We start from the raw sequence: 55,446 nt of genomic DNA on the forward strand, positions 1-55,446 counted from the left end.
TGCTCAGCGAGTCGGGTGTCACGCTGCGTGGGCGTGGCGGGGCGACGCGGGGCAAGAAAGCCGCGTCCTGACCCCGGGCGGCCCATCGGCTTCGATGGTGGCCACCCGGTCGTTCGGCTGAGCGGCCGGGTGGTTACTGTGCAGTCACTTAGCATGCCGTACGGCAATGCGTGATGACCGCACACATCGGAGGCGTCCCATGGCTTCGCCCGACCAGGACCTCGCTCCTGCACTCGACAAGGACGGCGTACGGCTCACCGTCGACGACGCGCTCGCCACGGTGACGCTGACCAACCCGGCCAAGCGCAACGCCCAGAGCCCCGCACTGTGGCGGGCGTTGGCCGAGGCCGGGCGGTCACTGCCGGGGTCGGTCCGGGTCGTTCTGCTGCGCGGTGAAGGCCAGTCCTTCTCCGCGGGCCTCGACCGGCAGATGTTCACGCCGGAAGGGATCCCGGGCGAGCCGACCTTCATCGAGCTCGCGCGTCGCGACGACGCCGAACTCGATGCGAGCATCGCCGAATACCAGGAGGCGTTCACCTGGTGGCGGCGCAACGACATCGTGTCGATCGCCGCCGTCCAGGGCCACGCCATCGGGGCCGGCTTCCAGCTCGCCCTCGCCTGCGACCTGCGCGTGGTCGCGGACGACGTGCAGTTCGCCATGCGCGAGACCAGCCTGGGCCTGGTGCCGGACCTGACCGGCACGCATCCACTGGTCTCCCTGGTGGGCTACGCCCGCGCGCTGGAGATCTGCGCGACCGGACGCTACGTCCTGGCCGAAGAGGCGGTGGCTTCCGGCCTTGCGAGCGTGTCGGTGCCGGCGGCTGAACTCGACGCTGCGGCACGGGACCTGGCCGGGGCGCTGCTTGCCGCGCCGCGGGACGCGGTGGTGGAGACCAAGGCGCTGCTCCGGGGCGCGAGCGATCGTACGTATGACGAACAGCGGGCTGCCGAGCGGCAGGCTCAGGCTCGGAGGCTGCGGGATCTGGCAGGGGTGGGCGAGTAGCGCCCCTCAGAGGCGCGGGCTGTATGTGGTCACCCCACGGCCGTCACCACTACGGTGACCGTCGGCTGATCGTCCAACGCCTCACCGACAGCCGTACGAACCCCGCGGGCGACCTCGACCGCCCGCGGGCCGTCGGTCACCGCCACCTCCACCCGTACGTGCCGACGTGGCAGTGCCGCGTCGAAGTGGATCTCACGGCTCAGCGCGCCCGTCACCCGGTCCACTCCCGGCACCGCCAGCACCGCCGCCGTCACCCGTGCCCCGTCCGGATCGGCGCTCTCCCGGACCGACGGCGGCCGGGGCGGACGTACCGTCGCTGCCTCCGCCGTGTCCGCTTCCAGCAGGTCGGTCACCCGGAGGTCGATCTCGGTCACCGCCAGCCCGAGCCGCGTCGTGGCCGCCGCCAGCGCCCGGCGCAGTCCGGCCGCCGTCGTCGGCAGCGGCTCGGCGGCCGTCGCCGCGAAGTCCGCCGACAGGCGCAGCGGACCCGGCGGTACGGCACCGGGCGGCGGCGGTACGACGGGCTCCCGTACGTCCTCCGGATCCGCCGGCGCGAGCCGCACCGCCCCCAGCCGCACCCCCGTCACCTCGGCCGCCGCCCGTCGTAGGACCGCGTCGGCCGCCGCCTCCGCGAGCCATGCCCCGTCGCTCGGCCCGCCCAGCGGAAGCAGCCTGCCGAAGCCCAGGGGGTGCCGTACCGCGTCTGCCCATCGGTCCGCCGTCATTCCTCCAGCCTGCCGCATCACCGGGGCATGACAGGGCATCCGCACTTACCGTGGTCGCAGGACGACGACCGGAAGGGATGCACGGCGATGAGCGAGACCGCGGCCGAGGCCGAGAAGGACCCCACGGCGATCACCCGCAAGACGACCAAGCGTGGCGGTGGCGATCCGGCCACCCGGGGCCGTACCACGATCGCCGACGGTGTCGTGGAGAAGATCGCCGGGCTGGCGGCCCGGGACGTGGTCGGCGTGCACGCCATGGGCAGCGGGCTCGCCCGCACCTTCGGCGTCGTGCGCGACCGGGTGCCGGGCGGCTCCAAGTCCGTGAGCCGGGGCGTGAAGGCCGAGGTCGGCGAGGTGCAGACCGCGCTGGACCTAGAGATCGTCGTGGACTACGGCGTGTCGATCTCCGATGTGGCCCGCGCGGTGCGGGAGAACGTGATCGCCGCCGTGGAGCGCATGACCGGGCTCGAGGTGGTCGAGGTCAACATCGCGGTGAGTGATGTGAAGCTGCCCGAGGAAGAGGAAGAAGAGCCGGAGTCCCGGCTTCAGTGACGGGCTCGATCAGTGACGGCTCGATCAGTGACGGCTTGAGGGGAGCGCACCATGGGCATGGCCGTGGTCGGCATGATCGCCGGCATGGCGCTGGGCTTCGCCGGGTACTTCGGCGGGTTCGGCGCCTTTCTGCTGGTGGCGGCGCTGGGGGCGATCGGGTTCGTCGTCGGCCGGTTCGCGGAGGGGGACCTCGAACTCGGCGACTTCTTCCGCGGCCGCGACGACCGGCGTGACCGGCGGCGATGACCTCCGTGAGCAGTGGGACACACGGGAGTCCGACGGTCGTGGCGCCCGGGGAGCGGGGCGCCATCCGGATCGCGGACCGGGTCGTGGCGAAGATCGCCGCGCAGGCGGCCCGCGAGGCGCTCGGCACCCTCCCGAAGGACGCCGTGCCCCCGCACGCCACGGTCGTGGTCCACCACGACTCGGCACGCGTGCGTGTCCACCTCGAACTGGACTACCCGTCCGACATCGGCGCCCGGTGCGCGGCCGTGCGTCGGCATGTGGTCGAGCGGGTAGGCGCGTTGGTGGACATGGAGGTCCCGGAGGTCGCCGTCCACGTCGAACGGCTCCACCCGGCCCAGACCCAGGGGAGGGCGTGATGAGCACCGAGCAGACACCGGTCATCGAGAAGCCGCCGCCGACGGACGTGCCACCGCACACCCGTGAGGCCCGCTTCTGGTCCCCGCGCCGCACCCCCGCGGCCCTGGTCGCACTGCTCACCCTGGTCGTCGCGGGCGCCTTCCTGTACGACATCGCGGCCGTACCGGCCCACCACCCCGCGATGCACTGGCGCCGTGAACTGGCCCGCCAACTCGCCCGGCAGCCTCTCGACAGCACCTGGGTCCTGGTCGGGGCCGGCGTCGCCGTCGCCCTCGGCCTGTGGCTGCTGACCCTGGCCGTGACGCCCGGCCGCCGGGACATCCTGCCCATGCGCCGCACCCACCCCGACGTCCGAGCCGGGCTGCGCCGCGACGCGGCCGCGATGGTGCTGCGCGACCGGGCCATGGAGATCTCGGGCGTACGCCGGGTACGGGTACGACTGCACCGCTCCCGCGCCCATGTCCTCGCCATCTCCCACTTCCGCGAACTCGACGAGGTCAGGGCCGACCTGGAGGCGACCCTGAACGACGCGATCCGCAGCCTGGGCCTCGCGCGTCCGCCCAGGCTGTCCCTGCATGTGCTGCGACCCGGCAAGAAGGTGTGACGTCATGCTCAGCACGGCCAATCGCGTACTGGTCGGCCTCGTGGGCCTCCTGCTCCTCGCTCTCGGCGGCGCGGTCCTGGCCGTCGGCCTCGGCGCCCCGCCGCCGTCCTGGTGGATCCACAACGGCCGTCACGACGTCCTGCTCTCGACGGCCGAGCGCACCCACTGGCGCGACGCGGGCTGGTGGTGGCCGACGGTCCTGGCGGCACTGGCCGTGCTGGTCCTGCTCTCCCTCTGGTGGCTGACCGCGCAACTGCGCCGGCACCGCCTCACCGAGGTCCTGGTGGACACGGGAGACGGCGAGGGCGCGCTGCTGCGCGGCAGGGCCCTGGAGACGGTCCTGGCGACGGACGCGGCCCACCAGGAGGGCGTGGCCCACGCCCAGGCGGTCCTGAGGGGCAGCCGGACCGCACCGGAGGTACGGGTGTGGCTCCGGCTGGATCCGGACGTGTCACCGGGCGAGGCTCTGAACGACCTGACGGATCACGCTCTGGCCCACGCCCGCGAGTCGGCGGCCTTGAAGAAGCTCCCGGCGGAAGTCCGACTGACCTCGGTCAAACACCGTGCGGAGAGGGTCACCTGAAGTCGCCGCCCACGGGAAACCGCGCGATCAACCCCCACCGGCCCGCACCCACAGAACGACCGTCAGAACCCGTGCCGCATCCCCCCGTCGACAGGCACCATGATCCCCGTCAGATAGGACGCCGCCGGCGACAGCAGAAACGCCGCCACCCGCCCGAACTCCTCCGGAGCCCCGTACCGCCGCATCGGAATCCGCGACTCGTTCGCGACCCGCGTGGCCTCCGGGTCGGCGGACAACGCGTCCAGCTCCCGCACCCGATCCGTATCGATCCGGGACGGCAGCAACCCCACGACCCGAATCCCGCGCGGCCCCAGCTCGTCCGCCAGCGACTTGGCGAACCCGGCCAGCCCCGGACGCAGTCCGTTGGAGATCGTCAGCCCGGGAAGCGGCTCGTGCACCGACGCGGACAGCACGAAGCCGATGACACCCCCGTCCTCCAACTCGGCCGCGGCCGCGCGGGCGAGCCGTACGGCCCCCAGGAACACCGACTCGAACGCCGTCTGCCACTGCTCGTCCGTGTTGTCGGCGACGAACCCGGCCGGCGGCCCACCCACACTCACGAGAATCCCGTCGAACCGCCCGAAATGCTCGCGCGCGGCCGCGATCAGCCGCTCCGGCGCCGACGGATCGGCATTGTCCACGCCCACTCCGACCGCGTTCGGCCCCAGCTCGGCCGCCGCGGCGGCGGCCCCCTTCTCGTCCCTGCCGGTCAGAACCACCTTCGCCCCGTCGGCGACCAGCTCGCGCGCGGCCGCGTTGCCCAGCCCGCGGGTCGCTCCGGTGACGACGTACACCCGGTCCTTCAGTCCAAGATCCATGGTCCCTATCCTGCCTGCTCGCCTCCGAACAGTGTGAGGGCGGTGTTCACCAGCCCGATGTGACTGAACGCCTGCGGGAAGTTGCCCAGCTGGCGCCCGAGCCCCGGGTCGTACTCCTCGGAGAGCAGCCCCACGTCGTTGGCGAGTCCCACCAGCCGTGCGAACAGTTCCTTCGCCTCGTCGGTTCGGCCGGTCATGTGCAGCGCGTCGGCGAGCCAGAACGAGCAGGCCAGGAACGCGCCCTCGCCGCCCGGCATCCCGTCGACGCCGACCGCGTCCGTGTCGTAGCGGCGCACGAAACCGCCGTGGCCGAGGTCGTCGCGGATCGCGTCCACCGTGCCGATCACCCGGGGGTCGTCCGGCGGCAGGAAGCCGAAGCGCGGGATCAGCAGCAGCGCGGCGTCGAGTTCGCGCGACCCGTAGTACTGCGTGAAGGTGTTGCGCTTCGGGTCGAACCCCTTCTCGCACACCTCCCGGTGCACCTCGTCGCGCATGGCGCGCCAGGTCTCCAGTTCGCCGCTGAGTTCCGGGTAGTCCTCCAGTGTCTTCACCGCGCGGTCGGCGGCCACCCACACCAGCACCTTGGAGTGGACGAAGTTGCGGCGGCCGCCGCGCACCTCCCACAGGCCCTCGTCCGGCTGCCGCCAGATCTTCTCCAGGAACTTCATCAGCGCGCACTGGATGGCCCACATGTGCGGCTTGGTGGACAGACCGGCGGTACGGGACAGCGACAGCGAGTCCATCACCTCGCCGTACACGTCGAGCTGGAGCTGGTCGACGGCGCCGTTGCCGACGCGTACGGGCTTGGAGTCCTCGAAGCCGGGCAGCCAGTCCAGCTCGAACTCGGGCAGCCGGCGCTCGCCCGCGAGGCCGTACATGATCTGCAGGTCGGCGGGGTCGCCGGCGACCGCGCGGACCAGCCAGTTCCGCCAGGCCTCGGCCTCCTTGTGGTAGCCGGCGGACAGCAGGGCGCCGAGAGTGAGGGTGGAGTCGCGCAGCCAGCAGAAGCGGTAGTCCCAGTTGCGCACCCCGCCCAGCTCCTCGGGCAGCGAGCTGGTGGCGGCGGCGACGATGCCGCCGGTCGGCCGGTAGGTGAGCGCCTTGAGGGTGATCAGGGAGCGTACGACCGCGTCCCGGTAGGGGCCCTGGTAGGTGCAGCGGGCGGTCCAGCGCCGCCAGTCGGTGACGCTGGTGCGCAGTGCCTCGTACGGGTCCACGAGCGGCGGCCGCGGCTCGTGCGAGGGGTGCCAGGTGAGCACGAACGCGACCCGCTCGCCCTCCGCGACGGTGAACTCCGAGTGGGTGCCGAAGTCCTCGCCCCAGGTCCGTACGGACGGTTCGCTGCGCAGCCACACCGAGTCCGGCCCGGCGACGGCGACCCGGTGCCCGCCGGAGCGGCGCATCCAGGGGATGACCGAGCCGTAGTCGAACCGGAGCCGGAGCGTGCTGTGCACGGTGACCCGGCCGCTGACGCCTTCGACGATGCGTACGACGTCGGGGGAGCGGTCGCGCTGGGGCATCAGGTCGGTGACCCGGACCGTGCCCTCGGCGGTCTCCCATTCGGTGTCCAGGACCAGGGTGTCGGGCCGGTAGCCGCGCCGGGTACAGGTGGTGGCGTCCCTGGGGGCGATCCTCCAGTGGCCGTTGTTCTCGTCGCCCAGGAGTCTGGCGAAGGAGGCGGCCGAGTCGAACCGGGGCAGGCACAGCCAGTCGATGGAGCCGTCCCGGCCGACCAGGGCCGCGGTCTGTTCGTCGCCGATGAGGGCGTAGTCCTCGATGCGTCGGTCCACGGGGTCCGGTTTCCCGGTGGACCGGTGGGCCAATCAGGGGGTGGGCCGGGGGAGTGACACCCCCGGCGGACGGCGTGTCAGACGGTGGCCGGTTCCGACTCCTCGGCCGTCTCCTTCTCCGCCGTCTCCGCACGCGTGCGTGCCTCGCGGCGGACCAGGACGAAGAAGCCGTAGGGGACGCCCGCGGCGAACAGCCACCACTGGATCATGTACGCGTAGTTCAGCGGGGCGTCTTCCTTGCCCGGGTCGGAGATCTGCTCCGGCGTGTCGCCCTTGGGCTGCGGCGCGGTCTGCTCGATGTAGCCGCCGAGCACCTGCTTGCCGAGCCGGCGCGCCTGCTCCGCACTGTTGATCAGCATGATCTGCCGGTCGGGCAGGCCCTTGATGTCCTTGATGCCGCTCGCCGCGGTGGTCTCGTCGGGCATCAGCCGGCCCTGGATGGTGACCTTTCCGGCCGGCGGGGCCGGGATCTTCGGGAAGGCGGTCTGGCTCGGGCCGTCCGCCGGGATCCAGCCCCGGTTGACCAGCAGCACCTCGCCGTCCGCCAGGACGAAGGGGGTGAGGACGTGGTAGCCGACCTCGTCGTCGGCGTTGGTACGACGGCGCACGACGACCTCGTCGGCGGTGTCGAAGGTGCCGGTCGCGCTGACGGTGTGGTACCGCTCCTTGCGGGTCACCGCGTGCCCCGGCTCGGTCACCTGCTCCACGGGCACGGGCTTGGCGTTCAGCGCCTCGGCCACCAGCTGGTTGCGGGCGCTGCGCTCCTCGTACCGGTGTTTCTGCCAGAACCCCAGCCGGATCATCGTGGGGATGAGAAGCAGCGAGATCAGGGTGAGGATCACCCACTGCCGGGTCAACAGGAAGCGGTACACCCCACGACCGTACAACTCGGTCGTGGGGCGCGATCGGGCGGGTACCGGGTCACACGCGGTCGACGATCCCCGCCTTCCCGGCCTCACGGGCACAGTGCGCGCCGCAGTACCACTGGTTCTCGGCCTCGACGCCCTGGCCGATGATCGAGACCTTGCAGTTCTCGCACTGGGGGGCCATGCGATGGATCGCACAGGAGAAGCAGTCGAAGACATGGACCGCGCCCTGGGCGTGCACCTCGAAGGTCATTCCGTAGTCATTGCCGCAAACTTCGCATTTCGCCATGCGCCACAGGGTGGGCGGTCGTCCTCGCGGGGGCGAGCGGGCGCCGGGCGAGTCGCACGGCAATCACCCGTCCGTACGGTCCCCCCGCGGGATCACTTCTCCGCCGCCGGCGCCACGTCCCGCAGCAACTGCCCGAAGGCCGCCTCGTCGACGACCGGGGTGCCGAACTGGCGGGCCTTGACCACCTTCGACGTACCCGAGTCCGGGTCGTTGGTGACGAGCAGGCTGGTGAGCCGCGAGATGCTCGTCGAGACATGCAGGCCGGCCTCCGCGGCCCGGTCCTCCAGGAGCTCCCGGTCGATCGACGTGTCCCCGGAGAACGCCACCCGCATGCCCTGCCTGAGCGGCTTGCCGTCCTCGTACCGCCCCGGATTCGGGTACGGGCAGGCCGGCCGCTTGCGGGACGGCCGCCAGCCGTTCGGCCGGTAGCCGCCGTAGCCTCCGCTCGCCTGCTGCCCGATGCGGGGCGTGTCCGACCACTCCGTCAGCGGCCGGCACTCGAGCAGCGGCAGCCGTACGTTGCCCGCCGCCGCGGCCCGCAGACTGGGCCGGAACGCCTCCGCGAGCACGCGCGCGTCGTCCAGCGCGTGGTGCGCCCGCCGCTGTACGACACCGAAGTGCGCGGCCAGGGTCTCCAGCTTGTGGTTGGGCAGCGGCAGAGCCAGCTCCTTGGAGAGCGCGATCGTGCACAGCCGCTGCCGCACCGGGGCCTCGGTCTTCGCGCGCGCGTACTCGCGAGCGATCATCTGCCAGTCGAAGACCGCGTTGTGCGCGACCAGCACCCGGCCGTCGAGCCGGGCCGAGAACTCCTCGGCGATGTCGGTGAAGAGCGGCGCGCCTTCGAGCACCTCGCTCGTCAGACCGTGGATCCACACCGGACCCGGGTCGCGCTCCGGATTGACCAGGGTGTACCAGTGGTCCTCGACCTCGCCGCGCTCGTCCAGCCGGTAGACGGCCGCGGAGATTATCCGGTCGTCCCGGGCCAGTCCGGTGGTCTCCACGTCAACGACCGCGTACCCCTTGGGATAGGCGGCCGGCCACGGGGTGCCGGGGGACACTGCGGTCGTACGGTCTTCGAGCATGGTCATTGAGGATACGGGCCCCGGCCGACAGTCCGGTCCGTCAGGCCGCCTCCGGCACCCGCCCGTTCGAAAGTCCTGACGACCCTTCGCACGGCCACGGCCCCTTGTCCCGATCGCTTTTCCTGCGCCCGTGGACCTTTGTCCCGATTGCCCTTCGCGCGGCTATGGACCTTTTCGCCGCCCGGTGCAAGCGTGCTCCCCGCCCGGCGCGCCGACGCGACGACTCCGCGCCGACGCGGCGCAGACGGCGGTCGACGGAAGGGCGGTACGACGGATGGCACGCGTACGGTACGGCGCTCGGACCGAGCGGGAGATCGCGGCCGCGCGCACCACGAAGCTCCCGGACGTCTGGTCCACCGGGGTGGTGGCCGTCTGGGAGACCGACCCGGACGCGGTCGCGGCCGTGCTGCCACCCCCGCTCAAGCCCACCGGCCGGCCCCTGGCCCGGGTCAACATCAGCAAGGTCGAACTGCCCGGATACCCGCTCGGCGCGGGTTCGTTCGCGGTCGCCGCCGCGCACGGCACGGTCGAGGGCTGGTACCCGCTGGTGATGCCGATGACCCATGAGCGCGCCCTGACCGGCGGCCGCGAGGTGTTCGGCGAGCCCAAGAAGCTCGGCGAGGTGACCGTCGAACGCGAGGGCGGCCTCGTCCGCGCGGCACTGGCCCGGCACGGCGTCGCCTTCGTGGAGGTGAGCGGCACGGTCGACGGCCCGCTGCCGCTGCCCGAGCCCGCCCCGAAGACCGACTTCTACTTCAAGTTCCTTCCCGCGGTGGACGGTTCGGGCTTCGACGGCGACCCGGTCCTCGTGCACTGCGTCCGCGAGGAGAAGGTCCGCCGACTGGAGCGGGTGACGGGGGAGGTGATCCTCCGCGAGTCCGTGTACGACCCGGTCGCCGACCTCCCGGTGCTGCGCCTGCTGGACATCACCCTCGGCGAGAAGACCAGCGACCAGCGCGGCCGGGTCGTCGAACGGGTCGACGCCCAGGCCCTGCTGCCCTACGTCCACCAGCGCTACGACGACCCGCGCCAGATCCATGACGCGCCCCCGGAAGGGAGCGAGGGCTGATGGAACTCCGTGCCGGACAGGTCGCCGTCGTCACCGGCGCGGCGAGCGGCCTCGGGCTCGCGATGGCCCGGCGGTTCGCCGAGGAGGGCCTCAAGGTGGTCCTCGCCGACGTCGAGGCCGCCGCGCTGGAGAAGGCCGCCGACGGCCTGCGCGCACAGGGCGCCGACGTGCACGCGCGCGTGGTCGACGTCGGCGTCCGCGAACAGGTCCTGGAACTCGCCGAGTCGGCCTACGAGACGTACGGCGCGGTGCACGTCCTGTGCAACAACGCCGGGGTCGGATCGGGCGCCGAGGGCCGCATGTGGGAGCACGAACCGAACGACTGGAAGTGGGCGTTCGAAGTCAATGTGTGGGGCGTTTTCAACGGTGTACAGGCTTTCCTGCCGAGGATGATCAACTCGGGTCAACCCGGTCATGTGGTCAATACATCATCCGGCGACGGCGGTATCGCGCCGCTGCCGACGGCTTCCGTCTACGCGGTCACGAAGGCGGCCGTCGTCACGCTCACCGAGTCCCTGTACGCCCATCTGAAGGCGGAGCACGCGCGCGTGGGCGCCTCGGTGCTCTTCCCGGGGCCGCACATGCTGCGCACGGGCCTGTGGGAGTCGCACCGCAACCGGCCCGCCAGGTACGCCAAGGAACGGCCGCGCAGGACGCCGTACCGCAGCCTCGACCAGTGGGAGGCGGCGATGCGCGCGGCGGGCGAGGAGGTCGCCTTCACGCCCGTCGAGGAGGTCGCCGAGTTCGTCGTGGCGGGCATCCGCGCGGACCGCTTCTGGCTGCTGCCGGAGAGCGGGCACAGCGACGCCCAGATCCGGGCGAGAGCGCGCTCGATGCTGGACCGGACGAACCCGTCGTACCTCGAAAGCTTCATCCTGGACTGAACAGGGGGCAGTGGTGACCGCCTACGACGATCCGTATCTGATCATCTCCTCCGACTGCCACGCCGGGCTGCCCACCGAGGAGTACCGGCCCTATCTGGACGCCCGGTTCCACCGGGACTTCGACGAGTTCCTCGCCGGGCGCGAGCGCCGCCGGGAGGAGATGACCCGGCTCGGCATCCGCAACGAGGCGTTCGCGACGAAGTGGTTCCAGGACAACGAGGAGGGGCTGCGCGGGGGCTGGGACACCGCGCAGCGGCTCAAGGAGCTCGACGGCGACGGGGTCGCGGCCGAGGTGGTGTTCCCGGACGCCGACGCCGTCGACAGCCGGACCGCCGCTCCCTTCGGCGTCGGCCTCGGCCTGTCCGGCGACCACGATCCGGAGCTGGGCATGGCCGGCGCGCGGGCGCACAACCGCTGGCTGGCCGAGTTCGTGTCCGAGAACCCCGAACGGCACTGCGGGGTGGCCCTGTTGCCCGTCACCGCCGACGTGCCGAAGGTGGTCGCCGAGATCCACCGGGCCAGGGAGTCCGGCCTCGGCGCCCTGATGATCCCGGCCATGTGGGGCGACAGGGAGCCGTACCACGACCGCCGTTACGACCCCGTCTGGGCGGCGGCCGCCGAGTGCGGGATGCCGGTGACGACACACTCCGGTTCGGCCCCGCGCCACGAGTACGGCGACCATCTGGGCATCTTCGTCAGCGAGGTGACCTGGTGGCCCGCCCGCCCCCTGTGGTTCCTGCTCTGGTCCGGTGTCTTCGAACGCCATCCCGGACTGCGCTTCGGAGTCGCCGAGTCGGGGTGCTGGTGGCTGCCCAACCTCCTGTGGTTCATGGACCGGCTCTACCTGGGCGCGCACGGCGGCAAGAAGCTGTCCCCCTTCGAGGAGCTGAAGCGGCCCCCGAGCGAGTACCTCGACCGGCAGGTCTTCATCTGCGCGACCAACACCAAACGCCGGGAACTCGCCCAGCGTTACGAGATCGGCGTCGACAACATCCTCTGGGGCAGCGACTTCCCGCACCCCGAGGGCACCTGGCCCGACACGCGCGCGTGGCTGCGCCGCACCTTCCACGACATCCCGGTGGCCGAGACCCGCCGGATGCTGGGCCTGGCGGCGGCCGAGGTCTTCGGCTTCGACGTGGAGCGCCTGACCCCGCTGGCCCGCCGCATCGGCCCTACCCCCGCCGATCTGGACCAGCCGGCCGACCAGGCGGCCGTGGAGGCCTCCTGGGCCCGCTCGCGCGAGGTGGGCCGTCACTGGCTGACGGACAACGACTTCCCGACCCTGGGGGTGACGCGGTGAACGACCGCTACACGGTGATCTCGGCCGACTGCCACGCGGGTGCGGACCTCCTCGACTACAAGCCGTACCTGGAGAAGGGCCACCACGACGACTTCGACGCCTGGGCGGCGACGTACGTCAACCCGTACGAGGACCTGCTCGCCGACTCCGCCGACCGGAACTGGAACTCCGCCCGGCGGCTCGCGGAGCTGGAGGAGGACGGCATCGTCGCGGAGGTGATCTTCCCGAACACCATCCCGCCGTTCTTCCCCTCCGGCTCCCTGATGGCCCCCGCGCCGACGGCGGCGGAGTTCGAACGGCGGTGGGCGGGCCTGCGCGCCCACAACCGCTGGCTGGCCGACTTCTGCGCCTCGGCACCGGGCCGCCGGGCGGGCGTCTTCCAGATCCTCCTGAACGACGTAGAGGAGGCGGTCAAGGAGATCCGCTGGGCGGCGGACGCCGGGCTGAAGGGCGGACTGCTCCTGCCCGGTACTCCCCCCGGCTCCGGCCTTCCCGAGCTCCACGCGCGCGTGTACGACCCGATCTGGGCCGTCTGCACGGAACTCGGCGTGCCCGTCAACCACCACGCGGGCTCGGCGTCCCCGCCGCTCGGCGACGAACCGGCCGCCCGCGCGGTCTTCATGGTCGAGACGACCTGGTTCTCGCACCGGGCGCTGTGGCACCTGATCTTCGGCGGCGCCTTCCGCCGCCACCCGGACCTGAAACTCGTCCTGACCGAACAGGGCTCCGGCTGGATCCCCGGGGTCCTGGCCATGCTGGACTACTACCACGGCCGCATGCTGGCCGCGGCGACGCGCGCGACGACCGCGGAGTCGAAGTTCGGCGTCGGCCTCGCGGAGTCGATGGGCGAGCCCCCCTCCCGGGTCTGGCACGAGAACTGCTTCGTCGGCGCGAGCTTCATGCGCCCGCACGAGGTGCCGCTGCGGGACCGTATCGGCCTCGACAAGATCATGTGGGGCAGCGACTACCCGCACGACGAAGGGACGTACCCGTACACGCGGGAGGGCCTGCGCTTCGCCTTCGCCGGCGTCCCGCGCGACGAGCTCACGGCGATGCTGGGCGGCAACGCGGCCCGGGTCTACGGCTTCGACCTGGCCCTCCTGGACCCGATCGCGGCGAAGGTGGGACCCACTGCCGCCGAGATCGCGGAGCCGTTGCCGGAGCCGCCGGCGGACGCGACGAGTCCGGTGTTCGCGCGGGGGGCTTCGGTACGGGTCTGGTGACGTCGGTGCGGCGGAAGCGCACCTCGGGGTGCTCGGGGTGCGATCCTCCCTGCTGTGACGGAACCAACGCACGACAACGAGGCCCATGGGGGAGCCCTCGGCTCCCGGCTCAACTGGCTGCGGGCGGCCGTGCTCGGCGCGAACGACGGCATCGTCTCGACGGCGGGACTCGTCGTCGGCGTCGCGGGCGCCACGGCCGACCGCAACGCCCTGCTGACGGCGGGCCTGGCCGGCCTGCTCGCCGGGTCGATGTCGATGGCGGCGGGCGAGTACGTCTCGGTGTCCACCCAGCGTGACTCGGAACTGGCCGCGCTGGCCCAGGAGAAACGCGAGCTGAAGGAGCAGCCGGAGGCGGAACTGGAGGAGCTGACCGAGCTGCTGGAACGGCGCGGCCTGTCACGCGAGGTGGCTCGCGAGGCGGCGGTCCAGCTGACGGAACGGGACGCGCTGAGGGCCCACGCGAGCGTGGAACTCGGCATCGACCCGGACGAACTGACGAACCCGTGGAACGCGGCACTGGCGAGCTTCCTGGCGTTCACGGTGGGGGCCCTGCTGCCCCTGCTGGCAATCGTGCTGCCACCCGCCGCTTGGCGCCTGCCGGTGACGGTGGGGTCGGTACTTGCGGCACTGGTCCTGACGGGCTGGGCCAGCGCGAGGCTGGGAGCGGCGGCGCCGGGACGGGCGGTCCTGCGGAACGTGATCGGCGGGGCGTTGGCCATGGGCGTGACGTACGCGGCGGGGAGTCTGCTGGGGGCGGCGGGGGTGTGAGGGGTCAGTCGATGAGGAGGCGGTCGGCGGGGAAGAGCTCGGTTCCTTGCACTTGGTCGCAGGAGTAGAGCTCGATCTTGAGGTGATGTAGAGGAGCAAGAGGTGTCAAGTCGATTGGGCCGCAGCGGGAGAACCTGACAAGTTCTAGATACGGAAGTTCGGTGAGGCTGGCGATACGGTCCGCTTGTGCAACCTTGCCAAGAAATACCCGAGTCAGTCCTTGGTGGCATAGCAGTTCGGTGAGGTCGATACGGGGTACATCCAGAATCTGGATTGTTTTCAGTGGTGAAAATACCCCGGCCGAGAGGAAATCGCGCCACTGTTGTTCTTCATTGACGGTGAGCCATTCGAGGGAAGTCATGGCCTCTATCCCTGTCAGCGCCGTGATGCATCCCTGTCGGAAAAATCCAAGACCCCTGAGCCGGGGCGCGAAGCTCAGCTCTGCCAGACTGGTTTCCAGGGCTGCGAAGTCGAACGTCAGGTGGCAGAGTTCTGGCAGGTCGGCCAAGGGCGCCAATGAGAGCTGCTCGGCAGGGCGATAGACATGCAGGTTTGTTATCCGGAGCCCGGAAAGGGTACCGAGGTCGGTGACGGATCGACAGTTGTCGAGAGTCAACGTCCTTAGGCAGGGAAGCGCTTGCAGTGGCGATAAATCACTCACGGTGGAATTGTTGGTGAGCTTGAGAAGTTTCAGGGGTGTGTGAGTGAGAACCTCTGGCGGGAGTCCATGGTCACCGACCAGGGTTACATAAGCGAGTTGTGGAAAGCGTGGCAGGAGCGTCAGCTTTTCGACAGTATCGAAGCTGAGTGTCTGTCCGGCCACCACCGTACCTTCGAGAATCGCCTCGAAGTACTTGATGGTGTCGAATGACGACCATGCGGAGTCAAGCTCGGCACGAACCGGCAGCCGTTCGTCTTGACGGAATCGGGCGATGATCTCCATAGCTGCGTCGCCTGCGATCGATCCGGCGGTGCGTACCACCGCCGTTGCCTCCCGTTTCGTCAACCCGTCAGGCCCCGGCAACAGCTCCAGCACCAACTCCCCTGCCCGTGCCAAGGCCTCCGCCTGCTCGAACGAACGCGGCGGCAACAACCCCTCCGTCCGTTCCTCCACCTCCCGCCTCACCTCGGGTTCCAGCTCCGGCGCATGCTCCAGACTCGCCGCGGCCAGCAACACCAACCGCTCCCGGTGTTTCTGCACCTTCTCTGCCCGCCGCAACAACTGCCGTAGCAACCGCGTCCGTTCCTCCACGCGGGCGTGGCCCACCGCCATCCGCACGACGTCGTCCCACTGATCGTCATGCGCGTTGCGCACCAGCACCCCGAAGTCCCGCGCGTCCACCGCCGCCTTCGCCCCCAGGTAGTCCTGAAAGGTCCGGTGGACGAAGTCGACGTACCCCGGCACAGGCTCGCGCAACAGCCCACTGCGGATCAGCAGATGCGAGAACACCTGCCCCGCATTCCCCTGCTCCCGCACCTGGGGCATGGCGGCCAGCCACTGCTCCAGCATGCCGACGACCTCGTCCCGAGCCGCCTCCACCTGCCCGTTCCGGATCATCCAGTAGGCGAGCCGCTGCAACAGCGCGGTCTGCTCGTCCCTCGACAGCGAGACCCCCTCCACCGAGGCGATCTCCCGCTCCGTGTCCCGACGCACCAGCAGCATGTCGAGGGCCGCGTCGTACAACTCCTTCCGTGCCCGGGGCAGCCGCATCCGCCGGTCCCGGTTCAGCGCACACAGCAACGCACACATCAACGGGTTCGTGGCCAGCCGCCCGAGATCCCGCCGCGTCGCCACCGCCTCGTTCAGGCTCGCCTCATACCGGTCCAGGACCTCCGATTCGGCCGCCTCCGCCCCGCACTCCAGCCGCGCCGCGTCATGCCAGTGCCGTACGAACGTCCTGATGTCGTCCCGCTCCATCGGCAGCAAAGTGTGCGCGCTGAACCCCTGCCCGGCCATCCAGTCCTCAGGAACCGCGGACGGCCGGGTCGTCACCACGTACCGAGCCCGGGGGAACGCGGTGACCAGCGACCGCAGCCAGTGCTCCGTGCGTTCACGCAACCGAGCCGGCACCTCGTCGACGCCGTCCACCAGAACCAACGCGCGGCCGCTCAGCAGCAGCCCCTCGACCCAGCTGTCCGGCGCCTGCAACGGCACTCCCGATGCCGTCAGAAAGTCCGCCGGCATCGGCAGGCCCTCTGGCGTACGGAACGACCGCAGACGCAGCACGAACGGCACACACCGGTTCCAGTCCGCCAGCTCCGCCCCGAAACTCTGCCGCGCCGCATTCAGCGCCAGCCACTGGAGCAGCGTCGACTTGCCCGACCCTGCCGGGCCCCGCAACAGCAACCGGTGCCCCGCCGTCGCGAGCGCCTGTTCCACCTTCACCGGCGTCGGCGGTGCCTCGGGCATGCCCTCGTGCTGGGGCTCGTAGCGCCGTTCTCCACTCACCGTGAGACTCAGATACGCCGTCTCCAGCGACCACTCGGCCCGCCGTCGCCCACCGAGCGTCACCCCGAACAGCTCCAGCCGCGCGTGCATGGTGGCGGCGAATCGCGTGTATCGCCCTTCGAAGCTGCTCTCGTTACCGGACCCGAGCCCGTCCCCGGACTCGGCCGCCTCCCGCTCCCGTAACAGCCTCCCGGTCCGCCGTGTCTGCTCCACCGCCGCCCGCGCCGCGAACGACGGATGTGTGGTGAGCTGTTCCACCAGGTGCTCGCAGCACAGGCCCAGCAGCTCCCCGTACAGCTCCTGTGCCGGCTCCGCCAGGTCGCGCACCGGCCGGTGCAGGTCTCCCGCCAGTCGTCGCGGGTCGAGGTCCGCGGCGAACAGCCGGTCCGCGTCCAGCGCCGCCGCCGCGAACGTGTCCTGTACGGCCGCCACCGCGGCCAGGCGTTCGTGCTCCGGGAGTCCCGCGTACGCCCCCGCGATCCGCCCGCCCAGCACCCGTGCCAGCCGATCCGGCCCCGCAGGCTTCGGCAGCGGTCGTACCGGATCCGGCACCAGACCGGCCCCCGGCGCGCGCGTGAGCAGCGACTTCGCGACCGTCTGGGCCACCGTCGACGCCAGCCGGACCAGCACCACCTCGAGCCCCTGCATCCCCCGGCCTCCCCCTGTCGGCGCCCCCGGAATCCTAGGACCGGCCGCCCGCCCATTGGCGGAGATCGCCAACAAGCAAGCGCATACCGCCGGTCATACTTGTGGGTAACGACGTCTAGGCGCAGCCGACCTGCGGTTCTACGGTGCCTGCATGCCGAACCTGCCCGATGTCGTGCTGTGGTCGATACCCGCATTCGTGCTGCTCGCCGTGATCGAGGTGATCAGCTACCGCATCCATCCCGACGACGATGCCGCCGGGTACGAGACCAAGGACGCGGCCACGAGCGTCGGCATGGGGCTCGGGTCGATCGTCTTCGACTTCGTCTGGAAGATCCCGATCGTCGCGATCTACACAGGGATATACGAACTCACCCCGCTGCGCGTTCCCGTCCTGTGGTGGACGGTTCCGCTGATGCTGTTCGCGCAGGACTTCTTCTACTACTGGTCCCACCGCGGCCACCACGTCATCCGCATCCTGTGGGCCTGCCACGTCGTCCACCACTCCAGCAAGAAGTTCAACCTGACCACCGCGCTGCGCCAGCCCTGGACCTCGCTGACCGTCTGGCCGTTCTACGTCCCGCTCGTCGCCGCCGGTGTGCACCCGGCCGCGCTCGCCTTCTGCTCTTCCGCGAACCTCGTCTACCAGTTCTGGATCCACACCGAGCGCATCGACAAGATGCCCCGGTGGTTCGAGTCCGTGTTCAACACGCCGTCCCACCACCGGGTGCACCACGCCTCCCAGGGCGGCTACCTGGACCGCAACTTCGGCGGGATCCTCATCGTCTGGGACCGGCTGTTCGGGTCCTATGCGCCCGAGGTTGAGCGACCCGTGTACGGGTTGACCAAGAACATCAACACGTTCAACCCGATCAAGGTGGCCACCCATGAGTACATGGCCATCGGAAGGGACCTGAAGGCCGCCCGCGGCTGGCGGGAGCGGGCCGGGCGGGTGTTCCGGGGACCTGGCTGGGCACCGGCGGCCGTCGCGGAACAGACCGAGGAATCCGTGGCCGCGTGAGAGCGCCCCGGATACTGCTGGGCGCCTTCGTCCTCGCCACGGTCCTCGACCTCGTCTCCCTCGCCGTCGGCTTCCGCGCCGGACACCTGGTCGCCAAGCCGCTGCTCATGCCCCTGCTCGCCGCCCGTACCGCCCGCGCGGGCGGCCCGCGGCTCCTCGTCGCCGCCCTGCTGTGCGGCTGGGGCGGCGACGTCCTGCTCCTCTCCGACGCCGGCCCCGCCTTCATGGCGGGCATGGCCTCCTTCGCCGCAGGACACGTCTGCTACCTCGTCCTCTTCCGCCGCCAGGGCCCGCCACGCGCGCGTGCGCGCATCCTCGTCCCCGTCTACGCCGCCGCCCTCGTCACCCTGGTCGTCCTGCTGTGGCCGGACCTGCCCGCAGGCCTCCGGGTCCCCGTCGCCGGCTACAGCACGCTGCTGACCGCGATGGCGTACACCGCGGCCACCCGGCTCCGCCCGGTCGCGGGGCTCGGCGGCGCGCTCTTCATGCTCTCCGACACCCTCATCGCCACCGGCGTCGCCGGCTGGCCGCAGCTGCCGAGGCCCGACTTCTGGATCATGCTGACCTATGTGGCCGCGCAGTTCCTGCTGGTCCGGGGCACCCTCGACGCGCGACCGGCACCGGCTACGGCGTACCGTGAAGTGCGCTCCACCACCCCCTGAGCGCACCCACGACCTCGCACGAGAAGGACCCTCGCCATGCGCGCCACCACCATCCACGCCCCGTTCGACATGCGCGTGGAGGACGTCCCCGAGCCCGTGGTGCAACTGCCCACCGACGCCGTCGTACGGGTGCTGCGCGCCTGTATCTGCGGCAGCGACCTGTGGGCGTACCGAGGTGAGGCGGCCCGGCAGCCGGGGCAGCGCATCGGGCACGAGTTCCTCGGTGTCGTCGAGGAGACCGGCTCCGAGGTGGGCACGGTGCGGCGCGGGGACCTCGTGGTCGCCCCCTTCATGTGGTCCGACGGCGTCTGCGACTACTGCCGCGAGGGCTTGACGACGTCCTGCGAGCACGGCGGCTTCTGGGGTGCCGTGGGGTACGACGGCGGGCAGGGCGAGGCCGTGCGCGTGCCGTTCGCCGACGGCACCCTGGTCCAACTGCCCAAGGACGCGGCCTCGGACGACCGCCTGCTGTCCGCCCTGCTGACCCTCTCCGACGTGCTCGGCACCGGCCACCACGCGGCCCTCGGCGCGGGCGCCCGTCCTGGCGCAACGGTCGCGGTCGTCGGGGACGGCGCGGTCGGTCTGTGCGCCGTGCTGGCCGCGAAGCGGCTGGGTGCCGAGCGGATCATCGCGCTGGGCCGGCACACCGTCCGGACCGACATCGCGCGCCGCTTCGGCGCCACCGACGTCGTCGCCGAGCGCGGGGACGCGGCCGTGGAGGCCGTCCGCGAACTCACCCGCGGCCAGGGCGCGCACGCCGTCGTCGAGGCCGTCGGCACCGAGCAGTCCATGCGGACGGCCGTCAACATCGGCCGGGACGGCGGCGCGATCGGCTTCGTCGGCGTGCCGCACGGCAGCGGCACCGGCCTGGACCTCGGCGTCATGTTCGACCGGAACATCGCCCTGCGCGGCGGTGTCGCCCCGGTCCGTGCCTACATCCCCGACCTGCTGCCCGACGTCCTCGACGGCACGATCGACCCGTCGCCGGTCTTCGACCTGACCGTCGACATCGAGGGCGTGCCCGACGGCTACAAGGCGATGGACGAGCGCACCGCCCTGAAGGTGCTCGTGACCAACGGCTGAATCAACGTCCCGATCAATACTTGATCAAGTCCATCTGATCGGCAGCGGCAGCGCCGTCAGCACCCCCGACACCGCGACCACCAGCCCCAGCACGGCCACCTCGGCCCGCGCCGGGACGTACGCGGTCAGCGGGTCGGCCGCACGGCGCAGCCGGAACCGAGCCCACAGGGCGAGCACGGCGACGGCGGCGACGAGGATCACCTTGGCCAGCAGGGTGCGCCCGTACGCCGTCGTCGTCAGCTGGTCCAGGATCGTGCCCGCGGGCATCCGCCGCAGCGCGCTCCACACACCCGTGGCGGTGATGGCCGCGAGCAGGACGGCGGCCACGCGCGCGTAGAGCCCGAGCAGCGCGGCCCCGGACTCCTGGCCGCCCCACCGCCGCAGCATGCGCAGCGCGTGCAGCAGACCGCCCACCCACAGCGTCGCGCACGTCAGATGCACCAGCGTCAGCGCCGAGCCGAGCAACGGGCTGTGCTCGGGCGCCGGATGCGCGCGCAGCGCCTCGGCGGCGACCACCGCGGCCAGCGGCCACACCTGGGCCGCCGGGTGGCGCGAGCGGGCGCACAGACCGGCCAGCAGAAAGGCGTTGACCTCCACCAGCGCCACCTTGCCGTCGCGCGACTGGTACAGGCCGCCCACGTCGATGTCGGCGAGAGAGCGCGGCACCAGGTTGCCCGTCGACACGACCGACGCGAGCCCCAGCGCGGCCACGAAACCGGCGGCGGCCGCGAACACCGCCCAGCTGTACGGGCGTTCGGCCGGCGCGTCCGGCAGTCGTCGGGCCAGCCGGTCCACGAACAGCTCGCCCGACGGCACACACAGAGCGGCGAGCAGCACCCCGCGCAGCAACGCGATGCCGCCCACCCCCGGCGCGGCCGCCTCCCCGGTGCCGTGCAGCGCGACGGACGGCCCGAGCAGCGGCACCAGCGCGGCCAGGGACACCAGGACCAGGACGGCGACGGCCCGGCCGGTCCCGGGGCGTCCGGCGGGGCCGCTCGCGGCCACCTCGGCGGTCGGTCGTGTCAACGTCACCCCATGATCTCCACCAGCCATGACAGAGCCGGGCAAGTACAGGAAAACAGCCGACGGAACGGCATTCCACCCATTCGTACGTTTCCGGCCACCCTGGCACGCACGGTCGACGCCCAACAGACCGGATCCGGCCACCCGGACACCCGCGGCTATGCCCACCGGGCCGGAGCCGACCCCCAGGGCACCGGAGGCCGCGCCCAGTCGGCCGGGCCGCCCGTGAAGGACAGCGGCGGCCGGGCGTACCGCAGTCGCCCCAGCGCGCTGTCCGTCTCGGCGAGCCAGGCGTCCGGGCCCTCGTAGGGCGCACCGGTCTCGGTGCCCGGCTCGATCTCCGTCATGAGCCACCGCGCGGTGCGCGCCAGGGCCAGCCGTACGAACCTGCCGCCCCCGTCGTACGACTGCTCGGTCAGTGCCCGCAGCACGCCCGCCGCCAGCAGATAGCCGGTGCCGTGGTCCAGTGCCTGCGCCGGCAGCGCGCCCGGCCGGTCCGCCGAGCCCTCGATCTCCGCGATGCCGGTGGCCACCTGCACCAGGCTGTCGAAGCCGCGCCGCCCGCCCCACGGCCCGTACGCACCCCATGCCGACACCTGGGCCACCACCAGCCCCGGCCGCCGTTCGGCCAGCGCCTCGGGGGAGAGCCCGAACCGGTCCAGCGCGCCCGGCCGGTACCCGGTGACCACGACGTCCGCCGAGGCCAGCAACTCCTCGAAGGCCGCGCGGTCGGTCGTCAGGTCGAGCGTCGCCGACCGCTTCCCGAAGCCCGTGTCGGCGTGCTGGTCGGGGAGTTCGGGCAGCCACGGCGCGTCCAGCCGCAGGACGTCCGCGCCCAGCAGTCCCAGCGTGCGGGTCGCGACCGGGCCGGCCAGCACCCGGGTCAGATCCAGGACGCGCAGCCCGGCCGCGGGCAGCAGAGGAGACGAGCCGGTGTCGAGCGGCGCGAGCACGCGCGCGTGCGCCGTGTCCAGCCTGCCCCGTTCGACCAGGGGACGCGCGGCCACCTCGACCGCCTGCCCGTGCTCGGCCCAGTCCTGCGGCGAGCGCAGCGCCACGGCCAGCCCGCCGGCGCCGTGGACCGCGTCCTCCACCTCCCGCGCGGGCCGCTCGGCGATCCGCGCCGCCACGTCCTCGGCCGAGGCGCCTTCCGGCAGCCCCAGCGCGCTCAGCAACCGGACCCTGTGGTGCGGGTAGTTGGCGTGGGTGCGGACCCACCCGTCGGCCGTGCGCCAGAACCGGGACAGCGGGGCGAACTGCACGGGAGCCCGCCCGTCGACCAGCAGCTGCCGCTCACTGGTGAACGCCGCCGAGACCGCCCCGTCGTCCACCCGAACCCCGGGCAGCTCCGTGGTACCGGCCCGCCGCGCCCCGAGTTCGGCGGCGGCCAGCGCGCACACGCCGACGCACGCGCGTGCGAGCTGCCGTACCGGAAGGTGTGCCTGAAGCGTGCCCTCGCGTGCCACGGTCGTGATCCGCGCGGGCAGCGACGGATCGCCGCCCAGCGCGGACCACGCATAGTTGATTCCAGTCATGACTGCACTATGCATTATTGACTGAATCAATATGGCGACCTCACCCGGCCACTACCTGGTCACTGCCGCCAGCGCGTCGGCCGTGCCCCAGCCGTAGAAGCCGTTGTGGTTCTTCGAGCCCTGGCACACCGCGTCGACCTTGCCGTCGCCGTTGATGTCGTACGGGTCGGTGCACGGCGTGGCGGTCGCCTCGGCGTACAGCAGGGCCTTCACCAGGGCGGGGGAGGCATGCGGATGGGTTGACTTGATCAATGCGGCGACACCGACGACATGCGGGGTCGCCATCGACGTACCCGCCATGTAGCCCCACCTGCCGCCCGGCAGCGGACCCAGGATCAGGCCGCTGGTCGCCGGGGGCTCGGGCTTCTGGTAGGCCGTCGCGTCGCCGCCCGGCGCGGCGATGTCGATGACCCCGAGGCCGTAGTTGGAGAACGACGACTTGAGGCCCTTCGCGCCGGTCGCCGCGACCGTGACGACACCCGGCAGCTGGGTCGGTATGTCGTAGCACTTGTGCGGGTCGATCACGCGGTCGCGCGGTGTGCCGTCGTTCGGCGACACCGGGTCGGTGATCGAGTCGGAGGCCAGGTCGTAGCTCTCGTTGCCGGCCGCCGCCACATTGACGGTGCCCTTCTTCTCCGCGAACAGGGAGGCGCGGGTGATGGCGTCGACGAGCGCCTTCTGGTCCGGGTCGTCGGTGCAGTTGAAGTACCAGGGATCGGTGTAATAGCTGTTGTTGGTGACGTCGACGTGGTGCTCGGCCGCCCAGACGAAGCCGCAGACCACGGCCTCGGTGTAGAAGTACCCCGCCGACGTGGCGACCTTGATGCCCGCCACCTTGACGCCCGGCGCCACCCCGGTGATGCCGATCCCGTTCTTGGCGCCCGCGATCTCCCCCGCCACGTGCGTGCCGTGGGGGCTCTCCGAGGCGCTGGGCCGCCAGGCACCGTACGTCGTGTCCGGCTTGCCCGAGACGCAGTTGGTGGACGCGGCCGCGTCGAAGTTCGGGGCGATGTCCGGGTGGGTGTCGTCGACGCCGGTGTCGATGACGGCGACGGTGACCTTCGGGCTGCCCAGGGTCACCTCGTGCGCCTTGTCGGCCCTGATGGCGGGCAGGTCCCACTGCAACGGCTCCAGCGGGTCCTGCCCGTCGGTGGCCTGCGCGTCCGCCTCCGCGACCTGCTCGGAGCTGAGCACCTCGGGGGTGCCGACGTCGGTGGTCGACTGGGCGGGCAGCGGCGCGTTGCGCGTGGCCCCGGCCGAGTCCACGCCCGGCACCTGGCGGATGATCCTGGCGAAGTCGGCGTTCGACGAGTGGACGACGATGACGCCGATCTCGTCGTACGCGATCACCACCGAACCGCCGGCCCGGTCGATCGCCCTCTGGACGCGTTCCGAAGTGCCGTGCCCGGGGCGGACGTTGACGACATAGCTGAGCGATGTCCCGTCACCGGTGTCGGCCGCGGACGCCGAGACGTTCGGCAGGAACGCGAGGGCCGCGGCCATGGCCATGCCGAGCGGGACGGCGAGGACGCGGCGGTGGCGGGGCTGGGGCACTGTCATGGGTGGGAGCCTCCGGTTCGTGGGCGAAACGGGCATGCCGTGCGGGAAGTCCTGCTCAAGGGGTCACTTGACCGCGCGGAGCGCGTTGACGACACCGAAGCCGTAGAAGCCGTTGACGTGCTTGCCGCCCGCACAGGTGGCGTCCACGACACCGTCGCCGTCCCCGTCGTACGGGCCCGTCGGGCAGCCCGGGTTGTCCGCCTCGGCCTTGAGCAGGGCCTGCAACCGGGCCGGAGTGGCATGCGGGTGGGCCGACTTCAGCAGCGCGGCCACCGCGGCCACGTGCGGGGTCGCCATCGAGGTGCCCTGGAGGAAGCCGTACCGGTCGCCCGGCAGGGTGGACAGGATGCGGCCGTTCTTCGACGGCGTGTCCGGGATCTGGTACTTGTCGCCGCCCGGGGCCGCCACGTCGATGACGCCCAGTCCGTAGCTGGAGTAGTAGGACTTCGTGTCGTTGACGCCGACCGCGCTCACCGTGACCACGCCGGGCAGCTGGGTCGGCACGTCGAAGCACTCGTGCGGGTCGACCGTCCGGGTCGTGGCCGTCGAGTCGTCGGGGCTGGAGTCGTCGACGAGGGCGTGCGAGTCGAGGTCGTCGTTCGAGTTGCCCGCCGCGGCCACATTGAGCGTGCCCTTGCTCTGGGCGTACAGCTGCGCCCTGTTGACCGCGTCAACGATGGCACGTTGATCCGGGTCGTCCATGCAGTTGTACAGCCATGGATCAACGTAGTAGCTGTTGTTGGTGATCTCGATGCCGTGGTCGGCGGCGAACACGAACGCGCAGACGACGCTCTCCGGGTAGAACAGCTGCGTCGAGTCGGGCTGTGCGACGGTGATGCTCGCGACCTTCACGCCCGGTGCCACGCCCGCCACGCCGATGCCGTTGCGGGCGGCGGCTATCTCACCGGCGACATGCGTGCCGTGGTAGTGGGCGGCGTCCGCCGGCCGCCAGGCGCCGTACGTCGTGTCCGCCTTGCCGCTCACGCAGTTGGCGGACTGCGAGGCGGAGAAGTTCGGGGCGATGTCCGGGTGGGTGTCGTCGACGCCGGTGTCGATGATGCCGACGGTCACCGAGCGGCTCCCCGGGTCGATCGCGGCGGCCTTGTCGGCGCCGATCGCCCGCAGGTCCCACTGGTCGGCCTCAAGCGGCTCCTGGCCCGTCGCCGACCGCTGCTCGACCTTCGCGGCCTCCGCCTTCGACAGAACCTGCACGGCGCCCTCGTCCGTGCTCCCCGCCGCGCTCAGCGGTGCCGTCCGCGTGGCCCCCGCCGACTGCACCCCGCGCACCGCGCGCATCGCCGCACCGAAGCCCGGGTTCGCCGAGTGCACGACGATCACACCGATCCTGTCGTACGACACGACGACGGTGCCGCCGTTGCGGGCGATCGCCTGCCGCACCGACTCGATGGTGCGGTGATCCGTCCTGGTGTTGACGACGTAGGCCAGGTTCGGCCCGTCCGCCGACTGCGCTGCCGGGGCCGTCGGCGGGGCCGCGGAGGCCGCGGTCGGCAGCAGGCCGAGCGACGCGGTCAGCGACAGGACGACCGGGACGGCGAGCGCCAGCCCACGTCTGGAACGCAGATGAGCCATGGGGTCTCCACATCATCCGGAACAGCATCCGAAACCGCCCAGGACGCAGGTGCCGCTTGGGCAGGTACATGACGGGTGGTGCAGGGTGAAGCTATCTCCCGCACTCACCGGCCAGCAATGACCAAGGGCGACCCGCGCGGACGACTTCCGAAAGAACCCGGGCGAGTTGAACCCGTCCACGCGTGGCGCCGTGACCTTGGGCAGGGAGCCGCAGCAGGATCGAGGCCCCCTGTCGGTATCACTTACGGGAGTCGCTCCATCACTCCAGGTAAGTGATCCAAGTGTCTGTGAGGTCAGAATCCGCATGTCCGTATCGCGAGGAGACTCCGTGGCTACCGAGACACCACCGCCCTCGAACACGCAGACCCGGCTTCCCTCCAGCGAGGAGTTCGCCGAGGTGCAGCAGAGTCCGGAGTTCGCCGAACTGCGGCACTCCCACCGCTCCTTCGCCTTCCCGCTGACCTTCGCCTTCATCGCCTGGTACCTGCTGTACGTCCTGCTCTCCAACTACGCGGACGGGTTCATGGGCACCAAGGTCGTCGGCAACATCAACGTGGCCCTGGTCCTCGGCCTCGCCCAGTTCCTCACCACGTTCCTCATCGCCTGGTGGTACTCACGGCACGCCGCCACCAAGCTCGACCCCAAGGCCGAGGCCATCAAGTCCCGGATGGAGGACGGCGCATGAGCCCCGCACAGCACACCGCCCTGCTCGCCGCCGGCGAGGCCAGCGACCACCGGGCGCTGATCATCACCCTGTTCTCGGTGTTCGTCGCCGCGACCCTCGTCATCACCGTCTGGGCCGGCCGCCAGACCAAGGACGCCGCCGACTTCTACGCGGGCGGCCGCCAGTTCACCGGCTTCCAGAACGGCCTCGCCGTCTCCGGCGACTACATGTCCGCCGCGTCCTTCCTCGGCATCGCCGGCGCCATCGCCCTCTTCGGCTACGACGGCTTCCTCTACTCCATCGGCTTCCTGGTCGCCTGGCTCGTCGCCCTGCTCCTGGTCGCCGAGCCGCTGCGCAACTCCGGCCGCTACACCATGGGCGACGTCCTGGCGTACCGCATGCGCCAGCGTCCCGTCCGTACGGCTGCCGGCACGTCCACGATCGTCGTCTCGATCTTCTACCTCCTGGCCCAGATGGCGGGAGCGGGCGTCCTGGTCTCCCTCCTCCTCGGCATCACCAGCGACGCCGGCAAGATCGGCATCGTCGCCCTGGTCGGCGTCCTGATGATCGTCTACGTCACCATCGGCGGCATGAAGGGCACCACCTGGGTCCAGATGGTCAAGGCCGTCCTGCTCATCGCGGGCGCCCTGCTGCTGACCTTCATGGTCCTCGCCAAGTTCAACTTCAACATCTCCGACCTGCTCGGCAAGGCCGCCGACAACAGCGGCAAGGGGTCCGCCTTCCTGGAGCCCGGCCTGAAGTACGGCGCCACCGGCACCAGCAAGCTGGACTTCCTCTCCCTCGGCATCGCCCTGGTCCTGGGCACCGCGGGCCTGCCGCACATCCTGATCCGTTTCTACACCGTGCCCACCGCGAAGGCCGCCCGTAAGTCCGTGATCTGGGCGATCAGCCTGATCGGCGCCTTCTACCTGATGACCCTCGCCCTCGGCTTCGGCGCGGCCGCGCTGATCAAACCGGACGAGATCATCGCCTCCAACAAGGCCGGCAACACGGCGGCCCCGCTCCTCGCGCTGCACCTGGGCGGCGTCGACTCCAACTGGGGCGCGATCCTGCTGGCCACCATCTCGGCGGTGGCCTTCGCGACGATCCTCGCGGTGGTCGCCGGCCTCACCCTGGCGTCCTCGTCCTCCTTCGCGCACGACATCTACGCCAACGTCATCAAGAAGGGCCAGGCCACCGAGAAGCAGGAGCTGGGCGCCGCCCGCTGGGCCACCGTCGGCATCGGCGCGGTCTCGATCGTCCTCGGCGCACTCGCCCGCGACCTGAACGTCGCAGGCCTGGTCGCCCTCGCCTTCGCGGTCGCTGCCTCCGCCAACCTGCCGACCATCCTCTACAGCCTCTTCTGGAAGCGGTTCACCACCGCCGGCGCCCTGTGGTCGATCTACGGCGGCCTGGTCACCGCGGTCGGTCTGGTCCTCTTCTCGCCGGTGGTGTCCGGCAAGGAGTCGTCGATGTTCCCGGGCGTCGACTTCCACTGGTTCCCACTGGAGAACCCGGGCATCATCTCGATCCCGGTCGGATTCCTCCTGGGCATCGTGGGCACCCTTCTGTCCAAGGAGGCCCCGGACACCGCCAAGTACGCGGAGCTGGAGGTGCGGTCCCTGACAGGCACCGGAGCGCACTGAGCTTCGTACGACTGGCCGCGTCGACGGGATCGTAGGGTCCTACGACGCGGCCGCGTCGTACCTCGTGGCATCGGGCCTCTGACGTTGTCAGTGCCGTCACGTAGGCTCGCAAGTGACGGCAGAGAACTGGTCCGGAACGAGGGAGGGGGCCCACGTGCTCATCGACACATACGGCCGAGTGGCCACCGACCTGAGAGTGTCGCTGACCGATCGGTGCAATCTGCGCTGCACGTACTGCATGCCCGAGGAGGGCCTGCAGTGGCTGGCCAAGCCCGACCTGCTCACGGACGACGAGATCGTCCGCCTGATCGACATCGCCGTGCGCCTGCTGGGCGTCGAGGAGGTCCGCTTCACCGGCGGCGAGCCGCTGCTGCGCCCCGGCCTGGTGGGCATCGTGGAGCGGGTGGCGGCGCTGACCCCCCGCCCCCAGATGTCCCTGACGACCAACGGCATCGGACTGCGCCGCACCGCGACGGCCCTGAAGGCGGCCGGCCTCGACCGGGTCAACGTCTCCCTCGACACCCTCCGCCCGGACGTCTTCAAGACCCTGACCCGCCGCGACCGCCACCAGGACGTCCTCGACGGCCTCCGGGCCGCCCACGACGCCGGCCTCACCCCCGTCAAGGTCAACACGGTCCTGATGCCCGGCCTGAACGAGGACGAGGCCCCCGACCTCCTCGCCTGGGCGCTCGACCACGCCTACGAGCTGCGCTTCATCGAGCAGATGCCCCTGGACGCCCAGCACGGCTGGAAGCGCGACAGCATGGTGACGGCGGGGGACATCCTCGCCTCGCTCAGCACCCGCTTCGACCTCACCCCCGAGGGCGCCGACGACCGCGGCTCGGCCCCGGCGGAGCGCTGGCTGGTGAACGGCGGCCCGCACCGCGTCGGCGTCATCGCCTCGGTCACCCGCCCGTTCTGCGCGGCCTGCGACCGCACCCGCCTCACGGCCGACGGCCAGATACGGACCTGCCTGTTCGCCAGGGAGGAGACAGACCTGCGCGGCGCCCTGCGCTCGGGCGGATCCGACGAGGAGATCGCCCGCATCTGGCGGCTGGCGATGTGGGGGAAGAAGGCGGGAGCGGGGCTGGACGACCCGTCGTTCATACAGCCGGACCGGCCGATGTCCGCGATCGGGGGCTAGCCCGGTCCCGCTCAGTCCCCGTGTTGCTCCCACTCCCGCAACAGCACGACATCCTTCAGGAAGCCCCGAACTCCGAGGAACTGCGAGAGATGCTCCCGGTGCTCCTCACAGGCGAGCCAGGTCTTCCGCCGCTCGGGGGTGTGGATCTTGGGGTTGTTCCAGGCGAGAACCCACACGGCCTCGGCCCGGCAACCCTTCGCTGAACAGATAACGTCACTCACTGCTTCGACTCGCACTGTGTCGTCTTGCAAAAAAGCCCCGCAAACAAGGCGACGCCGAGCAGCCACGGGGGGAGCTGCCCGGCGTCGGTCCGTCGCTCCGACGGGGGATGCGGAGCGCGTACGCAGTATGTCATGGGTCACCCTTGGCCCGGCACTGGAACAGCACGATTGATCTGAGCTTTTCTTGAGCTTTGTGCTCAGACGGACTCCGGCCGTTCGTCACGCACACCAGCCGCCGGATCCGCCACCACGTCCTCCGGAACGGATTCCCTGGGCGGGTCCTCCGCGCGCGGCGCCGCGATCATCAGCCGGGTCGGCGCGACACCGAACGTGGAGGGAAGCGAGGGCGGCCGTTCCCGGCCCGCGTTGGCGATGACGACCGCTACATACGGGAGCAGGGCCCCGAGCACCAGCGCCACGACGGCGACATACCGCTCGACGTTCCACAAGGTGGCCGCCAGGATCACCGAGACGGTTCGGACCGACATCGAGATCACGTATCGCCGCTGCCGGCCGCGCACGTCCTCCGTCAGGCCGGTACGGGCTCCGCTGATCCGGAACACCTGGCCGCTGCCACTGCCGCCGCGCTGCTTCCGCATCACAATCCACCATCCGCCCGCATCGGACTCTCCCCGGCCCGTACCCTGTCCGCACCCGTACGGGGAACCGGGCCAGGACTGATTCCACGTTACGCCGCGCCTGCGCCGCCTTCGAGACCGGGTCGCCCTCCCGCCTGCGTGAACGCCCTGCGCCGTACCATGTAGGGGTGTACCGACATGCGCCGTACGGCGGACGGACCCAGACTTGGCGTAATGCTCACGTCGAGCCGTACGAGGAGGCAGCCATGGGCTGGTTGTGGGCGATCATCGTGGGATTCGTACTGGGCCTGATCGCGAAGGCCGTCATCCCGGGCAAGCAGCACAGCCCCCTCTGGCTGACCACCATCTTCGGCATGCTGGGCGCGATCGCCGGCAACGCGATCGCCCGCGCGGTGGGCGTGGCGGCGACACCGGGCATCGACTGGACCCGCCACATCTTCCAGCTGGTCGCCGCGATCATCATCGTCTTCCTGGGCGACATGGCGTACATGGCAACCCTGGGCAAACGAAAGCAGCGCATCTGAAGCGCCCCGTCAGGGGCGCGGGGAACTGCGCGACCAGCCACAACGCACCGGCACTCCGCAGCGCCCCCGCACCCCTACGGCGCTTACGAACCCACGACCTCCACGGCCGCCAGATTCTTCTTCCCCCGCCGCAGCACCAGCCACCGCCCATGCAGCAGCTCCGCAGGATCCGGCACCGCATCCTCGGCGGTCACCTTCACGTTGTTCACGTAGGCCCCGCCCTCCTTCACGGTCCGCCGCGCAGCGGACTTGCTGGCCACCAGCCCGACCTCGGCGAACAGGTCGACCACCGGCGCCAGCTCGGTGACCTGGACATGCGGCACCTCGGACAGCGCAGCCGCCAGCGTCCGGTCGTCCAGCTCCGCCAGCTCACCCTGCCCGAACAGGGCACGGCTCGCGGCGATCACCGCGGCCGTCTGGTCGGCGCCGTGCACGAGCGTCGTCAGCTCCTCGGCCAGCGCCCGCTGCGCGGCCCGAGCCTGCGGCCGCTCCTCCGTCTGCTTCTCCAACTCCTCAAGCTCCGCACGGGACTTGAAGGACAGGATCCGCAGGTACGTCGAGATGTCCCGGTCGTCCACGTTCAGCCAGAACTGGTAGAACGCGTACGGCGTCGTCATCTCCGCGTCGAGCCAGATGGCACCGCCCTCGGTCTTGCCGAACTTCGTGCCGTCCGCCTTGGTCATCAGCGGCGTCGCCAGCGCGTGCACATCGGCGTGCGGCTCCAGGCGGTGGATCAGGTCCAGGCCGGCCGTGAGGTTGCCCCACTGGTCGCTGCCACCCTGCTGGAGCGTGCAGCCGTACCGCCGGAACAGCTGGAGGAAGTCCATGCCCTGGAGGATCTGGTAGCTGAACTCCGTGTAGCTGATGCCCTGGTCGGACTCCAGGCGGCGGGCCACGGAGTCCTTGGTGAGCATCTTGTTGACACGGAAGTGCTTGCCGATGTCCCGCAGGAACTCGATCGCGGAGAGGCCCTCGGTCCAGTCGAGGTTGTTGACCATGACGGCCGCGTTCTCGCCCTCGAAGGACAGGAACGGCTCGATCTGGGCACGGAGCTTGCCGACCCAGCCGGCGACGGTCTCCGGGTCGTTCAGCGTGCGCTCGGCCGTCGGGCGCGGGTCGCCGATCAGGCCCGTCGCACCGCCCACCAGCGCCAGCGGCCGGTGCCCGGCCTGCTGGAGCCGGCGCACGGTGAGCACCTGGACCAGGTGCCCGACGTGCAGGGACGGCGCGGTCGGGTCGAAACCGCAATAGAACGTGACGGGACCGTCCGCGAGCGCCTTGCGCAAAGCGTCCTCGTCAGTGGACAGGGCGAACAGCCCCCGCCACTTCAGCTCGTCGACGATGTCCGTCACGGTTCTCGTGTCTCCTTGATGATCTTCGGGCGGTCGAGCGACCACCGGCTCCGAGGTTATACGCCCTGACTGACAGAGCTCATATTGAAGTCGGGCACCCGCAGCGCGGGCATCGCAGCCCTAGTGAACCAGTCGCTCCATTCCCTCGGCAGCGTCTTTTCCGTGCGCCCCGCCTCGGTCGCCCGCCCGAGCAGGTCCACCGGCGACTCGTTGAACCGGAAGTTGTTCACCTGCCCGGTGACCTGGCCGTTCTCCACCAGATAGACGCCGTCCCGGGTCAGGCCCGTGAGCAGCAGCGTCGCCGGATCGACCTCGCGGATGTACCAGAGGCAGGTCAGCAGCAGCCCGCGCTCGGTGGCCGCGACCATCTCCTCCAGCGAGCGGTCCTGGCCGCCGTCCAGGATCAGGTTGCCGCCCGCCGGGGCGATCGGCAGCCCGGTGAGTCCCGCCGTGTGCCGGGTGGTGGTCAGGTGCTTCAGCTCGCCGTCCGCGACCCACTCGGTATCACCGACCGGCAGCCCGTTGTCGAAGACCGACTGGTCGCCGCCGGAGGAGTGCGCGACGACGAAGGGCGCGGACTCCAGGCCCGGCTCGTTCGGGTCGCTGCGCAGGGTCAGCGGCAGATCGGTCAGCTTCTCGCCGACGCGGGTGCCGCCGCCCGGCTTGGAGAACACGGTCCGCCCCTCGGTCGCGTCCCGCCCGGACGCCGACCACAGCTGGTAGATCAGCAGGTCGGCCACGGCGGTCGGCGGCAGCAGCGTCTCGTACCGGCCCGCCGGCAGGTCCACGCGCCGCTCCGCCCAGCCCAGCCGTACGGCCAGCTCGGCGTCGAGCGTGCCCGGGTCGACGTCCTTGAAGTCCCGCGTGGACCGCCCGGCCCAGGCCGACCGGGTGCGGTCCGGTGACTTGGCGTTCAGTTCCAGCGTGCCGGTGGGCTGGTCGTGCCTGAGCCGCAGCCCGGTCGAGGTGCCCAGGTACGTCGACACCAGCTCGTGGTTGGCGAAGCCGTACAGCTCGCGGCCGCCCGCACGCGCGCGTGCGAAGGCCTCGCCGAGCGCCGGGGCGAAGTCGGCGAACACGGCGGAGGAGGTCTCGGCGGGCGCGTCCGTGAAGTCCGGCGACTCCGGTACGCCCGTGACCAGCGGCTGGGCGTCCTCGGCGGGACCGGCGCCGCGCGCGGCGGCCTCGGCGGCCCGCACCAGCGGCTCCAGTTCGTCTGCGGTCACGGCCGACCGGGACACCACGCCCGAGGCGGTGCCCTCCTTGCCGTCGACAGTGGCGATGACGGTGAGCGAACGCCCGCGCGTGACGCCGTTCGTGGTGAGCGCGTTGCCGGCCCAGCGCAGGTTGGCGGTGGAGTGCTCGTCGGCGATGACCACGCAACCGTCGGCCCGGGACAGCTCGAGAGCGCGCTCGACGATCTCGTGCGGCTTGTTGTTACGGGCGCTCATCGACCGGCCTCCTGCGTGGTGTTGAGGATGTTGACGCCCTTGAAGAGGGCCGAGGGGCAGCCGTGGGACACGGCGGCGACCTGTCCCGGCTGGGCCTTGCCGCAGTTGAAGGCGCCGCCCAGGACATACGTCCCCGGGCCGCCGACGGCCGCCATGGAGCCCCAGAAGTCGGTGGTCGTCGCCTGGTAGGCGACATCGCGCAGCTGCCCGGTGATCCGCCCGTTCTCGATCCTGAAGAACCGCTGGCCGGTGAACTGGAAGTTGTAGCGCTGCATGTCGATCGACCAGGAACGGTCGCCGACGACGTAGATCCCGCGGTCGACCCCGCCGATCAGGTCCTCCGTCGACAGCCCGGCCGGGTCCGGCTGGAGCGACACGTTGGCCATGCGCTGCACGGGTACGTGCCCGGGGGAGTCGGCGAACGCGCACCCGTTGGAGCGCTCGAAGCCGGTCAGCTTCGCGATCCTGCGGTCGAGCTGGTAACCGACGAGCGTGCCGTCCTTCACCAGGTCCCAGGACTGGCCCGCGACGCCCTCGTCGTCGTAGCCGATGGTCGCCAGGCCGTGCTCGGCGGTGCGGTCACCGGTGACGTTCATCAGCTCGGAGCCGTACTTCAGCTTGCCGAGCCGGTCGAAGGTGGCGAAGGAGGTGCCGGCGTAGGCGGCCTCGTAGCCGAGCGCGCGGTCCAGCTCGGTGGCGTGGCCGATGGACTCGTGGATGGTCAGCCACAGGTTGGAGGGGTCGACCACCAGGTCGTACAGGCCCGCCTCGACGCTCGGCGCCCGCATCTTCTCGGCGAGCAGTTCCGGGATCTGCTCCAGCTCGCTGTCCCAGTCCCAGCCGGTGCCGGTGAGGTACTCCCAGCCGCGTCCGACCGGCGGCGCGATGGTCCGCATCGAGTCGAACTCGCCGCTGGACTCGTCGACCGACACGGCGGTCAGCTGCGGGTGCAGCCGCACGCGCTGCTGGGTGGTCACGGTCCCGGCCGTATCGGCATAGAACTTGTTCTCGTGCACGGTGAGCAGCGAGGCGTCGACATGGTCGACCCCGTTCGCCGCCAGCAGCCGCCGGCTCCAGTCCGCGAGCAGCGCGGCCTTCTCCTCGTCGGGGACGGAGAACGGATCGATCTCGTACGACGAGATCCACGTCTTCTCCGCGTGCACCGGCTCGTCGGCCAGCTCCACCCGCTCGTCCGACCCCGCGGCCTTGATCACCTGCGCCGAGAGTTTCGCCATGGCCACCGCCTGCGAGGCGACCTTGGCGGCCGCGTCGAGGGTCAGGTCCACCCCCGACGCGAAGCCCCACGTACCGCCGTGCACGACCCGGACCGCGTACCCGAGGTCGGTGGTGTCCGAGGTGCCGGCGGGCTTGGCGTCCCTGAGCCGCCAGGACGCGCTGCGCACCCGCTCGAACCGGAAGTCCGCGTGCTCGGCCCCGAGCGCACGCGCGCGTGCCAGCGCGGCGTCGGCCAGGGCCCGTAGCGGAAGCGCCGTGAAGGCTTCGTCGATGGAATGAGGCACGGAGGTCTCCCTGCTGTCGTCGCCTGTCCGTCCGATCATGTCGCGCCCGCGCCCGCGTGGACCACAGGTTTCGACGGGGCGTCGGGCCTTTCTGTAGGGATCCGACAGCGACGCCCCCGAGCCACTGTCGGTGCCCGCTTGCCCGTGGAGATGACGGGACCGATAGGTTTTCGATGAAGCCACCTGTCATGCCAGCTGTTCGGGCGGGTGGTCAGACCGAACGAAAGGGTGATCTGTTGAGCCGCTCGGTTCTCGTCACTGGAGGCAACCGGGGCATCGGCCTCGCCATCGCCCGTGCTTTCGCCGACAACGGCGACAAGGTTGCCATCACGTACCGCTCGGGTGAGCCGCCGGCCGCCCTCAAGGAGTTGGGCTGCCTCGCCGTCAAGTGCGACATCACCGACACCGAGCAGGTGGAGCAGGCCTACAAGGAGATCGAGGAAGCGCACGGCCCGGTCGAGGTCCTGATCGCCAACGCCGGCATCACCAAGGACACGCTCCTGATGCGCATGTCCGAGGAGGACTTCACCTCGGTCGTCGACACCAACCTCACCGGCACCTTCCGCGTGGTCAAGCGTGCCAACCGCGCCATGCTGCGTGCCAAGAAGGGCCGTGTCGTCCTCATCTCGTCGGTCGTCGGCCTCTACGGCGGCCCCGGCCAGGCCAACTACGCCGCCTCCAAGGCCGCCCTGGTCGGCTTCGCGCGATCCCTCGCCCGTGAGCTGGGCTCGCGCAACATCACCTTCAATGTCGTCGCGCCCGGCTTCGTCGACACCGACATGACCAAGGTGCTCACCGACGAGCAGCGCGCCACCATCGTGTCGCAGGTGCCGCTCGGCCGGTACGCGCAGCCCGAGGAGGTCGCCGCGGCAGTGCGGTTCCTCGCCTCGGACGACGCTTCGTACATCACTGGAGCCGTCATCCCTGTTGACGGCGGACTGGGAATGGGTCACTGATCATGAGTGGAATCCTTGAGGGCAAGCGCATCCTGATCACGGGTGTCCTGCTGGAGTCCTCCATCGCCTTCCACGCGGCCAAGCTGGCCCAGGAGCAGGGCGCCGAGATCATCCTCACCGCGTTCCCGCGGCCCACGCTGACCGAGCGTGTGGCCAAGAAGCTGCCGAAGCCCACCAAGGTCATCGAGCTGGACGTCACCAACGACGAGCACCTCGGCCGCCTGGCCGACATCGTCGGCGAGGAGCTGGGCGGCCTCGACGGTGTCGTGCACTCCATCGGCTTCGCGCCCCAGGACGCCATGGGCGGCAACTTCCTCAACACCCCGTTCGAGTCCGTCGCGACGGCCATGCACGTCTCCGCGTTCTCGCTGAAGTCGCTCACCATGGCCTGCCTGCCGCTGATGCAGAACGGCGGCTCGGTCGTCGGTCTCACCTTCGACGCCCAGTTCGCCTGGCCGCAGTACGACTGGATGGGCCCGGCCAAGGCCGCCCTGGAGGCCACCAGCCGCTACATGGCGCGTGACCTGGGCAAGCAGAACATCCGCTGCAACCTCATCTCGGCCGGTCCGCTCGCCTCCATGGCCGCCAAGTCCATCCCGGGCTTCGACGGTCTGGCCGCCATCTGGGACAACCGCTCCCCGCTGGAGTGGAACCTGGCCGACCCCGAGCCGGCCGGCCGTGGCATCGTCGCCCTGCTGAGCGACTGGTTCCCGAAGACCACCGGCGAGATCATCCACGTGGACGGCGGTCTGCACGCCATCGGCGCCTGACCCGCACGGACTCCCGAGGCCCGCATCCCGCAAGGGTGCGGGCCTCACCCGTTCGGCCCACCGGCCGGGCCGTCGCCGCCCGCGCGGCGCACCCTGGATTACGCGTCGGATCACGTGTCGGATCACGTGTCGGATCACGCGTTCACCGCGCGATGTCCCTCCCCAGCCCGGCCGAGGAGGTCCCCTTGTGCGCCTGTCCCGCAGCCTGGCCCCGGTGACCATGGCCCTCGCCCTGGTACTGGCCCTGCCGTACGACGCGATGTCCCACGCGCGCGTGGGAAGCGGCCACAGCCCGGCACCGGAGCTGTTCGGCGCCGAGTGCCGGACCACCGTCCACGGCTCCCATGTGGTGGCCTACTGCCACAACCCCTATGTCGACACCGACCGGGTACGGCTGCACATCGAGTGCGCCGAGTGGTGGGACATCGACACCGACGGCGCACCGGCCGACACCGGGCCCGCGATGACCGTCCGGCTCAGCGGCCGCTGCTGGAAGGACGTCCGTGCGGTGTGGATCAGCCACCAGAAAGTGGACTGAGCCTGCCCGGACGGCAGTGGAACGGATAGCTCGCCGCCTCCTTGGCGGCCGCGTCCGCGTCGCCCGCGCGGATCGCCTCGACCAGCCGGCCGTGGTCCATGTACGTCTCCGGCGTCAGCTCCGCGCCGACGTCCGCGCGCAGCCAGTCCCGCAGCACCTCGCCCAGGTCCGCGTACATCGCCGTCAGCACGTCGTTGTGGGAGGCGGCCACCACGGCCAGGTGCAAGGTCGCGTCCGCCGTCACGAAGGCCTCGGCCTCGCCCGTCCGCCAGGCCTGCTCGCGGCGCACCAGGAGCGCGTCGAGCTGCCTGAGGTCCTTCTCGGTGCGCCGGGCCGCTGCCAGCTGGGCCGCGGACGACTCCAGCGTGGAGCGCAGCTCGGCGATGTGCCGGGGGTCGGCCCCGGCGAACCGGCGGTGCATCACGCCCGCCAGCTCACTGGTCGCCACGACATACGTCCCGGAGCCCTGACGGATGTCCAGCAGGCCGTTGTGCGCCAGCGCGCGAACGGCCTCCCGGACCGTGTTGCGGGCCACCCCGAGCTGTTCGACCAGCTCCGGCTCGGTGGGAATGCGCGAGCCGACCGGCCACTCGCCCGAGGTGATCTGGTTCCGCAGCTCGGCGATGACCTGCTCGGACAGCGCCGAACGGCGCGGGTGGCTCAGAGGCATGACACACCTTCGCACAGGAGAGCCGGGCGGGAGCGATCGCGTGCGCCCAGGGCTGGACAACCAATCATCCCATGATTCTATGATGGGCCTCATGGCGAGCAAGGACACCACGACGGCATCCATGGCGACACGACCGACGGCACCCGACCGAAGCCCCGCGAACACCACGCGCGCGTGGACGACGCGTCTGGTCGTCGTCGGCATCCTGCTGTCCGCGGTCAACCTCCGCCCCGCCATCACCAGCCTCGGCCCGCTCCTGGAGGAGGTCCGCGACGGGCTCGGCATGAGCGGCAGCGTGGCCGGACTGCTCACCTCCGTGCCGCCGCTCTGCTTCGCCGTCTTCGGCGTCATGGCACCCCGCCTCGCCCGCCGCTTCGGCCCCGCGGCGGTGGTCTGCGCCGGCATGGTCGCCATCACGGCCGGCCTGCTGATACGGCCGTACGCCGGGAGCACGGCCGGCTTCCTGGCCGCCAGCGCACTCGCCCTCATGGGCATCGCGGTCAGCAACGTGCTGATGCCGGTCATCGTCAAGCGCTGGTTCCCCGACCGGGTCGGCTCCATGACCGGTCTGTACTCCATGGCCCTCGCAGCCGGCACCTCGGTCGCCGCCGCGGTGACCGTGCCCATGACCGATGCGCTGGGCGGCAGCTGGCAGGCCGGGCTCGCCGTGTGGGCCGGGCTCGCGGCGTGCGCGGTGCTGCCGTGGGTTCCGCTGGTGCGGGACCGGGGGACCCCGGAGCCGCCGGCCGAGGCACACGCGCGTGCGGACCGGCAGCGGCCCGCCCTGCGGATCACCCGCAGCCGTACCGCGTGGGCGCTCGCCGTGTTCTTCGGACTGCAGGCCACCGCCGCCTACATCACGATGGGCTGGATGCCGCAGATCTTCCGGGACGCGGGCGTGCCCGCGAGCACGGCCGGGGTCCTGCTCGCCGTCACCATGGTCATGGGTGTGCCACTGTCCTTCGTCATCCCGCGCGTGGCCACCCGGCTGCCGCACCAGGGCCCGATCGTGCTCGTGCTCGGCGTCTGCGGCCTCGCCGGATACGCCGGCCTGTACCTCGCCCCCGCCGGCGGCGCCTGGGCCTGGGCCCTGCTGCTGGGCGTCTCGAACTGCTCCTTCCCGCTGGCCCTCACGATGGTCGGGATGCGCTCCAGGACCGGCGCGGGAGTCGTCCAGCTCTCCGCCTTCGCCCAGAGCACCGGCTACCTCATCTCCATCCCGGGGCCGCTGCTGGTGGGCGTGCTCTACCAGCAGGGCGGCGGCTGGGGCCTGCCGATCGCCCTCATGATCGGCCTGATGATCCCGCAGATGGCGGTGGGTGTCCTGGCGGGCCGCGACCGCACGGTCGAGGACGAGGCGGCCGAGGCCGACCGACTCCGCCCGGCCCGGTGACGCCTCGGTCACGCCCCGCGACCCGCCGAGGCCCACCCCGCCCGATCCGTCCCCTTCGGCAGGTGCCAGACTGACCCCATGCCAGTGCTCGACCCGAACCCCCAGAACGGTCAGAAGAAGATGCTGATCGTCTTCGGCTCGTTCTTCGCCATCTTCATCGTCATCGCCGTCATCGCGACCCTCGCGTCCCCCTGACCACCGCCCCGGCGGCCGATGGTGGGGCTAGCTCCACCATCCCCTAGGGGGTGAGGGTCAGGGTCAAGTGGGTGGGTCACCGGATGGGTTGGCGACCACCGATTCCGTAATTTCGAGGTGTGGCCGCGAGGGGCGGCCAGCAGACCCCGGAGACCAGCGGAGGCGACCATGCCGGCCCGAACGCACACCCGGCCCCACCCGGCGACCCCGGGCAGCGTCGACATCCGGCTGCCCTGGTGGGCCCTCGTCCTGCCCGCGCTCGCCTTCGTCTCCCTGCTCGCGCTGATACTGAACCCGGCGGACGCCCACGCGGCCGTCGGCGACCCGGTCGTCACCCGTCTCGTCGAGCACGTCCGGCAGCTCGTCACCCGCTAGCGCCGGTGGCCCCGGACCGGGCGAAGCCGCATGTCAACTCCCTGCGCCCGATGGCCTGTTTCATGCGAAGCTGGGTCCCATGAGCGTCGCAGAACCCCGCAGGATTGTCTTCTTCCGCCATGCGAAAGCCGACTGGCCACAGGTGACCGATCACGAGCGACCGCTCGCTGACCGGGGCCGTATGGACGCCGCCGTCGCCGGACGCAAGCTGGCGGACAGCGGCATCACCTTCGACCTGGCCCTGTGCTCCACCTCCGTGCGTACCCGGGAGACCTGGAAGCTCGCCGTCCATGAGCTCGCGCACCGGCCGAAAACCATCTACGAGGAGCGGGTGTACGAGGCCTCACCGGGCGAGCTGATCGCCGCGCTCAACGAGCTGCCCGACGACGCGCAGAACGTGATCCTGATCGGTCACAACCCCGGCGTGCACGGCGTGACCGAGATCCTGGCCGGCACCGCCGAGGGCGACGCCCGCGAGCGGATGAACCGCCGGGGCTTTCCGGCCGCCGCCTTCGCCGTGGTGACGTTCGAGGGCTCCTGGAAGACCCTGGAGCCCGGCGTGGCCACGCTCGTGGACTACTGGGCACCCTCCGAATGAGACCACCGCACGGCCGTCGTACGACGACCGCCTCCTGAAGCGGGACGACAAGGGCCCGGCACCGGTCTCCCCGGTGCCGGGCCCCCGCACTCCGATCGGCCGGGCCGGTCAGCTCTCGTCGTGGGTGTCCGCCGCCTCGACCTCTTCACGGGTGACGCCCAGCAGGTACAGGACCGTGTCCAGGAAGGGGAAGTTCACCGCCGTGTGCGCGGCCTCGCGGACCACCGGCTTGGCGTTGAAGGCGACACCGAGACCGGCCGCGTTCAGCATGTCCAGGTCGTTGGCGCCGTCACCGATGGCCACCGTCTGCGCCAGCGGAACGCCCGCCTCGGCGGCGAACCGGCGCAGCAGCCGCGCCTTGCCCGCCCGGTCCACGATCTCGCCGGTCACCCGGCCGGTCAGCTTCCCGTCGGCGATCTCCAGCGTGTTGGCCTGGGCGAAGTCCAGCCCCAGCCGCTCCTTCAGATCGTCGGTGACCTGGGTGAAGCCGCCCGACACGACACCGACTTGGTAGCCGAGCCGCTTCAGCGTACGGATCAGGGTCCGGGCGCCCGGCGTCAGCCGCACCTCGGCCCGCACCTTCTGCACGACCGACTCGTCCAGGCCCTTCAGCAGCGCCACGCGCGCGTGCAGCGACTGCTCGAAGTCCAGCTCGCCGCGCATCGCGGCCGCCGTCACCTCGGCGACCCGGTCCTCGCAGCCGGCGTGCGCGGCGAAGAGCTCGATCACCTCGTCCTGGATGAGCGTCGAGTCCACGTCCATCACGACCAGGCGCTGGGCCCGCCGGTGCAGGCCCGCCGCGACGACCGCCACGTCCACGCCGAGCTCGGCCGCGTCGGAGGCCAGGGCGGTGCGCAGCGGCTCCGTCTCCACACCGGACACCGCGAACTCCACGGCTGTCACCGGGTACTTGGCGAGCCGGAAGATACGGTCGATGTTGCCGCCGGTCTTGGCGATCCGGGCGGCGATGGCGGCCGTCGACTCGGCGGTCAGGGGGTGACCGAGGACGGTGACCAGGGAGCGGCCGAGACCGCGCGGCCGGTTGTCGCCGCGGCCGGAGATGATCTCCGCCTGCATCTTCATCGACTCGGCCCAGCTGTGCACGGTCGCCCTGAGGTCGCCCTCCAGCCCCGCCGGGGGCTGGGTCACGAGCGCGCACAGTACCAGGCGGCCTCGCGTGACGACCTGCTCGATGTCGACCACGTCGACCATGTACGCGGCAAGGGTGTCGAAGAGGCCGGCCGTGATGCCCGGCCTGTCCTTGCCGAAAATCTTGACGAGGAGAGTGGGGACCTCGGAGGTCTGCGGATCGCTCATGGTGTAACCACCGTAACCGGCGCCCTGTGGCTGCGGCGCAGGTGGTCCGCCTGACGGACACGGAACAATAAGTGTCGGGCCGGTGTCGGAGGCCTTGCTTCCGGACAACGGACGAACGTGCGTGCGATGTCAATGGGTATGAGCGGGGCGCACCGGCCGTGCCTTCACCCACGGTTAACCGTCGAGCCACGCACAGTGCAGCGGCCACCGGCCTCACCGATTGGGCCGCCGGGGAGGCGGGGGAGGCGGCGGTGGAGGAGGTGGTGGCGGTGGCGGGGCGTTCCGACCGTCCGGGGACCCGTCTCCGCGCCGCGCCCCCGGACGCCGCGGGGAGCGGGGCGGCGGGTCCATCGGCCGGGCCATGGTGGGAGCGCCGTACACATCGCCCGAGCCGGGCGGTACGTCGGAGCGGTCTCCGCTGCTGTCGGGCCAGCCCTCCTGCGAAGACCGGCGGTCGTCGGCGTGCCCGGCGTCCGCCGGGGGCGATGAACCCTGCGGTTGCCGTGGCCCGTCGGGCCGGTGCGGCTGCCCGTCGTACGGCCCCGGAGCCTGCCACCCCCGCCCCCTCTCGGACCGAGGCCCTCGGCCGCCCCCCGTCTCCCGCAGCTCTTCCGGCACCCGGAGGTAGGGATTCGTGCTCGGATTCGGCGGACGGTACGGAGTCTCCGGCACGTAAGGACCCGCAGCCCCGCTCCCGACCCGCCCCGGAGCCCCGGGACCCCCCGGATGCACCGGACCGCTTCCCCCGCCGTCCCCGCCGCTCCCCACCCGACCCAGCGCCAGTGGTGCCGCGTGGGACCCGGCCGCGCCGGTCGCCCACGCCAGGAGCGCCCCCGCGGCCCCCGCCGCCGCACCCCAGGCCGCGCCGAGCAGCAGCGCCATGCCCAACTGCCCGTGCAGTTCGATCCCCGCGCCGAACGCGTCGAAGCCCAGCACCGACAGCGAGGCGTCCACGGACACGTCCGTCAGCCAGGCCAGCAGCGGCAGCGTGAGCGCGGTCGCGATCCCCAGCCGCACGGCACACCGCCCGGCGAACCCGAGCGCGCCGGAACGGGCGACCCGCCCCTCCGCGCCACCCGACCCCCACCCCACCGGCGTCCGAACCGCCATGAACACCCCGGCCAGCAGCATCAGCAGTGCCGCCGCGACCCCCAGCAGCCACACCCGTCCGTCCAGGTCGGCCAGGTGGCCGAGCGTCACGGACTGGTCGGACCCGGAGTTCAGGAGGTCGTCCAGGGGGTGCGGCAGAAAGGCGGTCAGGACGCCCGTCGCCCTGCCGTCGAACGGGACGAGAAGGCCGATCGGGACGCCGAGCCAGACGCCGTTCGGGGCCCCGAGCAGCGCCGCGCCCGTGATCCGGGCCGGGTGCGGGTCGCCGATCGCCGCGTAGGCCGCCGCCGCCCAGCCGGCCGCCACGGCCACCAGCAGTACCGTCACCAGTGCCGAGGCCGCCGGCCGTACCACCCGGTGCACCGCCTCCCAGCCGCGCGGCAGCGGAGTGCGGCGCGAGGCGAGCAGGGCGATCAGCAGGATGCCCGTGCACCAGCCGAGGCCGCCGAGCAGGGTCGCCGCGGTGTCCACGCGGAAGCCGACCGCCGCGTTCGCGTGGACGAGGTCGCCGAGGCGGTTCGGCAGCAGCCCGCCGATGTCCCCGATACCGGGGATCTTCAGCCCTCCGCCGCCGCTCCCTCCCCCCGGCAGCTTGTCCAGCCCGAGCGCACCGCCGTCGATCGTCACGACCGAGTGCCCCGCCCACGCCAGTCCGCCCAGCGTCGCCACGAACAGCACGACCACCGTGCCCGCGCGGGCGAGCAGTTCGGCCGGTGCGATCACAACTCCGGCCGTGCGCAGGGACCGTAAGAAGAACCATGACAAAAGGAGCGCACCGACCAGGCTCACCCCCAGTGGCGTGATCTGGATGGCCGTCGTGGCCTCCGCTCCCTTGAGGCCGAAAGCGGACAGATCTCCGTTCGGAGTGACCGAACCACCCGCCCCGAGCGCCACGACCGCCGCTGTCATCGGGCCCAGTGAACCCGCCGCGTCGGCCTGCAGCAGATGCAGACCCAGTGCCGCCGTGCCCGCCATGCCGATCAACGCCCAGCTCACGGCGGCGATCGCGGACAGCGAGATGTCGCCCCACGGCAGCCGTGCGCCGTGCCTCGCGTTCTCGACTCCCGCGCCGGAAGCGCCGGAAGCGCCGGAAGCGCCGGAAGCGCCGGAAGCGCCGGAAGCGCCGGAAGCGCCGGAAGCGCCGGAAGCGCCGGAAGCGCCGGAAGTGCCGGAAGTGCCGGCCGTGCCAGCCGTGCCAGAACTCATGGCAGACCCCCCGATCCGCAGACGTCCGGGGCCGCTCCGTCGCGCTTGTCCCCCTCGCGTGGATTACCACTCTCCGGCCCGGTTTCAACCCCGTCAACGGAAAGAGTTGAAGCGCTCGTACGAGACCCCCGCAAGGCCCGACTTTCGGTCACAGGGGCGAGCCTGAAATAGTTCCCGACGATGTTCGACATCCCTAGACTCCCTGTGATGGGGGTAACTCGGGGGACTACTCATGGGGCTTGGAGTGCCGGAACTCGTACTCGAATCAAACGGACGTACCTGGACGCTCGACACGTCCAGGTCATACACCCTCGGACGTGATCCGCAGGGGGACATCGTGTTCGATGACGCCAGGGTCTCCTGGCGGCACGCCACGATCAGCTTCGACGGCCGCAGTTGGGTCGTCGAGGACCACGGCAGTACCAACGGCACCTTCGTGCAGAGCCGGCGGGTCCAGCGGACCGAGATCGGCCCGGGCTCGGCCGTGCACCTGGGCAACGCGAACGACGGACCGCGGCTGAGCCTCTCCGGCGCCGCGACCGCCGTCGCGCAACCGCAGCCCCAGCAGCAGCCGTTCGCGGCGCAGGGTGCGGGCGGCGCCGGCTGGTCCCAGCAGGCTCCGCCGGCCCCGCAGGCGGACTGGCAGCAGCCGCAGGCGGCTTCGGCGGGCCCGCACCAGGCGATCCCGCAGCAGCAGGGCGCCCCGGCCGTGGCCTCCAGCGGTGGCGCGGGGGCGTCGCCGGTCTACGGTGACCGCAGCCCGACCACGTTCCACCAGTTCTCCATCGGCCGCGTGATGCGGATCGGCCGTGCGCTGGACAACGAGCTGGTCGTGTCCGACCTGCAGGTCTCGCGCCACCACGCCGAGTTCCACTCCACGCCCGACGGCCGCATGGAGATCCGCGACCTGGGCTCGCACAACGGCACGTACGTCAACGGTATGCCGATCTCCAAGGGCGGCACGGCGGTCCTCGACGCGAACGACATCGTCGGCGTCGGCCACTCCACCTTCCGGATCGTCGGCGACCGCCTCGAGGAGTTCGTCGACACCGGTGAGGTCTCCTTCTCCGCACGCCGGCTGACCGTCACGGTCGACGGCGGCAAGCAGATCCTCAAGGACGTCTCCTTCGGTGTCCCGGAGAAGTCCCTGATCGCGGTCATCGGCCCGTCGGGCTCCGGCAAGTCGACGCTGCTCAAGGCGCTCACCGGCTACCGCCCCGCCAACGAGGGCGAGGTGCTGTACGACAACAGGAACCTGTACAAGCAGTTCGCCGAGCTGCGTCAGCGCATCGGTCTGGTCCCGCAGGACGACATCCTGCACAAGGAGCTGACCGTCAAGAAGGCCCTCAAGTACGCGGCCAAGCTCCGCTTCCCCGCCGACACCACGGGCGAGGAGCGCGAGGCCCGCATAGACGAGGTGCTGCGCGAGCTGAAGCTGGACATCCACAAGGAGAAGAAGGTCACCTCCCTCTCCGGCGGCCAGCGCAAGCGCGTCTCGGTGGCCCTGGAGCTGCTCACCAAGCCGTCGCTGATCTTCCTCGACGAGCCGACCTCGGGCCTCGACCCGGGCATGGACCGCGATGTCATGCAGCTGCTGCGGGGCCTGGCCGACGACGGCCGCACGGTCCTCGTCGTCACCCACTCCGTGGCCGAGCTGGCGCTGTGCGACAAGCTCCTGGTGATGGCCCCGGGCGGCGCGGTCGCCTACTTCGGCCCGCCCGAGGAGGCGCTGAACTTCTTCGGCTACGACACCTGGGCCGATGTCTTCTCCGCCTTCGAGAACTACCGCGACTACGACTGGGCCGGACGCTGGAAGGGCTCGCAGCACTACCAGATGTACGCCGCGGACATCGACGCGATTGCGCCGCAGTCCGTACAGATGCCTCCGATGCAGGCGATGAAGCCGAAGAAGCCGCAGAGCTGGGGTTCGCAGCTGCTGACCCTGGTGCGGCGGTACGTGTCGGTCATCGCCTCCGACAAGGGCTTCCTGCTGCTGACGGTGATCCTGCCGGCGGTGCTCGGCGCGGTCAGCCTGCTGATCGACAGCGACAAGACCCTGCTGGTGAACCCGGTCAACCACAAGACCGGTGTCCCCGTACCGAACGGCACGGCGACCACGGTCCTGCTGATCCTCGCGGTCGGCGCCTGTTTCGCGGGTGCCGCGAACTCCGTGCGTGAGCTGATCAAGGAACGGGTCATCTACGAGCGGGAGCGGGCGACCGGCCTGTCCCGGTCGGCGTATCTGATGTCCAAGGTGGTCGTGCTCGGTGTGATCACCGTGCTGCAGGGCCTGATGGTCGGCCTGATCGGCTTCTCCAGCCGTACGATCCCCGGCGAGGGCGTGATCCTCGGCCACTCCACCCTGTTGGAGCTGTGCATCCCGATCATGGGACTCGGCTTCACCTCGATGATGTTCGGCCTGGTCATCTCGTCGCTGGTGAAGACGTCCGAGAAGACCATGCCGCTGCTGGTGATGTTCGCGATCATCCAGGTCGTGTTCACCGGCTGCCTGTTCAACCTGAACGGCGCGGTGGGCGTGAACCAGGTCTCGTTCCTGATGCCGTCCCGCTGGGCGGTGGCCGCCGACGGCGCCACGCTGGACTTCAACAACATCGCGCCGAACACCGACGACCCGACCAAGACGGACCCGCTGTGGAACCACACGGCCGGCGCCTGGACCATGGACATGGCCGCGCTGATCGTCCTCGGGGTGATCTGCGGCTTCCTGGTGGCCCGCTTCCTGCGCCGCCACGAGCCCGAGGTCATGCGCAAGTAGTCCCTCCCGTACGACGCCGAAGGGCGGCGCCCCGCAGTGGGGTGCCGCCCTTCGGCGTGTGCGTGCAGAGGTCCGCGCAGGCCTCAGTACGCGCTGTTGACGTTGTCGATCGAGCCGTACCGGTGGGCCGCGTAGTTGGCGGCGGCGGTGATGTTGGCGACCGGGTCGTAGATGTTCCAGGACGTGCCGGAGACGTGGTACGTCGCGAAGGTCGGCGGGATCACCTGGAGCAGGCCCTTGGAGGGGACGCCGTTGATGGCGTTGATGTCCCAGTTGTTGATCGCGTTCGGGTTGCCGGACGACTCCCGCATGATGTTGCGGTGCAGGCCGTTGTAGGAGCCCGGGATGCCCTTGGTGTGCATGATGTCGAGGGCCTGGCGGATCCAGCCGTCGAGGTTGTTGGCGTAGGTCTTCGAAGCGACCGGCTGGAGCTGCGGGCGCTGCGCGGACCGGCTCGCGGCCTGCTGGGCGGCGGCCTTCTTCAGCGCGGCGACGTGCTTGACGTGGGCGGCGTGCACCTCGTGGGCCGTGGACGCCTTCGCCTTGGCGGCGATGGCCTCGACCTTGACGTTCTGGAACGCGAGCTGGTCCGTGACCGTGCCCTTGACGTCCTTGATCTGCTCGGTGCCGTAGGCCACGTGGGACGCGGTCTCGGGAGCCCCGGTCACGAGCGTCTCGGCGCTGCTGGGCACGGCGGAGAAGGCGACGGCCGCGGCGCCGAGCGTGGCGACACCGGCGAGCGCGATCTTGGAATGCTTCTTCAGCGTAGGACTGTGGGTGTTCTTGGGCATGGCAGTGGACCTCTTCGAATAGCGCGGAGGTCGCTCGTTGTCCGCGGGGGGAGACCGGCTCCTCCTGCACGAACACCGCGGTGGGAACCCGCGGTGCTGAGCGACGAGAGCAATTCTTAGCGGCCGCAAAATGCCGTGGCAAAGGTGTGACGTACGATCCCGGGTAGTGGACCCTGGAAGGGCAAAACGGGACAGACTAGGTCGTCTGTCCCGTTCATGTGGGGGGCCTTTATCTCCTATGTCCGTTCGTACGTGATGTGCACCCTATGTGCGGCCTCACATCGGCCGCACATGAATCTCACTGCGAGTTGCTGACGCAATGCCCTGTGTGAGGTCCGTCCCCCGGGAGGATGAGGTGCACGTCCCCGAACTCGTGCCACAGGTAGAGCCCGCCCAGCGCCTCCTCGTAGCTGCGCTCGATCGCGGCCCGCCCGGCGACCGCCTCCAGCATCAGCAGATGCGAGGCCTCCGGCTCGTGCAGCCCGGTCAGCAGCCCGTCCACCACCCGCACCCCGCGCCCGGGCGTCACGACGAGCTCCGTCCATCCCGCGGCCGCCCGCACCACCCCGTCGGCCCCGGCGGCCGACTCCACGGCCCGTACGGCGGTCGTCCCCACGGCGACGACCCTGCCTTCTCCCGCCTTCACGTCGTTGATGAGCCGCGCCGACGCCTCCGGCACGGCGAACCGCTCCGCGTACGGCGGCTCGTGCACCTCCGCCGACGACACCCCCGTGTGCAGCGTGATCGGCGCGAACTGCACCCCACGGCTCACCAGCTCCGTCACCAGCCGCGCGGTGAAGGGCCGCGCCGCACTCGGCATCTCCGCACTGCCCGCCCCGTCCGCCGAAGGCAGCGCGAACACCGTCTGGTACGCGGACAGCGGCTGGTCCCGCTCCGTATAGGAGTAACGAATGGGCCGCCCGTGCTCCCGCAGCACCCCGCCGACGTCCGCCGAGGTCCGCGCCCACCAGAGCCGCTCGCCCCGCGTGCTCAGCGGCTCCTCCAGGACCATCCGCCCGCCCCCGGGCAGTCGCACCCCAGTTCCCGCGCGCGTACCCGCACGCGCGTGTGTCGTGCCGTTCCCGTCCGGCTCCCGCAGTTCGACCGCCCACCGTCCGTCGTCCCCGCGCATCGAGAAGTGCACCACCACGCGCGCGTGCCCGACCCGCCCGTCCACGGCGGCCGCCAGCGTCGGCGAGGTGTTCACCACCAGCAGGTCCCCGGCCCGCAGCAGCCGCGGCAGCTCGGCGAAGGCGTGATGCGACACCGCCGTCCCGCACGACACCAGCAGCCGTACGGCATCCCGGTCGAGCCCCGGCCCCCGCTGCTCGGCGGGCACGCGGGCGGACAGTTCCTCCGGCACCCGCAAAGCGGTCGTCATCGCCCCTCCACCAGTGCGGGCGCCCCGTACCGCCCGCTCGCCGGCCGCTCGTCGAGCAGCCGCAGGAACGCCGGTACGACGCTCGACGGCGCCGGCCGCGGATCGTCGTCGTCCGGTACGGCCGCCGCGTACAGGCCGGTCGCCATGTCCCCGGGATCCACCGCCCACACCCGCAGCCCCGGCTCCTCCACGCCCAGCACGGCCGCCAGCTGGTCCAGGGCCGCCTTCGAGGCGCCGTAGCCTCCCCAGGTCTCGTACGCCTCCGCGCCCGCGTCCGAGCTGACCGCTATCACCGCCCCGCCCGCGGACTCCCGCAGCAGCGGCAGCGCCTCCTGGACCAGGCCCAGCGCGGCCACCACGTTCACCTCCAGCGCCCGGCGCAGCCCCGCCAGGGGCAGCTCGCCCAGGCGCACCAGGGGCTCGGCACCCAGCGCGCTGGCATTGCTCACCAGCAGATCCACCCCGCCCAGCTCACGCGCGGCCGCCACCAGGCCGGCCCGGTGCCCGCCGTCCGTCACATCCCCGGGCAGGGCCGCCACCCGCCGCCCGTGCCCCGCGACGGCCTCCGCCGCCTCTTTCAGGGCCCCGTCGCCCCTGGCGTCCAGCACCAGGTCCCAGCCGCGCGCGGCCAGCGCCTCGGCCAGCGCCCGCCCCAGCCCCTTCGAGGCCCCCGTGATGATCGCTACCGGCATGACAACCGTCCCCTCGGCTCCGTCCGCCTCCGTCGGCGGTGCCCTCACCGTAGGAACGGGCCCGTCCCGGCCGCCTCGGACGCGGGCCGCAACCGGGCGGGGCCCTTCGGACTACGCCGCAGGTCCGGGACCTGCGCCCTAGGTCCCCGGGCCTACGGCCGGCGGCCCAGGCCCTGCCGCCATCGGTCCGATCCGCGGTGTCACACCCCGTCGGTACCGTGAGGGCATGAGTCACGTTCCCCGGTCCGGCCTCGCCGCGGTGAGTTCCGCGCTGCTGGCCATGAGCAGGCATCTGGAGGTGCGCGACGTCCTCAAGACGATCGTCGCCTCCGCCCGTGAGCTGCTCGACGCGGAGTACGCCGCGCTCGGGGTCCCCGACGACCACGGCGGCTTCGCCCAGTTCGTCGTCGACGGCGTCACCGACGCCCAGTGGAAGGCCATCGGCCCGCTCCCGCGCCAGCACGGTATCCTCGCCGCGATGCTCCACGAGGCGAAGGTCGAGCGGCTGGCAGACGTCCGCAAGGACCCCCGCTTCGAGGGCTGGCCGTCCGCGCACCCCGACATGTCCGACTTCCTGGGCCTGCCGATCCGGGACGACGACGAGATCATCGGCGCGCTGTTCCTCGCCAACAAGAACTGCCCCAAACCGGAAGGCGGTTGCGGCTTCACCGCGGAGGACGAGGAACTCCTCTCCATCCTCGCCCAGCACGCGGCCATCGCCCTCACCAACGCCCGCCTCTACGAGCGCAGCCGCGAGCTGACGATCGCCGAGGAACGCTCCCGGCTCGCCCACGAGTTGCACGACGCGGTGAGCCAGAAGCTGTTCTCGCTGCGCCTCACCGCCCAGGCCGCCGCCGCCCTGGTCGACCGCGACCCGTCCCGCGCCAAGGGCGAGTTGCAGCAGGTGGCCGCGCTGGCCGCCGAGGCCGCCGACGAACTGCGGGCCGCCGTCGTCGAGTTGCGCCCCGCAGCGCTGGACGAGGACGGTCTGATCGCCACCCTGCGCACCCAGGTCCAGGTCCTCGACCGCGCCCACAGCGCGCGCGTGACCTTCGCCTCCAGCGGCTTCCGCGCCCTGCCCGCCGCCCAGGAGGAGGCCCTGCTCCGGGTCGCCCAGGAGGCCCTGCACAACGCGCTCAGGCACTCCGGGGCCGAACACGTCGACGTGACCGTGAACCGGCGCGGCGGCGGAGCCGTGCTGCGGGTCGCAGACGACGGCAGCGGCTTCGACCCGCACGTCACCCGGAGCGCCGGGCGCCATCTCGGACTCGTCTCCATGCGGGACCGGGCGAGCGGCGCCGGCGGCTCGCTGACCGTGGAATCGGCGCCCGGCAAGGGCACCACGATCGAGATGGAGGTCCCCGGTGGCTGACGCGATCCGGGTGCTGCTGGTCGACGACCACCAGGTCGTCCGCCGGGGCCTGCGCACCTTCCTGGAGGTCCAGGACGACATCGAGGTGGTCGGCGAGGCCGCCGACGGCGCCGAAGGGGTCGAGCGCGCCCAGGAACTGACCCCCGACGTCGTCCTCATGGACGTCAAGATGCCCGGCATGGACGGCGTGGAGGCCCTGCGCAGACTCCGCGAACTCGACAACCCCGCGCGCGTGCTGATCGTCACCAGCTTCACCGAGCAGCGCACCGTGATCCCGGCCCTGCGCGCGGGCGCCGCCGGGTACGTCTACAAGGACGTCGATCCCGAGGCGCTCGCCACCGCCATCCGCTCGGTGCACGCCGGGCACGTCCTGCTCCAGCCCGAGGTGGCCGGCGCGCTGCTCTCCCAGGAGGAGGCCAACTCCGGGCAGGGCAGAGGCGGTTCGCTCACCGAGCGGGAGCGCGAGGTGCTCGGTCTGATCGCCGACGGCCGCTCCAACCGCGAGATAGCCCGCGCCCTGGTGCTGTCCGAGAAGACCGTGAAGACACACGTCTCGAACATTCTGATGAAACTCGACCTCGCCGACCGCACCCAGGCCGCCCTGTGGGCCGTTCGCCACGGCGCGGCCGGCTGAAACGCCCTCCGCACCGCTTCACCGACGGCAACATGGAGGGTCGCCTTCCGGGCTGAGATTCATACCGTCGTGGGAATGTCACCCGGACGGCGCATCCTCTCCCGGCCACCGCCGTTCTCCAGTGCGTGCTGCGGCGACCGCCGCGGCGATCGCCAAGGAGGGCTCAAGAAGTGAAGAACCTGAAGAAGGCAGCGGCCGTGACGATGGTGGCCGGCGGGATCATGGTCGCCGGTGCGGGCATGGCCTCCGCCCACACGGGCGGCGCCCACGCCGGCGGCGCCGCCCAGGGCTCTCCGGGCGTCGTCTCCGGCAACGTCATCCAGGTCCCGGTGCACATCCCGGTCAACGTCTGCGGCAACAGCGTGAACGTCATCGGCGTACTGAACCCCGCGTTCGGCAACGTCTGCGTCAACCACTGACGCCGCGCCTTACGGCGGCTTCGGCCTCCGGCCTTCCGGGCGCCCCCGGAAGGCCGTTCGGCGTTCCTAACGCCCCCGCTCGCGTTTCTCCACCACGGAGTTGTACGCCGCCACCTGCGCCCGCCGGGCCGTCCGCTCCACCGGCCGCAGCGCCAGCGACCGCGCCGCCATCTCCGACGCGCTCACCGCGCCGCCGTGCCCGTTCTCGTACGCCAGCGAGATCAGCATCCCCACCCGCTGCGCCAGCTCCAGCACCCGCACCGCCCGCGGCGGATACCCCGGCGCCAGCACCTCCCGCCCCCGCTCGGCCCGCGCCCGGTACGCGTCGATCGCCGCCTCGGCCACCGGCCCCGACCCCGCGACGTCCAGCTTCGACAGCACGTCGGTCGCGTCCCGCAGCGCCTCCGCCAGCTCCCGCTCCGCTTCACCGAGCGAGGGCACATCGGCGGGCGGCGCCTCCCGCACCGGCAGCACATGCCAGACCACCTCGACATGCACATCACCGGCGGGCCCGGCCTCGTACACCTCCGGTACGAGCCCGAACGCGGCGCCGTAGCAGATCACCGCCTCCTCGGCGTCCATCGCCCGCGCGTTGAACTCCGGCGGCCCGCTCAGCCCCAGCGGATGCCCCGGCGCCGGCAGCGCGATCCGCAGCCCGGTCACCCCGAGCGTCCGCAGCCGCCCCAGCGCCAGCGTGAGCCCGACCGGCGCCGACTCACCCGGCAGCCCCTCCACCCGGTGCACCGCGTCCTCGCCGACGATGGCGAGCACGGCGTCATCCGGAGAGACAAGTCCGGCCAATAGGGCATTTCCCCAAGCGGCAAGGCGTCCTGAACGCGGTTCCGAGAGCATGCCCCCACCCTAAGGACCGGACCGATGGAATGGAGCGCCGCACTCGTGGCGTAGATTTCGTAGGGGCTGCGCCCACCGGCGCCGCCGCCCGAGCCACAGGCGTACGCGACAGCCGAGACCGGCCACACTGCAAGGGGAGACAACGCGCTCATGAGCGATGTTCTGGAGCTTCAGGACGTATCTGTGGTCCGTGAGGGCCGGGCTCTGGTGGACCAGGTCTCCTGGTCGGTGAAGGAGGGCGAGCGCTGGGTCATCCTCGGCCCCAACGGCGCCGGCAAGACCACCCTCCTGAACATCGCCTCCAGCTACCTCTACCCCAGCAAGGGCACCGCCACCATCCTCGGCGACACCCTCGGCAAGGTCGACGTCTTCGACCTGCGCCCCCGCATCGGCATGGCCGGCATCGCGATGGCCGAAAAGCTCCCCAAGCGCCAGACCGTCCTGGAGACCGTGCTCACCGCCGCCTACGGCATGACCGCCCACTGGCAGGAGGAGTACGACGAGGTCGACGAGCAGCGCGCCCGCGCCTTCCTCGACCGCCTCGGCATGACCGACTACGTCGACCGGAAGTTCGGCACCCTCTCCGAGGGCGAGCGCAAGCGCACCCTGATCGCCCGCGCCCTGATGACCGACCCCGAGCTGCTGCTGCTCGACGAGCCCGCCGCCGGACTCGACCTCGGCGGCCGCGAGGACCTGGTCCGCCGCCTCGGCCGGCTCGCCCGCGACCCGATCGCCCCCTCCATGATCATGGTCACCCACCATGTCGAGGAGATCGCCCCCGGCTTCACCCACGTCCTGATGATCCGCCAGGGCAAGGTCCTCACCGCCGGCCCGCTGGAGCTCGAACTGACCTCCCGCAACCTCTCCCTCTGCTTCGGCCTCCCGCTCGTCGTCGAGCAGCTCGGCGACCGCTGGACCGCCCACGGACTGCCCCTGTCCTGACTGCCCCTGTTCCGACGGGCATTGACGCGGCAAAGCACCCTGTCGGGTTCGGCACCCCCGGCCCTACCATGACAATGTGAACAACATCGACGCATGGGTGTGGTGGCTCGTCGTCGCGGCGGCACTCGGCATCCCGCTCGTGGTGACCGCGATGCCGGAGTTCGGCATGTTCGCGGTCGGCGCCGTGGCCGCCGCCGGCACCGCCGGGTTCGGCGCGGGCGTCGTGCTCCAGGTGCTCGTCTTCGTCGTCGTCTCGGTCGCCCTGATCGCCGTCGTACGCCCCATCGCGAACCGGCACGCTCTCCAGCGCCCCCAACTCGCGACCGGCGTCGATGCGTTGAAAGGCAAACAGGCCGTCGTACTCGAACGCGTCGACGGCTCGGACGGACGGATCAAGCTCGCCGGCGAGATCTGGTCCGCGCGCTCACTCCACCCCGACCGTGCCTATGAAGTGGGCCAGGAAGTGGATGTCGTGGAGATCGAGGGGGCCACGGCGATCGTCATCTGACCTCGTAAGACTCAACTGAACAGAAGAGTCCCCGAGTTGCGTGTGCGTCTGTCAGACTCATCCAGCAAGATCTTCAACAACCATAAGATCTGCCGAAGCGTCGAGGCGGAGAAGGGTACGGGGAGCGACGATGGAACCGGTCATCATCGTCCTGGTCATTCTGGTGGTGTTGGTCTTCATCGCCTTGATCAAGACGATCCAAGTCATCCCACAGGCGAGCGCCGCCATCGTCGAGCGCTTCGGCCGCTACACGCGGACGCTCAACGCGGGCCTCAACATCGTGGTCCCGTTCATAGACACCATCCGCAACCGCATCGACCTGCGTGAACAGGTCGTGCCGTTCCCGCCCCAGCCGGTGATCACCCAGGACAACCTGGTCGTGAACATCGACACCGTCATCTACTACCAGGTGACGGACGCGCGGGCGGCCACCTACGAGGTCGCCAGCTACATCCAGGCCATCGAGCAGCTCACGGTCACCACGCTCCGCAACATCATCGGCGGCATGGACCTGGAGCGCACCCTGACCTCCCGCGAGGAGATCAACGCGGCCCTGCGCGGCGTCCTCGACGAGGCCACCGGCAAGTGGGGCATCCGCGTCAACCGCGTCGAGCTCAAGGCGATCGAGCCGCCGACCTCCATCCAGGACTCGATGGAGAAGCAGATGCGCGCCGACCGCGACAAGCGCGCCGCGATCCTCACCGCGGAAGGCACGCGCCAGGCCGCCATCCTCACCGCCGAAGGTGAGAAGCAGTCCCAGATCCTGCGCGCCGAGGGTGAGGCCAAGGCGGCGGCGCTCCGCGCGGAAGGCGAGGCCCAGGCGGTCCGCACGGTCTTCGAGGCCATCCACGCGGGCGACCCGGACCAGAAGCTCCTCTCCTACCAGTACCTCCAGATGCTCCCGAAGATCGCCGAAGGCGACGCCAACAAGCTCTGGATCGTCCCCAGCGAAATCGGCGACGCCCTCAAGGGCCTCTCCGGAGCGATGGGCAACTTCGGCTCATTGGGCGGCGGTTCGAACGGCGGAGGCGGCAACATCCCCGCCCAGGAACGCCGGGAGAAGCCGAGCATCGACTGACGGCCACGGGAAAACAAAGGTTCCC

General features: G+C 71.0%; 56 protein-coding genes (1 of these 56 only partly in view). 33 read left to right on the forward strand and 23 right to left on the reverse strand.

Annotated features, from left to right (window positions below; all coding sequences use genetic code 11):
* Both AB0D85_RS07520 and AB0D85_RS07525 read left to right on the forward strand, forming a co-directional pair.
* Positions 1 to 71, forward strand: the end of a protein-coding gene (locus AB0D85_RS07520) for a helix-turn-helix domain-containing protein (protein ID WP_046727957.1). It extends 148 nt beyond the left edge of the window; the window shows 71 of its 219 coding nt (coding positions 149-219); its start codon lies off the left edge, out of view; it ends in the stop codon at positions 69 to 71.
* Between the two features lie 128 nt (positions 72 to 199).
* A complete protein-coding gene (locus tag AB0D85_RS07525) occupies positions 200 to 1,003 on the forward strand; it encodes an enoyl-CoA hydratase/isomerase family protein (RefSeq protein WP_362314995.1) in 804 nt (267 codons plus the stop codon).
* A 29-nt stretch (positions 1,004 to 1,032) separates the two neighbouring features.
* Here the strand turns inward: AB0D85_RS07525 and AB0D85_RS07530 are convergent, their stop codons facing one another.
* Positions 1,033 to 1,728: a nucleopolyhedrovirus P10 family protein gene (locus AB0D85_RS07530; protein ID WP_362314998.1), complete on the reverse strand. Its 696-nt coding sequence runs from the start codon at positions 1,726 to 1,728 to the stop codon at positions 1,033 to 1,035.
* An 87-nt stretch (positions 1,729 to 1,815) separates the two neighbouring features.
* Between AB0D85_RS07530 and AB0D85_RS07535 the strand changes: the two genes are divergently transcribed.
* From AB0D85_RS07535 to amaP, 5 genes are read left to right on the forward strand one after another with little or no spacing between them, the layout of a single operon-like run.
* The gene (locus tag AB0D85_RS07535) at positions 1,816 to 2,280 is read left to right on the forward strand and encodes an Asp23/Gls24 family envelope stress response protein (protein ID WP_362315001.1); all 465 of its coding nucleotides are present in this window, start codon (positions 1,816 to 1,818) and stop codon (positions 2,278 to 2,280) included.
* A gap of 51 nt (positions 2,281 to 2,331) precedes the next feature.
* A complete protein-coding gene (locus AB0D85_RS07540) occupies positions 2,332 to 2,526 on the forward strand; it encodes a hypothetical protein (protein ID WP_362315004.1) in 195 nt (64 codons plus the stop codon).
* The gene (locus AB0D85_RS07545) at positions 2,523 to 2,882 is read left to right on the forward strand and encodes a hypothetical protein (protein ID WP_362315006.1); all 360 of its coding nucleotides are present in this window, start codon (positions 2,523 to 2,525) and stop codon (positions 2,880 to 2,882) included. Before AB0D85_RS07540 ends, AB0D85_RS07545 begins: the two co-directional genes overlap by 4 nt.
* The gene (locus tag AB0D85_RS07550; protein ID WP_362315008.1) at positions 2,882 to 3,487 is read left to right on the forward strand and encodes a DUF6286 domain-containing protein; all 606 of its coding nucleotides are present in this window, start codon (positions 2,882 to 2,884) and stop codon (positions 3,485 to 3,487) included. The genes AB0D85_RS07545 and AB0D85_RS07550 overlap by 1 nt, the downstream gene beginning before the upstream one ends.
* A 4-nt stretch (positions 3,488 to 3,491) precedes the next feature.
* Positions 3,492 to 4,070 carry an alkaline shock response membrane anchor protein AmaP gene (gene amaP, locus AB0D85_RS07555; protein WP_362315011.1) on the forward strand — a complete coding sequence of 193 codons (579 nt, stop codon included), beginning with the start codon at positions 3,492 to 3,494 and terminating at the stop codon, positions 4,068 to 4,070.
* 62 nt (positions 4,071 to 4,132) lie between these two features.
* On the opposite strand, the gene AB0D85_RS07560 is transcribed toward amaP, so the two are convergent.
* The 5 genes from AB0D85_RS07560 to AB0D85_RS07580 all read right to left on the reverse strand — a co-directional run bounded on the left by AB0D85_RS07560 (position 4,133) and on the right by AB0D85_RS07580 (position 8,915).
* Positions 4,133 to 4,888, reverse strand: a complete 756-nt coding sequence (locus AB0D85_RS07560) for an SDR family oxidoreductase (protein ID WP_362315013.1) — start codon at positions 4,886 to 4,888, stop codon at positions 4,133 to 4,135.
* Positions 4,889 to 4,893: 5 nt separating this feature from the next.
* A complete protein-coding gene (locus tag AB0D85_RS07565; protein ID WP_362315015.1) occupies positions 4,894 to 6,678 on the reverse strand; it encodes a glycoside hydrolase family 15 protein in 1,785 nt (594 codons plus the stop codon).
* A gap of 77 nt (positions 6,679 to 6,755) precedes the next feature.
* The gene (locus tag AB0D85_RS07570; protein WP_362315017.1) at positions 6,756 to 7,550 is read right to left on the reverse strand and encodes an SURF1 family protein; all 795 of its coding nucleotides are present in this window, start codon (positions 7,548 to 7,550) and stop codon (positions 6,756 to 6,758) included.
* 49 nt (positions 7,551 to 7,599) lie between these two features.
* Positions 7,600 to 7,833 (reverse strand): hypothetical protein, encoded by a 234-nt coding sequence (locus tag AB0D85_RS07575; protein WP_362315020.1) that lies wholly within the window; start codon positions 7,831 to 7,833, stop codon positions 7,600 to 7,602.
* 92 nt (positions 7,834 to 7,925) lie between these two features.
* Positions 7,926 to 8,915, reverse strand: coding sequence for a DEDDh family exonuclease (locus AB0D85_RS07580; protein WP_362315023.1), 990 nt, complete (start codon positions 8,913 to 8,915; stop codon positions 7,926 to 7,928).
* Positions 8,916 to 9,189: 274 nt separating this feature from the next.
* Here AB0D85_RS07580 and AB0D85_RS07585 point away from each other — a divergent pair, with 274 nt between their 5' ends.
* The 5 genes from AB0D85_RS07585 to AB0D85_RS07605 are packed head-to-tail and all read left to right on the forward strand — an operon-like array spanning position 9,190 to position 14,159.
* Positions 9,190 to 9,984 (forward strand): acetoacetate decarboxylase family protein, encoded by a 795-nt coding sequence (locus tag AB0D85_RS07585; RefSeq protein WP_362315025.1) that lies wholly within the window; start codon positions 9,190 to 9,192, stop codon positions 9,982 to 9,984.
* Entirely contained in the window at positions 9,984 to 10,868 is an 885-nt protein-coding gene (locus tag AB0D85_RS07590; protein WP_362315028.1) for an SDR family NAD(P)-dependent oxidoreductase, read from the forward strand. Before AB0D85_RS07585 ends, AB0D85_RS07590 begins: the two co-directional genes overlap by 1 nt.
* 13 nt (positions 10,869 to 10,881) lie before the next feature.
* A complete protein-coding gene (locus tag AB0D85_RS07595) occupies positions 10,882 to 12,168 on the forward strand; it encodes an amidohydrolase family protein (RefSeq protein ID WP_362315031.1) in 1,287 nt (428 codons plus the stop codon).
* Positions 12,165 to 13,391, forward strand: a complete 1,227-nt coding sequence (locus tag AB0D85_RS07600) for an amidohydrolase family protein (protein ID WP_362315034.1) — start codon at positions 12,165 to 12,167, stop codon at positions 13,389 to 13,391. The genes AB0D85_RS07595 and AB0D85_RS07600 overlap by 4 nt, the downstream gene beginning before the upstream one ends.
* A gap of 54 nt (positions 13,392 to 13,445) precedes the next feature.
* Positions 13,446 to 14,159 carry a VIT family protein gene (locus AB0D85_RS07605; protein WP_362315037.1) on the forward strand — a complete coding sequence of 238 codons (714 nt, stop codon included), beginning with the start codon at positions 13,446 to 13,448 and terminating at the stop codon, positions 14,157 to 14,159.
* Positions 14,160 to 14,163: 4 nt separating this feature from the next.
* Here AB0D85_RS07605 and AB0D85_RS07610 read toward each other — a convergent pair whose 3' ends face one another.
* Entirely contained in the window at positions 14,164 to 17,256 is a 3,093-nt protein-coding gene (locus AB0D85_RS07610) for an NACHT domain-containing protein (RefSeq protein WP_362315039.1), read from the reverse strand.
* A 151-nt stretch (positions 17,257 to 17,407) separates the two neighbouring features.
* On the opposite strand from AB0D85_RS07610, the gene AB0D85_RS07615 reads away from it, so the two are divergent.
* The 3 genes from AB0D85_RS07615 to AB0D85_RS07625 are packed head-to-tail and all read left to right on the forward strand — an operon-like array spanning position 17,408 to position 20,019.
* Positions 17,408 to 18,274 (forward strand): sterol desaturase family protein, encoded by an 867-nt coding sequence (locus tag AB0D85_RS07615; RefSeq protein WP_362315042.1) that lies wholly within the window; start codon positions 17,408 to 17,410, stop codon positions 18,272 to 18,274.
* Entirely contained in the window at positions 18,271 to 18,936 is a 666-nt protein-coding gene (locus AB0D85_RS07620; protein ID WP_362315045.1) for a lysoplasmalogenase, read from the forward strand. The genes AB0D85_RS07615 and AB0D85_RS07620 overlap by 4 nt, the downstream gene beginning before the upstream one ends.
* Before the next feature lie 36 nt (positions 18,937 to 18,972).
* A complete protein-coding gene (locus tag AB0D85_RS07625) occupies positions 18,973 to 20,019 on the forward strand; it encodes a zinc-dependent alcohol dehydrogenase family protein (RefSeq protein ID WP_362315047.1) in 1,047 nt (348 codons plus the stop codon).
* A gap of 24 nt (positions 20,020 to 20,043) precedes the next feature.
* Here the strand turns inward: AB0D85_RS07625 and AB0D85_RS07630 are convergent, their stop codons facing one another.
* From AB0D85_RS07630 to AB0D85_RS07645, 4 genes are all read right to left on the reverse strand, one after another.
* A complete protein-coding gene (locus tag AB0D85_RS07630) occupies positions 20,044 to 21,051 on the reverse strand; it encodes a CopD family protein (RefSeq protein ID WP_362315050.1) in 1,008 nt (335 codons plus the stop codon).
* A 149-nt stretch (positions 21,052 to 21,200) separates the two neighbouring features.
* Positions 21,201 to 22,577 (reverse strand): CoA transferase, encoded by a 1,377-nt coding sequence (locus tag AB0D85_RS07635; RefSeq protein ID WP_362315053.1) that lies wholly within the window; start codon positions 22,575 to 22,577, stop codon positions 21,201 to 21,203.
* Between the two features lie 51 nt (positions 22,578 to 22,628).
* The gene (locus AB0D85_RS07640; protein WP_362315056.1) at positions 22,629 to 24,137 is read right to left on the reverse strand and encodes a S8 family serine peptidase; all 1,509 of its coding nucleotides are present in this window, start codon (positions 24,135 to 24,137) and stop codon (positions 22,629 to 22,631) included.
* A gap of 63 nt (positions 24,138 to 24,200) precedes the next feature.
* A complete protein-coding gene (locus AB0D85_RS07645) occupies positions 24,201 to 25,727 on the reverse strand; it encodes a S8 family serine peptidase (RefSeq protein WP_362315059.1) in 1,527 nt (508 codons plus the stop codon).
* 328 nt (positions 25,728 to 26,055) lie between these two features.
* On the opposite strand from AB0D85_RS07645, the gene AB0D85_RS07650 reads away from it, so the two are divergent.
* The 3 genes from AB0D85_RS07650 (at position 26,056) to moaA (ending at position 29,181) form a co-directional block, all read left to right on the forward strand.
* Positions 26,056 to 26,412 carry a DUF485 domain-containing protein gene (locus tag AB0D85_RS07650; RefSeq protein WP_362315062.1) on the forward strand — a complete coding sequence of 119 codons (357 nt, stop codon included), beginning with the start codon at positions 26,056 to 26,058 and terminating at the stop codon, positions 26,410 to 26,412.
* Positions 26,409 to 28,037, forward strand: coding sequence for a cation acetate symporter (locus AB0D85_RS07655; protein WP_362315065.1), 1,629 nt, complete (start codon positions 26,409 to 26,411; stop codon positions 28,035 to 28,037). The genes AB0D85_RS07650 and AB0D85_RS07655 overlap by 4 nt, the downstream gene beginning before the upstream one ends.
* A 154-nt stretch (positions 28,038 to 28,191) precedes the next feature.
* Complete coding sequence (gene moaA, locus AB0D85_RS07660) at positions 28,192 to 29,181, forward strand: GTP 3',8-cyclase MoaA (RefSeq protein ID WP_362315068.1); 990 nt, start codon at positions 28,192 to 28,194, stop codon at positions 29,179 to 29,181.
* Between the two features lie 11 nt (positions 29,182 to 29,192).
* On the opposite strand, the gene AB0D85_RS07665 is transcribed toward moaA, so the two are convergent.
* Both AB0D85_RS07665 and AB0D85_RS07670 read right to left on the reverse strand, forming a co-directional pair.
* Entirely contained in the window at positions 29,193 to 29,402 is a 210-nt protein-coding gene (locus AB0D85_RS07665) for a hypothetical protein (RefSeq protein ID WP_362315071.1), read from the reverse strand.
* Between the two features lie 197 nt (positions 29,403 to 29,599).
* A complete protein-coding gene (locus AB0D85_RS07670; protein ID WP_362315074.1) occupies positions 29,600 to 30,001 on the reverse strand; it encodes a DUF3099 domain-containing protein in 402 nt (133 codons plus the stop codon).
* A 245-nt stretch (positions 30,002 to 30,246) separates the two neighbouring features.
* Here AB0D85_RS07670 and AB0D85_RS07675 point away from each other — a divergent pair, with 245 nt between their 5' ends.
* Positions 30,247 to 30,525 (forward strand): GlsB/YeaQ/YmgE family stress response membrane protein, encoded by a 279-nt coding sequence (locus tag AB0D85_RS07675; RefSeq protein WP_362315077.1) that lies wholly within the window; start codon positions 30,247 to 30,249, stop codon positions 30,523 to 30,525.
* An 83-nt stretch (positions 30,526 to 30,608) separates the two neighbouring features.
* Here AB0D85_RS07675 and tyrS read toward each other — a convergent pair whose 3' ends face one another.
* The 3 genes from tyrS to AB0D85_RS07690 are packed head-to-tail and all read right to left on the reverse strand — an operon-like array spanning position 30,609 to position 34,848.
* Complete coding sequence (tyrS, locus tag AB0D85_RS07680; RefSeq protein WP_362315079.1) at positions 30,609 to 31,877, reverse strand: tyrosine--tRNA ligase; 1,269 nt, start codon at positions 31,875 to 31,877, stop codon at positions 30,609 to 30,611.
* A 56-nt stretch (positions 31,878 to 31,933) separates the two neighbouring features.
* The gene (locus AB0D85_RS07685) at positions 31,934 to 33,328 is read right to left on the reverse strand and encodes a metallopeptidase TldD-related protein (protein ID WP_362315082.1); all 1,395 of its coding nucleotides are present in this window, start codon (positions 33,326 to 33,328) and stop codon (positions 31,934 to 31,936) included.
* Positions 33,325 to 34,848 (reverse strand): TldD/PmbA family protein, encoded by a 1,524-nt coding sequence (locus AB0D85_RS07690; protein ID WP_362315086.1) that lies wholly within the window; start codon positions 34,846 to 34,848, stop codon positions 33,325 to 33,327. The genes AB0D85_RS07685 and AB0D85_RS07690 overlap by 4 nt, the downstream gene beginning before the upstream one ends.
* 236 nt (positions 34,849 to 35,084) lie before the next feature.
* Between AB0D85_RS07690 and fabG the strand changes: the two genes are divergently transcribed.
* From fabG to AB0D85_RS07705, 3 genes are all read left to right on the forward strand, one after another.
* On the forward strand, positions 35,085 to 35,804 hold the full coding sequence (gene fabG / locus AB0D85_RS07695; RefSeq protein WP_362315089.1) for a 3-oxoacyl-[acyl-carrier-protein] reductase: 720 nt from the start codon (positions 35,085 to 35,087) through the stop codon (positions 35,802 to 35,804).
* 2 nt (positions 35,805 to 35,806) lie between these two features.
* Complete coding sequence (gene fabI, locus AB0D85_RS07700) at positions 35,807 to 36,574, forward strand: enoyl-ACP reductase FabI (RefSeq protein ID WP_362315092.1); 768 nt, start codon at positions 35,807 to 35,809, stop codon at positions 36,572 to 36,574.
* A gap of 187 nt (positions 36,575 to 36,761) precedes the next feature.
* Positions 36,762 to 37,112 (forward strand): hypothetical protein, encoded by a 351-nt coding sequence (locus AB0D85_RS07705; RefSeq protein WP_362315094.1) that lies wholly within the window; start codon positions 36,762 to 36,764, stop codon positions 37,110 to 37,112.
* Here AB0D85_RS07705 and AB0D85_RS07710 read toward each other — a convergent pair.
* Entirely contained in the window at positions 37,090 to 37,782 is a 693-nt protein-coding gene (locus AB0D85_RS07710; RefSeq protein WP_362315097.1) for a FadR/GntR family transcriptional regulator, read from the reverse strand. The two genes, AB0D85_RS07705 and AB0D85_RS07710, sit on opposite strands and share 23 nt — an antisense overlap.
* A 121-nt stretch (positions 37,783 to 37,903) precedes the next feature.
* Between AB0D85_RS07710 and AB0D85_RS07715 the strand changes: the two genes are divergently transcribed.
* The 4 genes from AB0D85_RS07715 (at position 37,904) to AB0D85_RS07730 (ending at position 40,343) form a co-directional block, all read left to right on the forward strand.
* Positions 37,904 to 39,175, forward strand: a complete 1,272-nt coding sequence (locus tag AB0D85_RS07715) for a CynX/NimT family MFS transporter (RefSeq protein WP_362315255.1) — start codon at positions 37,904 to 37,906, stop codon at positions 39,173 to 39,175.
* 78 nt (positions 39,176 to 39,253) lie between these two features.
* A complete protein-coding gene (locus AB0D85_RS07720; RefSeq protein WP_089107830.1) occupies positions 39,254 to 39,370 on the forward strand; it encodes an SGM_5486 family transporter-associated protein in 117 nt (38 codons plus the stop codon).
* 168 nt (positions 39,371 to 39,538) lie between these two features.
* The gene (locus AB0D85_RS07725; RefSeq protein ID WP_362315100.1) at positions 39,539 to 39,745 is read left to right on the forward strand and encodes a hypothetical protein; all 207 of its coding nucleotides are present in this window, start codon (positions 39,539 to 39,541) and stop codon (positions 39,743 to 39,745) included.
* Between the two features lie 79 nt (positions 39,746 to 39,824).
* Positions 39,825 to 40,343 carry a histidine phosphatase family protein gene (locus tag AB0D85_RS07730; RefSeq protein WP_362315102.1) on the forward strand — a complete coding sequence of 173 codons (519 nt, stop codon included), beginning with the start codon at positions 39,825 to 39,827 and terminating at the stop codon, positions 40,341 to 40,343.
* Between the two features lie 108 nt (positions 40,344 to 40,451).
* On the opposite strand, the gene serB is transcribed toward AB0D85_RS07730, so the two are convergent.
* Entirely contained in the window at positions 40,452 to 41,660 is a 1,209-nt protein-coding gene (gene serB, locus AB0D85_RS07735; RefSeq protein ID WP_362315105.1) for a phosphoserine phosphatase SerB, read from the reverse strand.
* Between the two features lie 213 nt (positions 41,661 to 41,873).
* A complete protein-coding gene (locus AB0D85_RS07740; protein WP_362315258.1) occupies positions 41,874 to 43,805 on the reverse strand; it encodes a streptophobe family protein in 1,932 nt (643 codons plus the stop codon).
* A gap of 403 nt (positions 43,806 to 44,208) precedes the next feature.
* Here AB0D85_RS07740 and AB0D85_RS07745 point away from each other — a divergent pair, with 403 nt between their 5' ends.
* Positions 44,209 to 46,752 carry an FHA domain-containing protein gene (locus tag AB0D85_RS07745; RefSeq protein WP_362315108.1) on the forward strand — a complete coding sequence of 848 codons (2,544 nt, stop codon included), beginning with the start codon at positions 44,209 to 44,211 and terminating at the stop codon, positions 46,750 to 46,752.
* 83 nt (positions 46,753 to 46,835) lie between these two features.
* Here AB0D85_RS07745 and AB0D85_RS07750 read toward each other — a convergent pair whose 3' ends face one another.
* The 3 genes from AB0D85_RS07750 to AB0D85_RS07760 all read right to left on the reverse strand — a co-directional run bounded on the left by AB0D85_RS07750 (position 46,836) and on the right by AB0D85_RS07760 (position 49,616).
* Positions 46,836 to 47,543, reverse strand: a complete 708-nt coding sequence (locus AB0D85_RS07750; protein WP_362315110.1) for a transglycosylase SLT domain-containing protein — start codon at positions 47,541 to 47,543, stop codon at positions 46,836 to 46,838.
* Between the two features lie 298 nt (positions 47,544 to 47,841).
* Positions 47,842 to 48,924 carry an S-adenosylmethionine:tRNA ribosyltransferase-isomerase gene (locus AB0D85_RS07755; protein ID WP_362315113.1) on the reverse strand — a complete coding sequence of 361 codons (1,083 nt, stop codon included), beginning with the start codon at positions 48,922 to 48,924 and terminating at the stop codon, positions 47,842 to 47,844.
* Positions 48,921 to 49,616 (reverse strand): SDR family NAD(P)-dependent oxidoreductase, encoded by a 696-nt coding sequence (locus AB0D85_RS07760; RefSeq protein WP_362315116.1) that lies wholly within the window; start codon positions 49,614 to 49,616, stop codon positions 48,921 to 48,923. Before AB0D85_RS07760 ends, AB0D85_RS07755 begins: the two co-directional genes overlap by 4 nt.
* A gap of 226 nt (positions 49,617 to 49,842) precedes the next feature.
* On the opposite strand from AB0D85_RS07760, the gene AB0D85_RS07765 reads away from it, so the two are divergent.
* The 3 genes from AB0D85_RS07765 (at position 49,843) to AB0D85_RS07775 (ending at position 52,041) form a co-directional block, all read left to right on the forward strand.
* Entirely contained in the window at positions 49,843 to 50,988 is a 1,146-nt protein-coding gene (locus AB0D85_RS07765) for a GAF domain-containing sensor histidine kinase (protein WP_362315118.1), read from the forward strand.
* Positions 50,981 to 51,622 (forward strand): response regulator transcription factor, encoded by a 642-nt coding sequence (locus AB0D85_RS07770; RefSeq protein ID WP_362315121.1) that lies wholly within the window; start codon positions 50,981 to 50,983, stop codon positions 51,620 to 51,622. The genes AB0D85_RS07765 and AB0D85_RS07770 overlap by 8 nt, the downstream gene beginning before the upstream one ends.
* Positions 51,623 to 51,792: 170 nt before the next feature.
* A complete protein-coding gene (locus AB0D85_RS07775) occupies positions 51,793 to 52,041 on the forward strand; it encodes a chaplin (protein ID WP_362315124.1) in 249 nt (82 codons plus the stop codon).
* A 66-nt stretch (positions 52,042 to 52,107) separates the two neighbouring features.
* On the opposite strand, the gene AB0D85_RS07780 is transcribed toward AB0D85_RS07775, so the two are convergent.
* Positions 52,108 to 52,893, reverse strand: coding sequence for a hypothetical protein (locus AB0D85_RS07780; RefSeq protein ID WP_362315127.1), 786 nt, complete (start codon positions 52,891 to 52,893; stop codon positions 52,108 to 52,110).
* A 150-nt stretch (positions 52,894 to 53,043) separates the two neighbouring features.
* On the opposite strand from AB0D85_RS07780, the gene AB0D85_RS07785 reads away from it, so the two are divergent.
* The 3 genes from AB0D85_RS07785 to AB0D85_RS07795 all read left to right on the forward strand — a co-directional run bounded on the left by AB0D85_RS07785 (position 53,044) and on the right by AB0D85_RS07795 (position 55,421).
* Positions 53,044 to 53,835, forward strand: a complete 792-nt coding sequence (locus AB0D85_RS07785; RefSeq protein WP_362315130.1) for an ABC transporter ATP-binding protein — start codon at positions 53,044 to 53,046, stop codon at positions 53,833 to 53,835.
* 76 nt (positions 53,836 to 53,911) lie between these two features.
* Positions 53,912 to 54,343 (forward strand): NfeD family protein, encoded by a 432-nt coding sequence (locus AB0D85_RS07790; protein WP_362315132.1) that lies wholly within the window; start codon positions 53,912 to 53,914, stop codon positions 54,341 to 54,343.
* Positions 54,344 to 54,473: 130 nt separating this feature from the next.
* Entirely contained in the window at positions 54,474 to 55,421 is a 948-nt protein-coding gene (locus AB0D85_RS07795) for an SPFH domain-containing protein (RefSeq protein ID WP_362315134.1), read from the forward strand.
* Positions 55,422 to 55,446: the final 25 nt, after the last annotated feature.

The sequence above is a fragment of the Streptomyces sp. NPDC048277 genome (assembly GCF_040652235.1).
Classification (GTDB): Bacteria; Actinomycetota; Actinomycetes; order Streptomycetales; family Streptomycetaceae; genus Streptomyces.

Bases quoted from the DNA above. Each gene is read 5' to 3' on its own strand.
- AB0D85_RS07645 (WP_362315059.1), bottom strand. From the start codon at position 25,727: ATGGCTCATCTGCGTTCCAGACGTGGGCTGGCGCTCGCCGTCCCGGTC.
- AB0D85_RS07750 (WP_362315110.1), bottom strand. From the start codon at position 47,543: ATGCCCAAGAACACCCACAGTCCTACGCTGAAGAAGCATTCCAAGATC.
- AB0D85_RS07640 (WP_362315056.1), bottom strand. From the start codon at position 24,137: ATGACAGTGCCCCAGCCCCGCCACCGCCGCGTCCTCGCCGTCCCGCTC.
- AB0D85_RS07540 (WP_362315004.1), top strand. From the start codon at position 2,332: ATGGGCATGGCCGTGGTCGGCATGATCGCCGGCATGGCGCTGGGCTTC.
- AB0D85_RS07715 (WP_362315255.1), top strand. From the start codon at position 37,904: ATGGCGACACGACCGACGGCACCCGACCGAAGCCCCGCGAACACCACG.
- fabI (WP_362315092.1), top strand. From the start codon at position 35,807: ATGAGTGGAATCCTTGAGGGCAAGCGCATCCTGATCACGGGTGTCCTG.
- AB0D85_RS07670 (WP_362315074.1), bottom strand. From the start codon at position 30,001: ATGCGGAAGCAGCGCGGCGGCAGTGGCAGCGGCCAGGTGTTCCGGATC.
- AB0D85_RS07585 (WP_362315025.1), top strand. From the start codon at position 9,190: ATGGCACGCGTACGGTACGGCGCTCGGACCGAGCGGGAGATCGCGGCC.
- serB (WP_362315105.1), bottom strand. From the start codon at position 41,660: ATGAGCGATCCGCAGACCTCCGAGGTCCCCACTCTCCTCGTCAAGATT.
- AB0D85_RS07725 (WP_362315100.1), top strand. From the start codon at position 39,539: ATGCCGGCCCGAACGCACACCCGGCCCCACCCGGCGACCCCGGGCAGC.
- AB0D85_RS07530 (WP_362314998.1), bottom strand. From the start codon at position 1,728: ATGACGGCGGACCGATGGGCAGACGCGGTACGGCACCCCCTGGGCTTC.
- AB0D85_RS07625 (WP_362315047.1), top strand. From the start codon at position 18,973: ATGCGCGCCACCACCATCCACGCCCCGTTCGACATGCGCGTGGAGGAC.
- AB0D85_RS07720 (WP_089107830.1), top strand. From the start codon at position 39,254: ATGCCAGTGCTCGACCCGAACCCCCAGAACGGTCAGAAGAAGATGCTG.
- AB0D85_RS07730 (WP_362315102.1), top strand. From the start codon at position 39,825: ATGAGCGTCGCAGAACCCCGCAGGATTGTCTTCTTCCGCCATGCGAAA.
- AB0D85_RS07760 (WP_362315116.1), bottom strand. From the start codon at position 49,616: ATGCCGGTAGCGATCATCACGGGGGCCTCGAAGGGGCTGGGGCGGGCG.
- AB0D85_RS07780 (WP_362315127.1), bottom strand. From the start codon at position 52,893: ATGCTCTCGGAACCGCGTTCAGGACGCCTTGCCGCTTGGGGAAATGCC.
- AB0D85_RS07575 (WP_362315020.1), bottom strand. From the start codon at position 7,833: ATGGCGAAATGCGAAGTTTGCGGCAATGACTACGGAATGACCTTCGAG.
- AB0D85_RS07560 (WP_362315013.1), bottom strand. From the start codon at position 4,888: ATGGATCTTGGACTGAAGGACCGGGTGTACGTCGTCACCGGAGCGACC.
- AB0D85_RS07525 (WP_362314995.1), top strand. From the start codon at position 200: ATGGCTTCGCCCGACCAGGACCTCGCTCCTGCACTCGACAAGGACGGC.
- AB0D85_RS07545 (WP_362315006.1), top strand. From the start codon at position 2,523: ATGACCTCCGTGAGCAGTGGGACACACGGGAGTCCGACGGTCGTGGCG.
- AB0D85_RS07550 (WP_362315008.1), top strand. From the start codon at position 2,882: ATGAGCACCGAGCAGACACCGGTCATCGAGAAGCCGCCGCCGACGGAC.
- AB0D85_RS07580 (WP_362315023.1), bottom strand. From the start codon at position 8,915: ATGCTCGAAGACCGTACGACCGCAGTGTCCCCCGGCACCCCGTGGCCG.
- AB0D85_RS07685 (WP_362315082.1), bottom strand. From the start codon at position 33,328: ATGAGCGCCCGTAACAACAAGCCGCACGAGATCGTCGAGCGCGCTCTC.
- AB0D85_RS07755 (WP_362315113.1), bottom strand. From the start codon at position 48,924: ATGACGACCGCTTTGCGGGTGCCGGAGGAACTGTCCGCCCGCGTGCCC.
- amaP (WP_362315011.1), top strand. From the start codon at position 3,492: ATGCTCAGCACGGCCAATCGCGTACTGGTCGGCCTCGTGGGCCTCCTG.
- AB0D85_RS07710 (WP_362315097.1), bottom strand. From the start codon at position 37,782: ATGCCTCTGAGCCACCCGCGCCGTTCGGCGCTGTCCGAGCAGGTCATC.
- AB0D85_RS07745 (WP_362315108.1), top strand. From the start codon at position 44,209: ATGGGGCTTGGAGTGCCGGAACTCGTACTCGAATCAAACGGACGTACC.
- AB0D85_RS07615 (WP_362315042.1), top strand. From the start codon at position 17,408: ATGCCGAACCTGCCCGATGTCGTGCTGTGGTCGATACCCGCATTCGTG.
- AB0D85_RS07655 (WP_362315065.1), top strand. From the start codon at position 26,409: ATGAGCCCCGCACAGCACACCGCCCTGCTCGCCGCCGGCGAGGCCAGC.
- AB0D85_RS07675 (WP_362315077.1), top strand. From the start codon at position 30,247: ATGGGCTGGTTGTGGGCGATCATCGTGGGATTCGTACTGGGCCTGATC.
- AB0D85_RS07765 (WP_362315118.1), top strand. From the start codon at position 49,843: ATGAGTCACGTTCCCCGGTCCGGCCTCGCCGCGGTGAGTTCCGCGCTG.
- AB0D85_RS07785 (WP_362315130.1), top strand. From the start codon at position 53,044: ATGAGCGATGTTCTGGAGCTTCAGGACGTATCTGTGGTCCGTGAGGGC.
- AB0D85_RS07610 (WP_362315039.1), bottom strand. From the start codon at position 17,256: ATGCAGGGGCTCGAGGTGGTGCTGGTCCGGCTGGCGTCGACGGTGGCC.
- AB0D85_RS07635 (WP_362315053.1), bottom strand. From the start codon at position 22,577: ATGACTGGAATCAACTATGCGTGGTCCGCGCTGGGCGGCGATCCGTCG.
- AB0D85_RS07795 (WP_362315134.1), top strand. From the start codon at position 54,474: ATGGAACCGGTCATCATCGTCCTGGTCATTCTGGTGGTGTTGGTCTTC.
- AB0D85_RS07590 (WP_362315028.1), top strand. From the start codon at position 9,984: ATGGAACTCCGTGCCGGACAGGTCGCCGTCGTCACCGGCGCGGCGAGC.
- AB0D85_RS07535 (WP_362315001.1), top strand. From the start codon at position 1,816: ATGAGCGAGACCGCGGCCGAGGCCGAGAAGGACCCCACGGCGATCACC.